General features: G+C 68.1%; 55 protein-coding genes (2 of these 55 only partly in view). 30 read left to right on the top strand and 25 right to left on the bottom strand.

Features of this window, described 5'->3' with window-relative positions; translation table 11 throughout:
- Positions 1–399, top strand: the final stretch of a protein-coding gene (locus tag ACIA75_RS34195; RefSeq protein ID WP_397111209.1) for a transcriptional regulator. 564 nt of this gene lie to the left of the window's left edge; only the last 399 of its 963 coding nucleotides appear in the window; the start codon falls outside the window, past its left edge; it ends in the stop codon at positions 397–399.
- Here the strand turns inward: ACIA75_RS34195 and ACIA75_RS34190 are convergent.
- The 3 genes from ACIA75_RS34190 to ACIA75_RS34180 form a co-directional block, all read right to left on the bottom strand.
- Positions 325–972 carry a Maf family protein gene (locus ACIA75_RS34190; protein ID WP_397111208.1) on the bottom strand — a complete coding sequence of 216 codons (648 nt, stop codon included), beginning with the start codon at positions 970–972 and terminating at the stop codon, positions 325–327. The genes ACIA75_RS34195 and ACIA75_RS34190 overlap by 75 nt on opposite strands.
- Before the next feature lie 22 nt (positions 973–994).
- Entirely contained in the window at positions 995–1,321 is a 327-nt protein-coding gene (locus ACIA75_RS34185) for an acyl-CoA carboxylase subunit epsilon (RefSeq protein WP_397111207.1), read from the bottom strand.
- A 111-nt stretch (positions 1,322–1,432) separates the two neighbouring features.
- Positions 1,433–3,073, bottom strand: a complete 1,641-nt coding sequence (locus ACIA75_RS34180; protein WP_397111206.1) for an acyl-CoA carboxylase subunit beta — start codon at positions 3,071–3,073, stop codon at positions 1,433–1,435.
- 262 nt (positions 3,074–3,335) lie between these two features.
- Here ACIA75_RS34180 and ACIA75_RS34175 point away from each other — a divergent pair, with 262 nt between their 5' ends.
- The 5 genes from ACIA75_RS34175 (at position 3,336) to ACIA75_RS34155 (ending at position 7,033) form a co-directional block, all read left to right on the top strand.
- Positions 3,336–3,518, top strand: a complete 183-nt coding sequence (locus ACIA75_RS34175; protein WP_397111205.1) for a hypothetical protein — start codon at positions 3,336–3,338, stop codon at positions 3,516–3,518.
- A 68-nt stretch (positions 3,519–3,586) separates the two neighbouring features.
- Entirely contained in the window at positions 3,587–4,429 is an 843-nt protein-coding gene (locus tag ACIA75_RS34170) for a biotin--[acetyl-CoA-carboxylase] ligase (RefSeq protein WP_397111204.1), read from the top strand.
- 28 nt (positions 4,430–4,457) lie between these two features.
- Complete coding sequence (locus ACIA75_RS34165) at positions 4,458–4,970, top strand: PH domain-containing protein (protein WP_397111203.1); 513 nt, start codon at positions 4,458–4,460, stop codon at positions 4,968–4,970.
- Positions 4,971–5,043: 73 nt separating this feature from the next.
- Positions 5,044–5,721 carry a response regulator transcription factor gene (locus ACIA75_RS34160; RefSeq protein ID WP_397111202.1) on the top strand — a complete coding sequence of 226 codons (678 nt, stop codon included), beginning with the start codon at positions 5,044–5,046 and terminating at the stop codon, positions 5,719–5,721.
- Between the two features lies 1 nt (position 5,722).
- On the top strand, positions 5,723–7,033 hold the full coding sequence (locus tag ACIA75_RS34155; RefSeq protein ID WP_397111201.1) for a sensor histidine kinase: 1,311 nt from the start codon (positions 5,723–5,725) through the stop codon (positions 7,031–7,033).
- Positions 7,034–7,181: 148 nt separating this feature from the next.
- Here ACIA75_RS34155 and ACIA75_RS34150 read toward each other — a convergent pair whose 3' ends face one another.
- Positions 7,182–7,730: a GtrA family protein gene (locus ACIA75_RS34150; RefSeq protein ID WP_397111200.1), complete on the bottom strand. Its 549-nt coding sequence runs from the start codon at positions 7,728–7,730 to the stop codon at positions 7,182–7,184.
- A gap of 57 nt (positions 7,731–7,787) precedes the next feature.
- Here ACIA75_RS34150 and ACIA75_RS34145 point away from each other — a divergent pair, with 57 nt between their 5' ends.
- The 4 genes from ACIA75_RS34145 to ACIA75_RS34130 all read left to right on the top strand — a co-directional run bounded on the left by ACIA75_RS34145 (position 7,788) and on the right by ACIA75_RS34130 (position 11,601).
- Complete coding sequence (locus tag ACIA75_RS34145; RefSeq protein ID WP_397111199.1) at positions 7,788–8,990, top strand: 5-(carboxyamino)imidazole ribonucleotide synthase; 1,203 nt, start codon at positions 7,788–7,790, stop codon at positions 8,988–8,990.
- Between the two features lie 46 nt (positions 8,991–9,036).
- A complete protein-coding gene (gene purE / locus ACIA75_RS34140) occupies positions 9,037–9,510 on the top strand; it encodes a 5-(carboxyamino)imidazole ribonucleotide mutase (protein ID WP_397111355.1) in 474 nt (157 codons plus the stop codon).
- A 110-nt stretch (positions 9,511–9,620) separates the two neighbouring features.
- The gene (locus ACIA75_RS34135) at positions 9,621–10,325 is read left to right on the top strand and encodes a TetR family transcriptional regulator (protein ID WP_397111198.1); all 705 of its coding nucleotides are present in this window, start codon (positions 9,621–9,623) and stop codon (positions 10,323–10,325) included.
- 115 nt (positions 10,326–10,440) lie between these two features.
- Positions 10,441–11,601: an acyl-CoA dehydrogenase gene (locus ACIA75_RS34130; protein WP_397111197.1), complete on the top strand. Its 1,161-nt coding sequence runs from the start codon at positions 10,441–10,443 to the stop codon at positions 11,599–11,601.
- A 71-nt stretch (positions 11,602–11,672) separates the two neighbouring features.
- On the opposite strand, the gene ACIA75_RS34125 is transcribed toward ACIA75_RS34130, so the two are convergent.
- A complete protein-coding gene (locus ACIA75_RS34125; protein ID WP_397111196.1) occupies positions 11,673–11,990 on the bottom strand; it encodes a hypothetical protein in 318 nt (105 codons plus the stop codon).
- A gap of 975 nt (positions 11,991–12,965) precedes the next feature.
- Between ACIA75_RS34125 and ACIA75_RS34120 the strand changes: the two genes are divergently transcribed.
- Together ACIA75_RS34120 and cutA are read left to right on the top strand one after the other, a co-directional pair.
- Positions 12,966–13,799, top strand: coding sequence for a sigma factor-like helix-turn-helix DNA-binding protein (locus tag ACIA75_RS34120; protein ID WP_397111195.1), 834 nt, complete (start codon positions 12,966–12,968; stop codon positions 13,797–13,799).
- A gap of 72 nt (positions 13,800–13,871) precedes the next feature.
- Entirely contained in the window at positions 13,872–14,198 is a 327-nt protein-coding gene (gene cutA / locus ACIA75_RS34115; protein ID WP_397111194.1) for a divalent-cation tolerance protein CutA, read from the top strand.
- Positions 14,199–14,276: 78 nt separating this feature from the next.
- Here cutA and ACIA75_RS34110 read toward each other — a convergent pair whose 3' ends face one another.
- The 3 genes from ACIA75_RS34110 to ACIA75_RS34100 form a co-directional block, all read right to left on the bottom strand.
- Complete coding sequence (locus ACIA75_RS34110) at positions 14,277–14,564, bottom strand: GNAT family N-acetyltransferase (protein ID WP_397111354.1); 288 nt, start codon at positions 14,562–14,564, stop codon at positions 14,277–14,279.
- Positions 14,565–14,637: 73 nt separating this feature from the next.
- Positions 14,638–15,996 (bottom strand): FAD-binding oxidoreductase, encoded by a 1,359-nt coding sequence (locus ACIA75_RS34105; protein WP_397111193.1) that lies wholly within the window; start codon positions 15,994–15,996, stop codon positions 14,638–14,640.
- Between the two features lie 122 nt (positions 15,997–16,118).
- Positions 16,119–17,102 carry an NAD(P)/FAD-dependent oxidoreductase gene (locus ACIA75_RS34100; protein WP_397111192.1) on the bottom strand — a complete coding sequence of 328 codons (984 nt, stop codon included), beginning with the start codon at positions 17,100–17,102 and terminating at the stop codon, positions 16,119–16,121.
- A 255-nt stretch (positions 17,103–17,357) separates the two neighbouring features.
- On the opposite strand from ACIA75_RS34100, the gene ACIA75_RS34095 reads away from it, so the two are divergent.
- Complete coding sequence (locus tag ACIA75_RS34095; RefSeq protein ID WP_397111191.1) at positions 17,358–17,831, top strand: GtrA family protein; 474 nt, start codon at positions 17,358–17,360, stop codon at positions 17,829–17,831.
- Between the two features lie 59 nt (positions 17,832–17,890).
- On the opposite strand, the gene ACIA75_RS34090 is transcribed toward ACIA75_RS34095, so the two are convergent.
- Entirely contained in the window at positions 17,891–18,778 is an 888-nt protein-coding gene (locus ACIA75_RS34090) for an SDR family NAD(P)-dependent oxidoreductase (protein ID WP_397111190.1), read from the bottom strand.
- Positions 18,779–18,849: 71 nt separating this feature from the next.
- On the opposite strand from ACIA75_RS34090, the gene ACIA75_RS34085 reads away from it, so the two are divergent.
- Positions 18,850–19,437: a TetR family transcriptional regulator gene (locus ACIA75_RS34085; protein WP_397111189.1), complete on the top strand. Its 588-nt coding sequence runs from the start codon at positions 18,850–18,852 to the stop codon at positions 19,435–19,437.
- A 34-nt stretch (positions 19,438–19,471) separates the two neighbouring features.
- Here ACIA75_RS34085 and ACIA75_RS34080 read toward each other — a convergent pair whose 3' ends face one another.
- From ACIA75_RS34080 to ACIA75_RS34070, 3 genes are read right to left on the bottom strand one after another with little or no spacing between them, the layout of a single operon-like run.
- A complete protein-coding gene (locus ACIA75_RS34080; RefSeq protein WP_397111188.1) occupies positions 19,472–20,113 on the bottom strand; it encodes a Type 1 glutamine amidotransferase-like domain-containing protein in 642 nt (213 codons plus the stop codon).
- Position 20,114: 1 nt separating this feature from the next.
- Positions 20,115–20,951: a maleylpyruvate isomerase family mycothiol-dependent enzyme gene (locus ACIA75_RS34075; protein ID WP_397111187.1), complete on the bottom strand. Its 837-nt coding sequence runs from the start codon at positions 20,949–20,951 to the stop codon at positions 20,115–20,117.
- Between the two features lie 49 nt (positions 20,952–21,000).
- Positions 21,001–21,459, bottom strand: coding sequence for an HIT family protein (locus tag ACIA75_RS34070; RefSeq protein WP_397111186.1), 459 nt, complete (start codon positions 21,457–21,459; stop codon positions 21,001–21,003).
- Positions 21,460–21,737: 278 nt separating this feature from the next.
- Here ACIA75_RS34070 and ACIA75_RS34065 point away from each other — a divergent pair, with 278 nt between their 5' ends.
- The 6 genes from ACIA75_RS34065 (at position 21,738) to ACIA75_RS34040 (ending at position 27,604) form a co-directional block, all read left to right on the top strand.
- Entirely contained in the window at positions 21,738–22,871 is a 1,134-nt protein-coding gene (locus ACIA75_RS34065) for a Re/Si-specific NAD(P)(+) transhydrogenase subunit alpha (protein ID WP_397111185.1), read from the top strand.
- Positions 22,871–23,191 (top strand): NAD(P) transhydrogenase subunit alpha, encoded by a 321-nt coding sequence (locus tag ACIA75_RS34060; protein WP_397111184.1) that lies wholly within the window; start codon positions 22,871–22,873, stop codon positions 23,189–23,191. Before ACIA75_RS34065 ends, ACIA75_RS34060 begins: the two co-directional genes overlap by 1 nt.
- Positions 23,192–23,194: 3 nt before the next feature.
- The gene (locus ACIA75_RS34055) at positions 23,195–24,613 is read left to right on the top strand and encodes an NAD(P)(+) transhydrogenase (Re/Si-specific) subunit beta (protein WP_397111183.1); all 1,419 of its coding nucleotides are present in this window, start codon (positions 23,195–23,197) and stop codon (positions 24,611–24,613) included.
- 182 nt (positions 24,614–24,795) lie between these two features.
- A complete protein-coding gene (locus ACIA75_RS34050; protein WP_397111182.1) occupies positions 24,796–25,935 on the top strand; it encodes a DUF5925 domain-containing protein in 1,140 nt (379 codons plus the stop codon).
- A gap of 93 nt (positions 25,936–26,028) precedes the next feature.
- Positions 26,029–26,982 carry a cupin domain-containing protein gene (locus ACIA75_RS34045; RefSeq protein WP_397111181.1) on the top strand — a complete coding sequence of 318 codons (954 nt, stop codon included), beginning with the start codon at positions 26,029–26,031 and terminating at the stop codon, positions 26,980–26,982.
- A 193-nt stretch (positions 26,983–27,175) separates the two neighbouring features.
- Positions 27,176–27,604 carry an acyl-CoA thioesterase gene (locus ACIA75_RS34040; RefSeq protein WP_397111180.1) on the top strand — a complete coding sequence of 143 codons (429 nt, stop codon included), beginning with the start codon at positions 27,176–27,178 and terminating at the stop codon, positions 27,602–27,604.
- Here the strand turns inward: ACIA75_RS34040 and ACIA75_RS34035 are convergent.
- The 8 genes from ACIA75_RS34035 to ACIA75_RS34000 all read right to left on the bottom strand — a co-directional run bounded on the left by ACIA75_RS34035 (position 27,588) and on the right by ACIA75_RS34000 (position 32,771).
- Positions 27,588–27,878 carry a helicase associated domain-containing protein gene (locus tag ACIA75_RS34035; protein WP_397111179.1) on the bottom strand — a complete coding sequence of 97 codons (291 nt, stop codon included), beginning with the start codon at positions 27,876–27,878 and terminating at the stop codon, positions 27,588–27,590. The genes ACIA75_RS34040 and ACIA75_RS34035 overlap by 17 nt on opposite strands.
- A gap of 24 nt (positions 27,879–27,902) precedes the next feature.
- A complete protein-coding gene (locus tag ACIA75_RS34030) occupies positions 27,903–28,343 on the bottom strand; it encodes a helicase associated domain-containing protein (RefSeq protein WP_397111178.1) in 441 nt (146 codons plus the stop codon).
- Between the two features lie 100 nt (positions 28,344–28,443).
- Positions 28,444–29,217: an ESX secretion-associated protein EspG gene (locus ACIA75_RS34025; protein ID WP_397111177.1), complete on the bottom strand. Its 774-nt coding sequence runs from the start codon at positions 29,215–29,217 to the stop codon at positions 28,444–28,446.
- Positions 29,217–30,377 (bottom strand): WXG100 family type VII secretion target, encoded by a 1,161-nt coding sequence (locus ACIA75_RS34020; protein ID WP_397111176.1) that lies wholly within the window; start codon positions 30,375–30,377, stop codon positions 29,217–29,219. Before ACIA75_RS34020 ends, ACIA75_RS34025 begins: the two co-directional genes overlap by 1 nt.
- 37 nt (positions 30,378–30,414) lie before the next feature.
- Positions 30,415–30,891 carry a hypothetical protein gene (locus ACIA75_RS34015; protein WP_397111175.1) on the bottom strand — a complete coding sequence of 159 codons (477 nt, stop codon included), beginning with the start codon at positions 30,889–30,891 and terminating at the stop codon, positions 30,415–30,417.
- Positions 30,892–30,951: 60 nt separating this feature from the next.
- Positions 30,952–31,524 (bottom strand): DUF3558 domain-containing protein, encoded by a 573-nt coding sequence (locus ACIA75_RS34010; RefSeq protein WP_397111174.1) that lies wholly within the window; start codon positions 31,522–31,524, stop codon positions 30,952–30,954.
- 154 nt (positions 31,525–31,678) lie between these two features.
- A complete protein-coding gene (locus ACIA75_RS34005; RefSeq protein ID WP_397111173.1) occupies positions 31,679–31,891 on the bottom strand; it encodes a DUF397 domain-containing protein in 213 nt (70 codons plus the stop codon).
- A complete protein-coding gene (locus ACIA75_RS34000) occupies positions 31,884–32,771 on the bottom strand; it encodes a helix-turn-helix domain-containing protein (RefSeq protein ID WP_397111172.1) in 888 nt (295 codons plus the stop codon). Before ACIA75_RS34000 ends, ACIA75_RS34005 begins: the two co-directional genes overlap by 8 nt.
- Before the next feature lie 383 nt (positions 32,772–33,154).
- Between ACIA75_RS34000 and ACIA75_RS33995 the strand changes: the two genes are divergently transcribed.
- Positions 33,155–33,394, top strand: a complete 240-nt coding sequence (locus tag ACIA75_RS33995; protein WP_397111171.1) for a hypothetical protein — start codon at positions 33,155–33,157, stop codon at positions 33,392–33,394.
- A 156-nt stretch (positions 33,395–33,550) separates the two neighbouring features.
- Here the strand turns inward: ACIA75_RS33995 and ACIA75_RS33990 are convergent, their stop codons facing one another.
- On the bottom strand, positions 33,551–33,643 hold the full coding sequence (locus ACIA75_RS33990) for a hypothetical protein (RefSeq protein ID WP_397111170.1): 93 nt from the start codon (positions 33,641–33,643) through the stop codon (positions 33,551–33,553).
- Between ACIA75_RS33990 and ACIA75_RS33985 the strand changes: the two genes are divergently transcribed.
- A complete protein-coding gene (locus ACIA75_RS33985) occupies positions 33,642–34,364 on the top strand; it encodes an oxidoreductase (protein WP_397111169.1) in 723 nt (240 codons plus the stop codon). The two genes, ACIA75_RS33990 and ACIA75_RS33985, sit on opposite strands and share 2 nt — an antisense overlap.
- Positions 34,365–34,444: 80 nt before the next feature.
- On the top strand, positions 34,445–34,648 hold the full coding sequence (locus ACIA75_RS33980; RefSeq protein WP_397111168.1) for an SDR family NAD(P)-dependent oxidoreductase: 204 nt from the start codon (positions 34,445–34,447) through the stop codon (positions 34,646–34,648).
- 183 nt (positions 34,649–34,831) lie between these two features.
- Here the strand turns inward: ACIA75_RS33980 and ACIA75_RS33975 are convergent, their stop codons facing one another.
- On the bottom strand, positions 34,832–35,671 hold the full coding sequence (locus ACIA75_RS33975; protein WP_397111167.1) for an SDR family oxidoreductase: 840 nt from the start codon (positions 35,669–35,671) through the stop codon (positions 34,832–34,834).
- Positions 35,672–35,748: 77 nt separating this feature from the next.
- Positions 35,749–36,243, bottom strand: coding sequence for an Lrp/AsnC family transcriptional regulator (locus ACIA75_RS33970; RefSeq protein ID WP_397111166.1), 495 nt, complete (start codon positions 36,241–36,243; stop codon positions 35,749–35,751).
- 144 nt (positions 36,244–36,387) lie between these two features.
- Here ACIA75_RS33970 and pdhA point away from each other — a divergent pair, with 144 nt between their 5' ends.
- The 4 genes from pdhA to ACIA75_RS33950 all read left to right on the top strand — a co-directional run bounded on the left by pdhA (position 36,388) and on the right by ACIA75_RS33950 (position 40,861).
- Entirely contained in the window at positions 36,388–37,491 is a 1,104-nt protein-coding gene (pdhA, locus tag ACIA75_RS33965) for a pyruvate dehydrogenase (acetyl-transferring) E1 component subunit alpha (protein WP_397111165.1), read from the top strand.
- Complete coding sequence (locus ACIA75_RS33960) at positions 37,488–38,462, top strand: alpha-ketoacid dehydrogenase subunit beta (protein WP_397111164.1); 975 nt, start codon at positions 37,488–37,490, stop codon at positions 38,460–38,462. The genes pdhA and ACIA75_RS33960 overlap by 4 nt, the downstream gene beginning before the upstream one ends.
- 40 nt (positions 38,463–38,502) lie before the next feature.
- Positions 38,503–39,933, top strand: coding sequence for a dihydrolipoamide acetyltransferase family protein (locus ACIA75_RS33955; protein ID WP_397111163.1), 1,431 nt, complete (start codon positions 38,503–38,505; stop codon positions 39,931–39,933).
- Positions 39,934–40,045: 112 nt separating this feature from the next.
- Positions 40,046–40,861 (top strand): sulfurtransferase, encoded by an 816-nt coding sequence (locus ACIA75_RS33950; RefSeq protein WP_397111162.1) that lies wholly within the window; start codon positions 40,046–40,048, stop codon positions 40,859–40,861.
- 102 nt (positions 40,862–40,963) lie between these two features.
- Here the strand turns inward: ACIA75_RS33950 and ACIA75_RS33945 are convergent, their stop codons facing one another.
- Together ACIA75_RS33945 and ACIA75_RS33940 are read right to left on the bottom strand one after the other, a co-directional pair.
- Positions 40,964–41,674, bottom strand: coding sequence for an HNH endonuclease family protein (locus ACIA75_RS33945; protein WP_397111353.1), 711 nt, complete (start codon positions 41,672–41,674; stop codon positions 40,964–40,966).
- A 50-nt stretch (positions 41,675–41,724) separates the two neighbouring features.
- Positions 41,725–42,087, bottom strand: coding sequence for a hypothetical protein (locus ACIA75_RS33940; RefSeq protein WP_397111161.1), 363 nt, complete (start codon positions 42,085–42,087; stop codon positions 41,725–41,727).
- A gap of 305 nt (positions 42,088–42,392) precedes the next feature.
- On the opposite strand from ACIA75_RS33940, the gene ACIA75_RS33935 reads away from it, so the two are divergent.
- The 3 genes from ACIA75_RS33935 to ACIA75_RS33925 all read left to right on the top strand — a co-directional run.
- On the top strand, positions 42,393–45,197 hold the full coding sequence (locus ACIA75_RS33935; RefSeq protein ID WP_397111160.1) for a DEAD/DEAH box helicase: 2,805 nt from the start codon (positions 42,393–42,395) through the stop codon (positions 45,195–45,197).
- Complete coding sequence (locus tag ACIA75_RS33930; protein ID WP_397111159.1) at positions 45,197–45,961, top strand: SWIM zinc finger family protein; 765 nt, start codon at positions 45,197–45,199, stop codon at positions 45,959–45,961. The genes ACIA75_RS33935 and ACIA75_RS33930 overlap by 1 nt, the downstream gene beginning before the upstream one ends.
- Positions 45,962–46,130: 169 nt before the next feature.
- Positions 46,131–56,189: the start of a toxin glutamine deamidase domain-containing protein gene (locus ACIA75_RS33925; RefSeq protein WP_397111158.1), read on the top strand. 13,992 nt of this gene lie beyond the right edge of the window; the window shows 10,059 of its 24,051 coding nt (coding positions 1–10,059); the start codon lies at positions 46,131–46,133; the stop codon falls past the right edge of the window.

Here is a 56,189-nt window from a genome sequence, read left to right as displayed (position 1 = left end):
GGCAAGGTCGAAGCCGAACTCGTGCCGTTTGTGGCCGACGAGATCTGTGAAGTGCGGCTGCGGCGGGTCGGTCCACCGGACACCGGAACCGGCTCGGAAGGGGCCCCGGTCACCGCACGGGTAGCGCCGGCCCCGGGCCTGATCGATGCGGCCGCCGGGCAAGCGGCGCGGATGTCGCGGGGATCGGGCCGGACGGTGCCGCCGGGCAACCGGCTTCCCTCGACGTCGGCGCCGCTGGAGACCGGACCGCTGCCGGCTTCGGCGGGTCCGCTCACCCCCACCGCGCGGCAGCAGGCCGGGCAGGCGCTCCGCACACCGCCGGCGTCAGGGCCGGCCGGCGGCCCACAGCTCCGCGATACCGACGCCCACTTCCTGGAGCAGTCGGCGCAGCAGCGGTAGACCGATACCGACCACACTGGACGGGTCGCCGTCGATCCGGTCGACGAACCAGCCGCCCAGGCCGTCCAGGGTGAACGCGCCCGCCACCTGCAACGGTTCACCGGTGGCGATATAGGCGTCCAGTTCGGCCGGGTCGGGTTTACCGAAGTGCACGGTGGTGGCGCTGCAGTCGACGGCTTCGGCGGTGACGGTGCCGGACCGGTACCGGAGCACGCAGTGCCCGGTCACCAGATCGGCGTAATGCCCTGCCATGGCCTGCCAGCGCGCCTGGGCGACCTCCGGCGTATGCGGTTTACCCTGTAGCGCGCCGTCGATCAACAGCATCGAATCGCAACCGACCACGACCAGATCGTCACCCGGTCCGGGATCCTCTTCGGCGAGCGACGCGGCCACCGTGCGGGCTTTGGCCCGGGCCAGCTCCACCACGATCTGCCGTGGGCCGGTATCGGCGGGTAGCGCGGCCGCCACCGCATCCTCGTCCACATCCGAGATCCGGACGAGCGGTTCGATACCGGCGGCCCGCAGTACCGACCGGCGGGCCGGGGATGCGGACGCGAGGACCAGCCGGGTCACCTGGCGATCTCCTGGTTCGGTATCAGAAACGCAGATGCGACAGCTGCGGGTAGGAGTACGGCGAGAACGGAGAGCTACCGCGGTGCAGCAGCGTCGGCCGGCCCCAGAGGTCCTCCGGTCCGGTATCGGCGGGTGCCGAGGCCGCCCCGGCGGCGGCGGTGAACACACACACCAATGCGGCGATCTCGGCGTCGCTGGGCGCGCCCTTCTCGATCACGAGGAACGGCTGCCCGCCGGACTCGGCGGCAGGGCTCGCGTCGGATTCGCTCGCGGTATCGACCGCCAGATCCCCGGTGGCGAGGTCCAGTTCGGCTGCGGCCAGTACTTCTTCTTCTGCCACGATCGTCACAGTGCCAGATCCTCTCTCTTACCTTGATCGGGCTCGCGTAGTTCGAACCGATCACCTTCCACCGATCACATACCCCGGACCAGTGTGCGGCCTACTGAGGGTATCGCCGGATCACAGCGGGATGTTGCCGTGTTTCTTCGGCGGAAGGGTCACCATCTTGCGTTCGAGCAGCCGCAGCGCGGAGACGATCTGGCCGCGGGTATGCGACGGCGGGATCACGGCGTCCACATAACCGCGCTCGGCCGCCACGTACGGGTTGACCAAGGTGTCCTCGTACTCGTTCTGCAGCTCCAGGCGCAGTTTGTCCACGTCAGCGCCGTCCCGCGCGGCCTCGGCCAGCCGCTTGCGGTACACGAATCCGACCGCGCCGGAAGCACCCATCACCGCGATCTGGGCGGTGGGCCAGGCCAGGTTCACATCGGCGCCCATATGCTTGGAGCCCATGACGTCGTAGGCGCCGCCGTAGGCCTTGCGGGTGATGATCGTGATTTTTCCCACAGTGGCCTCACCGTAGGCGTAGAGCAGCTTGGCTCCGCGCCGGATGATGCCGTTGAATTCCTGGTCGGTGCCGGGCAGGAAGCCGGGCACATCCACCAGGGTGATGATCGGGACGTTGAAGGCGTCGCAGGTGCGCACGAAGCGCGCGGCCTTCTCCGAGGCGTCGATATCGAGGCAGCCGGCGAACTGGGTCGGCTGGTTGGCGACGATGCCGACACTGCGGCCGTCGACCCGGCCGAAGCCCACGATGATGTTCATGGCCCGTTCGGCCTGGATCTCGAGGAATTCGTCGTCGTCGAGCAGCCGGCGGATGACCTCGTGCATGTCGTACGGCTGGTTCGGCGAATCCGGGATGAGGCTGTCGAGTTCGAGGTCTTCCTCGGTGAGCGACTCCTCGATCGCGCCGGTGATCGGGTCGGACGCCGGAAAACGGGGCGCCTCGGCGCGGTTGTTGCTCGGCAGGTAGGACAGCAGATCCTTGACGTAGTCCAGGGCGTCCTGTTCACCGGAGGCGACGTAATGCGCCGTGCCCGACTTCGCCATATGGGTGTGGGCGCCGCCCAGCTCCTCCATGGTGACCTCTTCACCGGTGACGGTCTTGATGACGTCCGGGCCGGTGATGAACATCTGGCTGGTCTCGTCGACCATCACCACGAAGTCGGTGAGCGCGGGCGAATACACGTGCCCGCCCGCGGCCGCGCCCATGATCAGCGAGATCTGCGGGATCACGCCGGAAGCCTGGATATTGCGGTGGAAGATCTCGCCGTAGAGGCCGAGTGAGACGACGCCCTCCTGGATGCGGGCTCCGGCGCCGTCGTTGATACCGATCAGCGGCCGGCCGGTCTTGAGGGCCAGGTCCATGACCTTGACGATCTTCTCGCCGTACACCTCGCCGAGGCTGCCACCGAACACGGTGGAATCCTGACTGAAGATGCACACCTCGCGCCCGTCGATGGTGCCGTAACCGGTCACCACGCCGTCGCCGAGGGGGCGCTGCTGATCCAGGCCGAAGTTGACGCTGCGGTGCCGGGCCAGGGCATCGAGTTCGACGAAGGAACCCTCGTCGAGCAGCGCGAGGATCCGTTCCCGCGCGGTCATCTTGCCCTTGGCGTGCACCTTGTCGACCGCGGCCTCACCCATCGGGTGTTTGGCTTCTTCCAGCCGATTCCGCAGGTCAGCCAGTTTGCCGGCGGTGGTGTGGATATCGGGAGCACCTGCCGAATCCGGCGTGGGCTGCTGCTGGACACTCGTCATGGGTCGGAGTGTAACCAGAGCCCCACCGCTCTGTTAACCCAGATCTCGCTACCGGTGAGTAAGCCCTGGTCAGGAAAACCCCAGGTGGGTCGGTCGCCGCCGGGCGCTATGTGTACCGCGAATCGCCGCGTACGCAGGTACGACGCGCGACCTGCCGAACAGAGCGACGCGGGGCCGCAATCAATTCGCTTTCGCTGCGGGTACTTCGCGCAATATCCTTGCAGCAGGCCGCTTTTGGAGTCAAGAGGGGAGGTGGCCTGCTATGTGGCACTGGACAACTCGTACCGGACAATTCCCGGAAGCCGTCGCGTTCACGCGGGTGACCGAGCCGGAGCCGGCGATCACCGAGCGGGTTCCGGAGACCGAAGAGACCGAAACCGAAGAGACCGAAGCCGGCGCTATCTGCCGCCAGGCGTCCGATATGGGCTTCGACCTCGTCGGATAGTTCTCCCACGCCGTTCACCGGTCACCGCGCCGCGGTGACCGGTGAACCGGACCAGTACCCTGCCCCAGGTGGACAGGCCTCCGTTGGATATCGAACGTTTGCGGCGAGCGCTCACCGAAACCCCGGAACTGGCGTTCTTCACCGGAATAGAAGTGGTCGAATCGACCGGCTCCACCAATGCGGATCTGCTCGCCCGCGCCACGGACCCGGAAGTCGACCGGGTCGTTCTGCTGGCCGAGGCGCAGGAACAGGGCCGGGGCCGGCTCGCCCGCGCCTGGGCGAGTCCGCCGCGGGCGCAGATCTCGTTATCGATGCTCGTCCGTACGGCCGGGGTCGACCCGGAGCTACTCGGCTGGTTGCCCCTGCTCACGGGAACGGCCGTGGTCGACGCGCTGCGATCGGCAACGGACGTACCGGCCGCCCTGAAATGGCCCAATGACGTCCTCATCGAGGGCCGCAAAATCGCGGGCATCCTCGCCGAAGTCGCTCCCGGAGATCCGCGGCCGGCCGTCGTGCTGGGGGTCGGCATGAATGTCAGCCTCACGGCCGACGAGCTGCCGGTCCCGCACGCGACTTCGCTCACCCTGTGCGACGTCGCGGACCCGGACCGCACAGCGCTGGTACTCGGCATCCTGCGGGAATTCGCCCAGCGCTTCACATCCTGGCGCGATTCGGGCTGGGACACCGCGCCCCTCGCCGCTGCCTACCGGGAGCGGTGCGCGACCCTCGGCACGCCGGTGCGCGCGGAACTACCGGGTGGCGGGCTGCTGACCGGTATCGCCCGCGATATCGATTCCGCCGGCCGGCTCCTGATCGGCGAGGAAGCGGTCGCCGCCGGCGATATCACGCATCTGCGCCCCAGCAACCCGGCGGCAGGCCAGCCGAAACCCGCGACGCCGGACGCGCGGTAAACACCCCGTGCGCCATTAGACTCTGCGCATGGGTTATCCGGAGGATGCGCTGGCGCCCGACGAGGGGCTGATCCTGCACACCCACCCCCATTGGAAGATGCTGTTGTGGCCGGTCGCGACGCTTATCGTCGGCACCGCGCTGGCCGGTTTCCTGGGCGGTCTGGTGTGGCGTACCACCGAGGAGACGATGCGCTCGGTGCTGTTGCTGCTGATTCTGGGGCTCTGGCTGGCGATTCTGGCCTGGCGCAGCGTGGCACCGATCATGGATTGGAAGTCGACGCATTTCATCGTCACCGACCGCCGGGTGCTGGTGCGGGAAGGCGTGCTGACCCACAGCGGTATCGATATCCCGATGAGCCGTATTTCCAGCGTGCAGTTCCGGCACGGACTGGTGGACCGGATGTTCGGTACCGGCGAGCTGATCATCGGCTCCTCGTCCGAGGAACCGCTGGAGTACGCCGATATCCCGAACGTGGAACAGGTGCACGCCCTGCTGTACCACCAGGTTTTCGAGGCCTCGCCGCGACACGGAACCTACTGACGAGCCGGGGCAACGCGCTCGCGCCCGGTCGCCGGAGCGCGGGCCGCCGGCCGGTGGACCGTAATCTGGTCGCATGACCGCCGTACTGCTGGGCGAAGACGACGAGGCTATTGCCGCGCCGCTGTCCCGGGCGCTGGGCCGCGAAGGATATTCGGTGACCGTGGAGAGTTTCGGTCCCGCGGTGCTGGACCGGGCGCTGGAAGGACACCATGATCTGCTGATCCTCGATCTCGGGCTGCCGGGAATGGACGGTTTGGAGGTGTGCCGGCAGGTGCGGGCCCGCGGCGCCGAAATGGCGGTGCTGATGCTCACGGCACGCACCGACGAGGTGGATTTCGTGGTCGGCCTCGATGCCGGCGCCGACGACTACGTCGGTAAGCCGTTCCGGCTGGCCGAACTGCTGGCCCGGGTGCGGGCCCTGCTGCGGCGTAGCGGAATCGGCGACGACACGGTGGAGGTCGGCGGTATCCGGCTGGAACCGGCGGCTCGGCGGGTACTGGTCAACGGGGTGGAAGTGGGGCTGGCGAACAAGGAATACGAGCTGCTGAAGGTGCTGATCGACCGGGCGGGTCAGGTGGTGGCGCGGGAGACGATCCTGCGCGAGGTCTGGGGTGATGCCGAGCTGCGCGGCTCCAAAACGCTCGATATGCACATGTCCTGGTTACGCCGCAAAATCGGCGACGAAGGCCCGATGGCGGAACGGCGGATCGTCACCGTGCGCGGGGTCGGCTTCCGGTTGAACACCGACTGACGTGCGGCGCCGGATTCTGCGGTCGATGCTGACCGTGCTGATGCTGACCACGGTGGTGCTCGGGCTGCCGCTCACCTACACCGCGTGGCTGTGGGTCGAGGACATCACCCGCAACGATCTGCGTGGGCGGCTGGAACAGATCTCCGCCGAGGTCATCGGGCAGGAAGGCAGTATCGGCGTGGTGCAGGGCGAGCTGGATCTGCGCACGGTGGAGCCGCTCGTTCCCGAGGGCGGCCGCCTCACCGTTGTGTATCCGTCGCCGGAGGACAATGCGGCGAAGGTGGAGATCGGGGCCGCCACCGTCGACGATCCGCTGGTGGAATCGCTGTCGATGGGGACCGACGGCTCGCTGCGGCTCGAGGTTCCCGCGACGCCGATGCAGGCCCGGCAGCGGCAGGCGGTGGCCGGAGTGGGGCTGGCCGTGGCGATCTCGCTGGGGGCGGCGATCACCGTCGCGATCGTCACCGCGCGCCGGGTCGCCGACCCGATCCGCGATGTCGCGGCCCGCGCCGCGCGGCTCACCATGGGGGATTTCCGGGCGGATCCGCGCCGGCACGGTATCGCCGAGCTGGACCGGGTGTCCGATGTGCTCGATTCGGCGACCGTCGAGATCGCCGGCCGGCTCCAGCGGGAGCATGCGCTGGTGGCCGATGTCTCGCACCAGTTGCGCAGCCGGCTGACCGCTGTCCGGTTGCGTCTGGACGAGTTGTCCGCGCATTCCGATCCGGCGGTGGTGCACGAGGCCGAGGAGGCCATGGCTCAGGTCGACCGGTTGACCGAGGCCATCGACGATCTGGTCCGTGCGTCCCGGGACGAGGATGCCGCCGACCGTGATCCGGTTCCGGTGATGGACGAACTGCGCGGCATCGTCACCGAATGGCGGCACCCGTTCCGGGAGGCCGGGCGCCTGCTCGATCTGACCGGCGACGAATCGCTGCGTGCCCCGATCACCGGTTCCCGGTTGCGGGAGGCGGTGACGGTACTGGTCGACAATGCGCTGATGCACGGCGGCGGCACCTGCACGGTATCGGTGCGTACGGTCCGCCCGGGACAGGATCGCGAGCCCCTGGTGTGTGTGCAGGTGGCCGACGAAGGAGACGGGGTCAGCGACGAACTGGCGCCGCATATTTTCGACCGGGGTTTCTCCGGGGCCGGGTCGACCGGGGTGGGGCTGGCGCTGGCGCGCGCGTTGATCGAGGCGGACGGGGGCCGGCTGGAGTTACAGCGCCGGCGTCCGGCCTTGTTCGCCGTCTTCCTCGGCAAACCACTGGCGGCACGGGTGGAGAACCGGCGGGTGGGCGAACCGCGCTGAGTGCGCCGGGACCGATCGTCCGAGCCCGACGCAGGGACTGAGTGGCCGGGATGCCGGCGGGCGGCCGAGCCTGCTGCGCGGCGGTGCCGGCTGTCGGCGCTGAGCGGTCGAGGCGGTCGTGAGCTGAGCGGCGAAGCGGCGGCGTTACTCAGCGGCCGAGGCGCCGGTGGTGTTCTTCCTCCACGTAGTCCTCGAGCTGCTCCAGCATCTGGTCGACCTCGTCCGGGAAGACCCAGCGCCGCATCGCCCAGTACCGGAACGCCATCTGCAGCAGGTTGCCGATGAGGTAGGCGCTGATGAAGTCGGCGATGTTCTCCACCATGAAGCTCACCGTGGGCTGGTGCAGCTGGAAGGCATAGCGGGAGACATAGAGCGGGAGCATGCTGAGCACCACGCCCACGCCGCTGACGGCGAAGAACAGCAGTGCCTCGTGATGGCGTTCCCGCCCGCCGCGGTTCTTGAACGACCACTCACGGTTGAGGATGTAGGAGGCGATCACCGCGATAACACCGGCGATGATCTTGGCCGTGACCGGCTTCTCCTCCAGAACCGTCCACTTCAGGGCGTAGAAGATGCCGCTGTCGATCACGAACGTGGTCGCCCCGACAATGGCGAACTTGATCAGTTCGCGTTGCCGGAAGGCAATATCCTGCAGGGGCTGCGGTAGGACGCGCACCACGTCGTCGACGAATGACACAAGGCCAGAGCATACCGCTAGCCACCGTTCGCGCAGGACGTGACAGTATTGACCGACGTGAACGCTCGTAGATTCGATTCCGCGGCGATGCCGACCGTCACCATGGTCGGCGGCGGCCAGCTGGCCCGGATGACGCATCAGGCGGCCATCGCGCTGGGGCAGCGGCTCCGGGTACTGGCCGAACGGCCCGACGATCCCGCCGCGCAGGTCAGCCCCGATGTCGTACTGGGCAGCCATACCGATCTGGACGCCTTGCGCCGCGCCGCCACCGGTGCGCACGCGCTGACCTTCGACCACGAGCACGTCCCGACCGAGCATCTGGAGAAGCTGGTCGCCGAGGGGGTCAGCGTGCTCCCGCCGCCGCAGGCGCTGCGCTATGCGCAGGACAAACTGGCGATGCGCACCGAACTGTCCGCGCGCGGCCTGCCGGTTCCGGCGTTCGCCGTGGTCGAAGCCGAGGCCGACGCGGTGCGGTTCGGCACCGAACACGGCTGGCCGATCGTGCTGAAAGCGATTCGCGGCGGCTACGACGGGCGCGGTGTGTGGATGCCCGCCGACGCCGAGGAGGCCGCGAAGATCGCCGCCGAGCAGCTCGGCGCCGGGGTGAAACTGCTGGCCGAGGTCCGGGTCCCGTTGAAACGGGAACTGTCGGCGATGGTGGCCCGCTCGCCCTACGGTCAGGCGGCGACCTGGCCGGTGGTGGAAACCGTGCAGCGGCACGGTCAGTGCGCCGTGGTGATCGCGCCGGCACCGGACCTGTCCGAGGAACTGGCCGCCGAGGCCGAGGAACTCGCGCTGCGACTGGCCCGCGATCTCGGAGTGGTCGGGGCGATGGCTGTCGAACTGTTCGAGACATACGACGGGGAACTGCTGATCAACGAGCTGGCCATGCGCCCGCACAATTCCGGGCACTGGGGGATGGACGGTGCGCGCACCGGACAGTTCGAACAGCATCTGCGCGCGGTGCTCGACTACCCGCTCGGCGATACCGGCCCGCTGGCCCCGGTGACGGTGATGGCGAATATCCTCGGTGCGCCCGAGGCGCCCGCGATGTCGATGGACGAGCGGTTGCACCATCTGTTCGCCCGGATGCCGGATGCCAAAGTGCACCTGTACGGCAAGGGTGAACGCAAGGACCGCAAGATCGGGCATGTGAACGTGCTGGGCGACGAGGTGGCCGTGGTGCGGGAACGCGCCGAGCGTGCGGCGCACTGGATGTCGCACGGGGTATGGACCGACGGATGGGATCCGCATGAGTGACGTGGTGGCAGGCAGTATTCCGGGTTCCCCCGCGGTCGGGCTGATCATGGGCAGTGATTCCGACTGGCCGACCATGGAGGCCGCCGCCGAGGCGCTGGCGGAGTTCGGGATCCGGTTCGAGGTCGGCGTGGTGTCCGCGCACCGCACGCCGCAGCGCATGCTCGACTACGCCCGGGACGCCGCCGGCCGGGGCCTGAGGGTCCTCATCGCGGGTGCCGGTGGCGCCGCCCATCTTCCCGGCATGGTCGCCTCCGCGACCCCGCTGCCCGTGATAGGTGTCCCGGTGCCGCTGAAATACCTCGACGGTATGGACTCGCTGTTGTCGATCGTCCAGATGCCGGCCGGGGTGCCGGTGGCCACCGTCTCCATCGGCGGCGCCCGCAATGCGGGCCTGCTCGCCGCGCGGATTCTCGGCGCCTCCGACCCCACCCTGCGCGAGCGGATGGAACAGTTCCAGGCCGCCCTGGAGACCATGGTGCTGGAGAAGGACGAGGCCCTACGCAACCGCTTGCTGGGGTAGCCCAGCGCTGCGGGCCGGGCTCGGGTCACGACCGAGCCGGTGCCCGGGGGCGCCTCGCCCGTGATCGATGACGCTGACGACCTGCGCCCGCGGCTCGATACGGTGACGCTATGGACAACGAGGAAACCGTGCGCCGGCCCGGCGGGGCCGAACTGGTCCGATTCCGGCTGGGCGTGGTGGACGAGGCCCTGCGCTTGTTCGCGGATCAGGGTTACGAGGCGACGTCGGTGGACGAGATCGCCGAGGCGGCCGGTATCTCGCGGCGTACCTTCTTCCGGCAGTTCCGGTCCAAGGAGGACGTGATCTTCGCCGATCACGAGGCCCAGCTGGCTGCCGCCCAGGAGTATCTGCAGCAGGCGCAGATCGATCCGTGGGAGGCCGTCTGCGAGGCGGTGGTGCAGGTTTTCGAGCGGTTCACGCGCTGGCGCGATATCGCCGAGCGGCGCTACCACGTGGTGCGCCGGGTGCCGGCCCTGCGCGACCGCGAGATCGTGACCGTGTTCCGGTACGAGCGCTTGTTCACCGATTACCTGCGCGAGCGGCTGCCCGATTCCTCGGATCTGTCGCGGGTGCAGTTCACGGCCGCGGTGACCGCCACCCACAACTATCTGTTGCGCCGGATGGTCCGCGGCGAGTCGGCGGCCGGGCCCGCCGATCTGCGCGCCGAATTGAGCACCATTCCGCGTGGCGACCGTCGTTCGGCCGGTAATGACGAACTGGTGCTCGCGGTGTTCCGGCGTGATTTACCCGCCCGGCATATCGCGGAACTGCTGCATCAGCGTCTCGGTGATTTGGCGGAGCCCGCCACCGACTGACACTGAGTGCCATAACGTACTGCGGATGGCGTGCTTTACAGGCGGTATAGTGGGAAGGGATCTGACACCGAGTGCCGATCAGTGGCACCACACCGGCAAACAGGAGTGAACCCCAATGGCGGGAAACCCGGATTTCGATCTGTTCAAGCTCGAGGATTTCCACGACGAGCTGCGTTCGGCCATCCGCGCCCTGTGCGAGAAGGAGATCGCTCCGCACGCCAAGGATGTGGACGAGCACGCGCGCTTCCCCGAGGAGGCGCTGGCGGCACTCAATGCCGCGGGGTTCAACGCCGTGCACGTCCCGGAGGCCTACGGGGGCCAGGGCGCCGACTCCGTCGCTACCTGCATCGTCATCGAGGAAGTCGCCCGGGTCTGCGGTTCCTCCTCGCTCATCCCGGCCGTCAACAAGCTCGGCACCATGGGCATGATCCTCAACGGCTCCGAGGAGCTCAAGCAGAAGGTGCTGCCCGATATCGTCAACGGTGAGATGGCCTCCTACGCGCTGTCCGAGCGGGAGGCCGGTTCCGACGCCGCCGGTATGCGCACCCGCGCCCGGCAGGAGGGCGACGATTGGATCCTCAACGGGTCCAAATGCTGGATAACCAACGGCGGCAAGTCTTCCTGGTACACCGTGATGGCCGTGACCGACCCCGACAAGGGGGCCAACGGGATCTCCGCGTTCCTGGTGCACAAGGACGACGAAGGCTTCGTGGTCGGCCCGCTCGAACACAAACTGGGCATCAAGGGTTCCCCCACCGCCGAACTCTATTTCGAGAACTGCCGCATCCCGGGCGACCGGATCGTGGGCGAACCGGGCACCGGTTTCAAAACCGCCCTGCAGACCCTCGACCACACCCGCCCCACCATCGGCGCCCAGGCCGTGGGCCTCGCGCAGGGTGCCCTGGACGCGGCCCTGGCCTACACCAAGGACCGTAAACAGTTCGGCACGGCGATCGCCGACTTCCAGAACACCCAGTTCATGCTCGCCGATATGGCGATGAAGATCGAGGCCGCGCGACTCATGGTCTACACCTCCGCCGCCCGCGCCGAACGTGGCGAGAAGAACCTGGGCTTCATCTCGGCCGCTGCCAAATGCTTCGCCTCGGATGTGGCGATGGAGGTCACCACGAACGCGGTCCAGCTGTTCGGCGGCGCGGGCTATACCACCGACTTCCCGGTGGAGCGGATGATGCGCGACGCCAAGATCACCCAGATCTACGAGGGCACCAACCAGATCCAGCGGGTGGTCATGTCCCGCGCCCTACTCAAGGGGTAATCCGCTGAATAACGGCGTCCGGCCGGCAGCCCGGGGACAACCCTGGAGGCTGCCGGCCGGCAGTCGGATGGTCAGACGCAGGCGCGGTTGAGTTGGTCCGTCGCGGGTGTCAGATCGGTGACATTGTCATCGACCAGGGCGTGGGCGTAGCCGGTGATCGCATCCTTTTCCGCGCCGGCGGTCAGTTCGGCCACACCCAGCAGCCGGTCGGACAAAGCTTGCGAGGTGGCGGCGTCCATGGTGCCGCCGCTCGTGTCGATCGCGATATTGATCAGCTCGATGGCTTTGGCGCAGCTGGGGGACATCGCCTGCGCGGTCGCGGCGGGCGCGACCTGCAGGGCGGCGGCCGCTGCCGCGGTCAGCAGAGCAGCGGAGAAGAGCTTGAACATGATGTCCTCGAGTATCTTTCGATCCGAAGGTCTGCGCCTCGTCTGAGCGGACCTCTCGATCGGATACGGTACCGGGCGCCTTCCGGTACCGGTATGTGCTCGATGCGCCAGATCTCGCCACCGGAGGTGGTCGTGTCCAGGTCCGCGCACCACCGGCCGCCGCGACGGTCGCGGCGGCCGATCCGACGGCGAATCGGTTGCGGTTGTGGACCGGTCTGCCGTAGCAGTCGATGCGCTTGGCGCCGGCCGTAATCTCGTTCAAATACCTCTGTCGGAGACCGGATTCGGGACAAACAGTGGTGGTGCCATGCCCACCGGGGCGATTCTGGTGCCGGACCACGGGCATCGGGTGCGGCTGTCGCGCGGGTGATCGCAGACATGGTGGTCGTGGACGGCGACGTGGGGTCCGGGGCACAAGCCGGGGCAGGAGATGGAAACCACCGGGCCGGTGAGGTTCTTGCGGATGAAGATGCGGAGGTGCCGCAGTTTGATCCAGGGGCCCCGCCCACAGGCGCAGCGGGGGTGGCCGGTGACTTTGGTTCCCACCCAGGGGCATTCACCGGGCACGTTCCTCCAGTGCTCGGCGATCCTTCCATCCGCGAGGGTTGTGCCGTGGAGACAGTGGTCGGTTTCCGGGCAGACGAATCGGTCGGGAACGGTTGTCGTGCACAGCATTCCACGGAGGATCCACGGCTCGGCCCGGCAGTGGCAGGCCGGTTCCGGAAGTGGTTGTCCGCCAGTGCCGGCGGGGGGTTGGGATGGCAAGCGGGGACGATCATGGTTCATTGGGTGACCTCGTATGTTCATGGATTCGTCGGTCCCGCACATGGCGAATCGGCGTGCGGGGATCATGCCGTGATTTATGCTTCCTAAACCGGTAGGCCGGAGGGTGCTCGCGAGTCATTTAGGGGAGGTAAACCGAAACGGTACGTGAACCGGCCGATGTGGTCAAGCGGGTATCTCTAGACTCAGGGCGTGGGTGGCACAAGCGAGTTCGACCAGGTTCGATCCGAACCCGACCCGGTGCGGCGTGGGCAGCGGGCAACCGAACTGATGACGCTCTACCAGCAGCGGGCCGCCGAACTGGCGCGGCTCCGTAAGGAGGCGATCGAGGAAGCTCACCGTAACGGACTGAGCTACACCGAAATCGCTGAGCTACTCGGCATCACCAAGGGCCGGATCAGCCAGATCAAATCGGGTGCGCCGCCGGCCGAGCGTGCCTTCTTCGGAATCGGGCCGGTCGCGGTCGGGGTTCCCCGGCGGAATGCGGCGGAGAATGGCGGGGAAGGTCCCGCCGTCGAGCACGACGACGAAGCGGCCCACAAGCTCATCGAGAAAATTCTGGCCCGCCTGTCTATCGCCTCCTCACGGTTCGAGATAGACCCCGCCGCGGAGGAAGTACCCCCCGGGGACGCGGTGCTGATCTGCGATCCCGACTCGGCTCCGGTGGCACAGCAACTGATGGCCGGCGACGATGCGCTGAGCCTCGAAAAGATCGACGGTGAATGGTGTCTCGTCGACAAGGTCACCGGCCGCCGGTACACATCATCCGGTGATGCCGGCACCGCCGGTAGAACCGACATCGGATTCCTCGGCCGCCGAGAGGAGGACGGTCGCGTCATCGTGCAGATCGCGGGTCTGACGAGTGCCGCCTCGCACGGTGTCGCACAGTGGCTGGACAGCAACCTACCCTGGCTCTACGAGCCGTCGGCGCGATCCACCAGCGCGGTCATCGAATGCGATATCGATGCCGATCGGACCATTTCCGACAGCCGGGCTGTGGCGGGGCCGTTCACGAAGCGGGTGTAACTCCTCCTTCGGTCCCAGGGCTCCGCTGTGCTGGCCGGGCGGGACCCGTCGCGCTGGTGGATCATGGACGCCGTGAGCGATAGCGATCTTGTGGACGTGACCATCAGCGGGCCCGATGAAGAATGGCTGGCGGAGTTCACCCGCGGGCTGGTGACCGACCGGTTGGCGGCGTGCGGGAACATCCATCCGGAGGTCCGGTCCATCTACCGGTGGGAGGGCGATGTGGAGGATGCGTCGGAAGCCGTGGTGGTGCTGCACACCCGGGCGTCGCATGTCGCCGCGATTATCGAGCGTGCCAATTCCGAGCACCCCGATGAAGTGCCGCAGGTCGTCGCGGTGCCGGTGGTCGGCGTGAACCCCGCGTACGGGGAGTGGATCCGGGCCGAGACGGCGAGCTGATCGCGCCGCATTCTGCCTCCGGATGCCCGCCCGGGACCGCCGGCCGGCGCCCGGGATCTACCAGCCGACGGGTACTGCTCAGCGGTGGACCAGGTCGGCGTATTCCGGGTGTTTGCCGATGTACTCGTCCACATACCAGCAGGTGGCGACCACGGAATAGCCCGCCGTCCGGCTCTCGTCGAGCGCGTACTTCACCACCTGCCCCGCGACCCCGCGTCCCCGGAATTCCGGGAAGGTGATCGTGTGGTGGAAATTGCGGACCTTCGGGCTCTCGGTTTCCGCGTAATCGGCATAGCCCGCCAATGCGTCGTCGAGATAGATCTCGAAGCGGGTATCGGCGGCGTTGTGTCGGAGTTCGGTGGTCACCTCAGGTGGAACGGTCACCCGCACGGAGTTTGTTCCGGGGGCCGGCGATCGAGTTACGGCCGCGGGATCCCGTTCAGAGGATCGCACCGGGGTTGAGGATGCCGTGCGGGTCGAGGGCGTCCTTGATCCGGCGGGTCAGCGCCATGACATCGGGTCCGAGCTGTTGGGGCAGCCAGTCCTTCTTCAGCCGCCCGACCCCGTGCTCACCGGTGATGGTGCCGCCGAGCGCGATGGCCAGGTCCATGATCTCGCCGAACGCGCGATGGGCGCGTGCGGTTTCGTCCGGGTCGCCGGGGTCGTGCACGATCAACGGGTGGGTGTTGCCGTCGCCGGCGTGCGCGATCACCGAGACGGTCACGGCGTTGCGGCGAGCGATCTCGGCGACCCCGGTGACGAGGTCGCCGAGCCGGGGCAGCGGCACCCCGACGTCTTCGAGCAGTAGCGTGCCGATCCGTTCGACCGCCGGGATCGCGAAGCGGCGGGCCGCGGTGAAGGCTTCGCCCTCCTCGGCGTCGGCGGTTTCGAAGACCTCGGTCGCACCTGCGGCCCGGCACGCTTCGAGCATGACCCGGGCCTCGTGGGCGGCGTGATCCCCGGGAGCGTCGGACCGTGCGACCAGCAGCGCGGCGGCGGTCCGGTCCAGTCCCATCCGCATTTCGTCCTCCACCGCGTTGATCGCGACGGAATCCATGAACTCCAGCATGGCGGGCCGCAGGGCGCCGGTGATGGTGAGGATGGCCTCGGTGGCCGCGGTGAGCGTGCCGAACGAGGCAACGACGGTGTGCTGTGCGGGTTGCGCGGGCAGCAGCCGCAGGGTGAGTTCGGTGATCACGCCGAGCGTGCCTTCACTGCCGACGAACATCTTGGTCAGCGACAACCCGGCCGAATCCTTCAACTGCGTGCCGCCCAGCCGCACCACGGTGCCGTCGGCCAGCACGACTTCCATACCGAGGATGTAGTCGGTGGTCACGCCGTATTTCACACAGCACAGTCCGCCCGCGTTGGTGGCGGCGTTACCGCCGATGGAACAGATCTCGAAGGACGAAGGGTCCGGCGGATACCACAGTCCGTGCTCCGCCGCCGCCCTCTTCACCTCGGCATTGAGGAGCCCGGGCTGGACCACGGCGGTCCGGGTGACCGGGTCGATCCGGATATCGCGCATCCGCTCCGTGCTCAGCACGATCCCGCCGTCCAGCGCGGTCGCCCCACCGGACAGTCCGGAGCCGGCGCCGCGCGGCACCACCGGAACCCGGTGCTCATCGGCCCACAGCAGGGTTTCCCGCACATCCGCGGTGCCGGTGGCCCGGACCACGGCGGCCGGTGTGCCGGCGCCGGGATCCAGGGCCCGGTCCTGCCGGTATCCGGCGACGATATCGGGGTCGGAGATCACGGCGCCGGCGGGCAGCCGGTCGGTCAATGCGCGCAGGTCCACGCTGCCAACGGTAGCTCCCGGGCCCGGGTTGTCGTGCCGCACCTGCGAGGCTTCCGATGCGGTAACAGCGGGGTCCTGGCACGCCTACCCGAATCCGACCCGGGCTCACCGGCTTTCGCGCTTTATACCCCGGGTGTCACCGAAGCGCGGGCGGCTACGGCGGCGCGGATTTCCTCTTCGACCAGGTCCGCATTGATCTGTGCCCCGGCCATCGCGCCTGCCGCCGCGGCGGCGCCCACCTGAGCGGTGAGTTCGGTGACATTGCCCGCCGCCCATACTCCGGGCACCTCGGTGCGGCCGGTGGCGTCGGCCGGGATGTAGCGGCCGACGCCGGCCGGATGTTCGATCGCCGGGAGACCGAGATCGTCCAGGAAACCGGCCCGGGCGACCATGCGCGTCCCGACGGCGACGACCTCCCGGGCGACCACCGTGCCGTCGGCGAGGCGCAGTCCGGTGATCCCGCCGGTGCCCGTCTCGACCGCGGTGACCTTTCCGGTCACCACCCGGACGCCGCGCGCTGCCAGCCGCTCGGACTCTTCGGCGGTCGGTTCGGGACCTTCGTGCGTGAAGAACACGACATCGTCGCTGAGCTGGCGGAACAACTGGACCTGATGCATCGACATCGGACCGGTCCCCAGGACGCCGATCGCCCGGTCACGGACCTCCCAGCCGTGGCAGTACGGGCAGTGCACGACATCGTGACCCCACCGTTCGCGCAAACCGTCGATATCCGGGAGTTCGTCGGTCAATCCGGTGGTGACCAGCAGTCGCCGGGCGCGGACGGTGCGTCCGTCGGCCAGACCGATCGTGAAACCGTCCGCCGCGCGCGCGGCCTCGGTGATCTCCCCGGACACCACGCGCCCGCCGTAGCTGCGTACTTCCTCCCGTCCGCGCTCGAGCAGTTCCGCGGGTGGCATCCCGTCGCGGGCCAGCAGTCCGTGCACCCCATCGGCAGGGGCGTTGCGGGGTGCGCCCGCGTCGATCACTACGACGGTTCTCCGGGAGCGCGCCAGCATCAGGGCTCCGTTCAGTCCGGCCGCGCCGCCGCCGGCCACCACCACGTCGTACTCGTTCTCCAGCTGGTCGTTCTCCAGTTGTCCGGTCACATCGACCACCTCCTCGGTGCCGACTATCCAGAACCCTGACCATATCGGCAAGCAAAATTGCCGGAATGGCAACAATCGCCTCGGTGGAGCCGGGCGCTGGGACTCGAATCCCGATCCGCTGTCCCGTAGTCGGCTGCCTTCGGGGGTCTGTCGCGGGTGACCGGCGCACCCCGGGGGAGTCTCGCAAAGGGGCCGTGATCTCGTGGTTTGCCCGGTGCTCACCTCCTCGTCACCTGCCCCTGCCACCCTGGCCGCGTGCAGGAGCTGGCGACGAACGCTGAAACGTGGGCGAGCCGGTTCGCCCGGTGGTGCGAGGCGGTGGTCGCGCGGCTGCCCTGGGGTCTGGACCGGATAGTCCCCCCGACTTTTCTCGGCTTCGCGCTGATCAACAGTTTCACTTTCGGTATCGACCTGCTGATCCTCACCGCTATGCGCAGCGGGCTGGGCTTGGCGGGCTGGTTGTCGGTGACGGTCGGCTATGTATGCGCCTTCGCGCTGGCGTTCTATCTCAACCGCACCTTGAACTTCCGATCCCACGCACCGGCCGGGCGGCAGGCGGTGATCTACACCGTTGTGGTGGTGATCAACTATCTGGCGTTCATCCTGGGCGTGGGGGCAGGTCTCGCGGCGCTGGGCGTGCAATACCACCTGTCCCGGCTGCTGGCCGGGGCGTGCGAGGCCGTGTACATGTATTCCGCCATGCGCTGGATCGTGTTCCGCCGCCGCTGATCCCGGCCCGCTGCTCGGCCGCGGGGGAAGCCCGCGGCGGGCGGAAGCGAGACGGTCCGCTACTGCGTGGCCCGGTGCTCGCACAGCTTCTCGCAGAGATCCCAGATGGTGCTCCGGGTGGTTTCGTCGAGGACGGCCTTCGGCCACGGAGTGGCGGCGGCCTTGCTGTTGAAGTAGACCCCGTGGCTCGTGCGGTCCTCGGGGCAGGATGCGAGATGGACGCTGGACCGCGTGGCGGCGACCACCGCGCGGTGGCCGTAGAGGACCGGCATCGCCAGGCGCAGTAGCGGCACGATCGGGCGGGCGAGCGGCGGGTAGGCGCTCGTCGTGAGGTTTCTGTTCATCGAGGTGTAGGCGTGGCCGGGATAGGCGACATTCAGCGTGATTCCGCTGCCCGCGACCCGCTGGGAGAAGGTGTAGCTCATCGCCATCTGGGCCAGTTTGGTCTGGTTGTAGAACGAGAGCCCGACATACGACTTCTCGCCCTGTAGGTTGTCGAGGTCGATTCGCCCCCGCGGGACGCCGCCGGTGATGTTGACGACCCGGGCCGCGTCCGCGGCTTTCAACGCGGGGAGCAGCCGATGTGTCAGGCTGAACGGCGCGACGACATTGACCGCGAACGTGGTTTCGATCCCGTCCTCGGTCAGTTCGCGGTGGGTTCGAGTCGCTCCCGCATTGTTGATCAGAACGTCGAGCCGGCCGATTCGCGCGGTGATCTGTTCGGCGAGGCGGCCCACGTCGCGAAGCCGTGACAGGTCGGCGGTGATCGCGTCGACGTTCGGGTTCCCGCTGGTTCGGCGTAGTTCCGCCACGGCCGCCTCGGCGCGATCCGCGTCGCGTCCGACGAGGGTCACGCGGGCGCCGAGCGTGGCCAGCCGTCGCGCCGTTTCCTTGCCGATGCCGCCGGTGCTCCCGGTTACCAGCACGGTCTTTCCTTTGATGGTCATTGCTGCCGCCTCTCTAAACTGTCACTTGGTGACAGTTTAGTCATAAGGTGCTGAAAAGTAGACTCCAGTGCATGGCGGAAGGACTACGTGAACGAACTCGGCGGGCGGTGCGCGCCGAACTCACCGAGGTGGCCATCGGGCTTTTCGCGCGCCAAGGCTTCGAGGCGACGACCGTCGAGGAGATCGCGCGCGCGGCGGGGATGACCAAACGCAGCTTCTTCCGCTACTTCCCCACGAAAGAAGAGGCTGTTTTCGGCGGCATCGACCTCACGGGTGAGCAGGTGATCGCCGACCTCGCGGCTCGGCCCGCCGGCGAAGATCCTTGGGACTCACTCCATTTCGTCCTACGGAACTGGCAGGACGAGATCCATGCGAGCGAGCAGATGCTGGCGGTTCTGCGCCTCGTCGAAGTGACCCCCGCACTGGGCGGGCGACTGCATCAGCGGCGGGCCGAATGGCGGCAGCGAGTGAGCGACGCGGTGCGGCAACTGCCGGGTGCGGAGATCGACTCGTTCACCGCGGACCTGCTCACGAACACGGCCGTAGCCGTACTCGATGCCGTATCCGGTGAATGGCTACGGTCCGGTGGGACCGCGGACCGCGCGGCACTGCTCGACCGTGGGTTCGCACTCGCCCGGGTACGCGAATCCAGCGGCTGACCGCGGTCGTCCGGCAGGAGCGCCGGTTATCGAATCATCCGGTGTAGACGTGGGTTTCGTTTCCGTCGTGGATGACAGCGTCGTTATCGGTGAGTGCCCAGTGGGGGATGCCGGCGGCGCGGAAGCGGGCGGCGAGGGCGTTACCGGTGCCCTCGGGGTCGGTGGGTGAATCGAGATGCGGGACTATCGGGCGGTCGATCAACCCGAGTCCCTCCCAGATCGGGGCGATACCGCAGGTCGGCGGTACCTCAGCCGGATCGTCGGAGGTTTCCAGGCCGTGCAGATCGGGGCTCAGCACGCACGCGCCGGCGCTGTATCCCGCGTAGACCAGCGAGTCCGCGGCCAGTAGTTCCGGGACGGCCCGGTCCGCGCCACTGCGGGCGAACTGGGCGCGCAGGACGAAGGTGTTGCCTCCGCGTACCCATATCGCTGGGAAACGAGCCAGCTTCCGGGCCAAATCAGTTCCCCGCCCGTAGTATTCGCGCAGGTCGACCTCTTCGGGGCGGAATCCGAGCGTGCGCAGCGGCACCAATTCACTGGTGAGCGCGGCGGCGCGGGCCTGTGGCCAGGAGTCGCAGGCGTTGGCGATCACCGCGATCGGGCCCGGTTCGCCGGCGAGTGCGGCGAATTTGTCGTAGTGGGCGCCGAATCGGTAGCTCGACAGGAAAAGTCGCATATCAGATGGTGAACGCCAGGTTCCGGACTATCTGCCGGCCCAGCTCCGTGTCACCACGGATATCGATCCGGTCCAGCACCGTCTCGGGGTCCACCCGGCCGCCGCCGAGCCGGACCAGCAGGCCGGAATCCAACGCCACTGTGACGGTGGCGTCCCCGCCGGGCGTCTCCACATAGCGGGCGCGATCACCGACCTCGATATGCAGTGTCCGCGCGAGCGGGCCGGTCAGCTCGAAAGTGATCAGCGATCCCGCCGGGGCCTTCCCGCGTTTCGCGACGACCCGCGGCAGCGACTGCGCGAATTCCGCGAAGCCCCCCGCGCCGCGGGCGCCTCCCTCGTCGACCTGTTTCCCCAGGGCGTCCGCGATATCGAGTTCGTGCATCCAGCAGTCGAACAGCCGTACTCGCATGAACCGCGCGTAGGGCACCTCACCGACCGGCGACTGGGCGGGAGCCAGCCAGGCATGATCGTCCATGGCCGACAGCGCTTTCCGGCGCCGGTCGATCACCTCGTGATACATCCGCAGCAGGTCCGCGCCGGACCGGGACCGCAGCCGCTGCAACCAGATCTCGTTCATCACCCCGATGTCGTTGCGCACATGCGGCAGGGTCTTGACGTCGATATCGGGTGTCTGCGGGTCGCGGGCCGGCGGCTTATCGCCGAGCAGGAGCGATTCGGTGGCGACGACATGGCCGATCACATCGAAAACCGTCCATCCCGGCAGCGGAGAGGGAGCCCGCCATCGGTCCTCGTCGAGTCCGGTGACCAGATCGGCGAGGGCATCGAACTGGTCGGACAGCAGTGCGACGAGTTCGGGACGGCTGGGGAGATCGTGCATGGGTGGTGCCTTTCGTGGGCTGGTCGGAATCGGGCGTGAACCGTTCCTATCAGCCGGGATCGGTATCGGTGTCGGCGGTCGGCGTATCGAGCGCGGCGAGACCGGCGCGCAGCGCGGCCGCGACCTGCTCCGGTTCGTGCGACCGGCGCAGCACCAGTCCGGAGGCGACACGGAATTTGTCCCCGTGTTTGCGGGGGAGTACGTGCAGGTGCACGTGGCCGACGGTCTGGAAAGCCGCTTTGCCGTCGTTGATCAGCAGGTTCGCGCCGTCGGCGGCGAATGCCGGGCCCTGTGCCGCCAGCGCGATCCGGTGACCGATCCGGAACAGTCCGGCCCCGGCCTCGGCGTCGAGTTCGGACAGGTCTGTCGCGTGGTGTTTGGGGATCACCAGGGTGTGCCCCCGGGTGATCGGCCGGATATCGAGGAACGCGCAGACGGCGCCGTCCTCGTAGACCCGGTGGGCCGGCGCGGCACCGGCCACGATCCGGCAGAAAACGCATTCGCTCACCTCGTGACTATATTGCCCAAGAGTCAGCGGGGGGGTGAACGAGTCGAAGGAATTGGCAAACTTTTCAAACTCGCACGCGCGGTCGCTCGGATATCCCCGCTGATCTGCATTTACCGATGCGAAGGTGACAGGCCCTGCCCGGTCGGTGTGACGGGCATCTCAGCTAATCTCACTCGGGCCGATGTACGGTGGCGAGGATTTCGGGCGGGTGTGTTCACGGACACCCCGCCCGCCGCCGTCATCGGCGGCCGAGCACCGTAGGAGAGGGAAACAGACAAGTGGAGACAACGCAGACCGTGAGCGATTCGTCGCCGCGCGGGGCGCGTGTCGGTGTCGTTCGCGAAACCGCCGCGGGCGAGCGGCGGGTCGCCCTGGTACCGAAGATCATTCCTGCCCTGGTGAAACAGGGTGTGGAGGTCGTGGTCGAAGCCGGAGCCGGACTGGGCGCGCTCATTCCCGATACCGCCTACGAGGAGGTCGGCGCGACCATCGGTGACGCCTGGTCCGCCGATGTGGTCGTCAAGGTCGCGCCGCCGACCGATGCCGAGGTCGCGAAACTGGCCGCGGACCAGACCCTCATCGGATTCCTCGCGCCGCGCAACGCCGACAACCAGATCGACGCGCTGAAGAAAGCAAAGGTTCAGGCGTTCGCGGTGGAGGCGATCCCGCGGATCTCGCGGGCCCAGGTGATGGACGCGCTGTCCTCCCAGGCGAATGTGTCCGGATACAAGGCAGTGCTGCTGGCGGCGTCGGAATCGACCCGCTTCTTCCCCATGCTCACCACCGCCGCCGGCACCGTGAAACCGGCAACGGTACTGGTGCTCGGTGTCGGGGTGGCGGGACTGCAGGCGCTGGCCACCGCCAAGCGGCTGGGTGGCCGGACCACCGGTTACGACGTGCGGCCCGAGGTCGCCGATCAGGTGCGTTCGGTGGGCGCCCAGTGGCTCGACCTGGGCATCGATGCCGCCGGCGAGGGTGGGTACGCCCGCGAACTCACCGACGAGGAGAAGGCGAAACAGCAGCAGGCGCTGGAAGACGCCATCAAGAGTTTCGACGTGGTGATCACGACCGCCCTGGTACCGGGCCGTCCGGCGCCGCGCCTGGTGACCGCCGCCGCGGTCGAGGGGATGAAACCGGGCAGCGTGATCGTGGACCTGGCCGGCGAGACCGGCGGCAACTGCGAACTCACCGAACCCGGCGAAACCGTGGTGAAGCACGAGGTGACGATCTGCTCGCCGCTGAATCTGCCCGCCACCATGCCCGAGCACGCCAGCGAACTGTACTCGAAGAATATCTCCGCGCTGCTGGAGCTCATGCTGGCCGAGGGCGCGCTGAAACCGGATTTCTCCGATCAGGTGCTGGCCGATTCCTGCGTCACCCGTGACGCCGAACCGACAACGAAGGCCGAGTGATGTACAGCGAGCTGTTGGCGAATATCGCGATCCTGGTGCTGTCCGGATTCGTGGGTTTCGCGGTGATCTCCAAGGTCCCCAATACCCTGCACACCCCGCTGATGTCGGGTACCAACGCCATTCACGGCATCGTCGTACTGGGCGCGCTGGTCACCCTGGGCCGGATGGAGGACCCCTCGATCGGGGTGCAGATCATTCTGTTCGTGGCCGTGGTGTTCGGAACGCTGAACGTGATCGGCGGTTTCGTGGTGACCGACCGGATGCTGGGCATGTTCAAAGGCAAGAAGCCCACCGCGGGTGCCGAGAAGGCAGGTAAGTGACCCATGGACAATCTGGTCGATATCCTCTACATCCTGTCCTTCGCCCTCTTCATCTACGGCCTGATGGGGCTGACCGGCCCGAAGACCGCGGTCCGGGGTAACTGGATCGCGGCCGCCGGTATGGCGATCGCGGTGGTCGCCACCTTGATCGCGGTGCGGGATACCAGCAACTGGATCATCATCGTCGCCGGTCTCGTGGTCGGTGTGCTCCTGGGTGTGCCGCCCGCGCGCTACACCAAGATGACCGCGATGCCGCAGCTGGTGGCGGCGTTCAACGGCGTCGGCGGTGGCACGGTCGCGTTGATCGCCTGGGCCGAATTCATCGACACCACCGGCTTCTCGGTGTTCCATCACGGTGAAGAGCCGACGGTGCACATCATCGTCGGATCGCTGTTCGCCGCGATCATCGGTTCCATCTCGTTCTGGGGTTCGCTCATCGCGTTCGGCAAGCTGCAGGAGATCCTGCCCGGCCGTCCGATCGGGCTCGGGAAACTGCAGCAGGTGGTGAACCTGCTGCTGCTGATCGTCGCGGTGGTGGCGGCGGTCGTGATCGGTCTCGGTGCGGCCGACGGCGGCGTATCGCAGTGGTGGATGATCCTGCTGCTGCTGGCAGCGGGTGTGCTGGGCCTGATGGTGGTGCTGCCGATCGGCGGCGCGGATATGCCGGTGGTCATCTCCCTGCTGAACGCGCTCACCGGGCTCTCGGCCGCTGCGGCCGGGCTAGCGCTGAACAACACGGCCATGATCGTCGCCGGCATGATCGTCGGCGCCTCGGGCACCATCCTCACCAACCTGATGGCCAAGGCGATGAACCGTTCGATCCCGGCGATCGTCGCGGGCGGATTCGGTGGTGGCGGCGCGGTCGCCGCGTCCGGTGACGGCGAACAGAAGCAGGCGAAGGCCACCTCCGCCGCCGACGCCGCGATCCAGATGGCCTACGCCAACCAGGTCATCGTGGTGCCCGGATACGGTATGGCCGTCGCCCAGGCGCAGCACGCGGTGAAGGAAATGGCCGGACTGCTGGAGGCCAAGGGGGTGGAGGTCAAATATGCCATCCACCCGGTGGCCGGCCGGATGCCCGGACATATGAACGTGCTGCTCGCCGAGGCCGAGGTGTCGTATGACGCCATGAAGGAAATGGACGATATCAACGGCGAATTCGGCCGCACCGATGTCGCCCTGGTGATCGGCGCCAACGATGTCACCAACCCGGCCGCCCGCGAGGATTCCGCCAGCCCGATCTACGGGATGCCGGTCCTCAATGTCGACCAGGCGAAATCGGTGATCGTGCTGAAGCGTTCGATGAACAGCGGTTTCGCCGGTATCGACAACCCGCTCTTCTACGCCGACCACACGGCCATGCTGTTCGGTGACGCGAAGAAATCGGTGGGTGCGGTGACCGAGGAACTCAAAGCGCTGTAACCACGCGGAATACTGTGCGGCCCCGGAGTGGGTTCGGTGCGATACCGAGCCCGCCCGGGGCCGTTCTCCTGTTACCGTCGGCGCATGGCGGACGCAAAGCTATCGGTCGAGCTGTCCCTGCGCACCTGACCTCCGGAAAACCGGTGGACGCTGCCGTACCGCCGGGCAGATCATTGGCGGCGATGCCCGAACGCAACGAACCACTTCGCCTGATCGACTTCGACTCGACCGCCGCCGACCCGGCCGACTCCCTGCCGTGGTCGGCCGCCCTCGACTCCTATTCCACGCCCCGCGACCTGCTCGACATGCTGACCCTCAGCCTGTTCGGCCGCGGCGTGCAACCGTACTACCGGAAGCAACAACTGGACCGGGTGCGGGCGGACGCGCCACTGCGGCCACCGGGCTCGCAGATCGCGCGGTCGGTGATCGAATCCGATGCGCAGTCGATCCTCGTCCTCGGGGACGGGTGGACCCTGCGCTCCGATCGGTGGGCCGACAAATCGGCCACACTGGAGGTGGTCGCCGTCAGCGACGAGCTGGCCGAACGGATCATCGGGGAGTCGGCCCGTGATGCCGAGGTGGCAACCGATACCGACCGGTCCTCGGTCAAAATGGGTTTCTGGCACCAGGGCGACCGCGGGCCGGTCCGCCGCGCCCTCCCCGTCACCACGCCCGAGTGGCCCGAGATCCGGGGTAACTACAGCGCGCCCGTAGCGGGCGCGCTGGACCGGCTGATGGCCCTGGGGCCGAAGGATATCCGCGGCCGGCTCCTGCTACTCCACGGCCCGCCCGGGACGGGCAAGACCACTGCCCTGCGGTCGCTGGCCCGAACCTGGTCGCCGTGGTGCCAGGCCGATTGCGTACTCGACCCGGAGCAGCTGTTCGCCAAGCCGGGATATCTGATGCGGGCGGCCATGGGCGCCGAAGGCGAGGACGACGAATCGGACCGCTGGCGGCTGCTGATCCTGGAGGACTGCGACGAACTGATCCACGCCGAAGCCAAATCTTCCTCGGGGCAGGGGCTTTCCCGCCTGCTCAACCTCACCGACGGAATGTTGGGCCAAGGCCGTGACGTACTGGTCGCGATCAGCACCAACGAGGATCTGTCCCGCTTGCATCCGGCCGTCACCCGGCCTGGCCGCTGCCTGGCGCAGGTGGAGATCGGCAAGCTGACCCCGGCCGAGGCGCGGTCCTGGCTGGGCGATACCCCCGCGGATATTCCCGCTGCGGGTGCCACGCTCGCCGAACTGGTCGCACTGCGGGACCGTGCCGAGAGCATCGCGGTCCGCACGGAATACGCCGACGGCGGAATGTACCTGTAGCGAGCTCCGGTCCGGCCGTTCTTCTCCGCCTGGACGTCTCCCTGCGCACGAGTTGGTAGCCCACCGGGCTCGCACGCGATTAGGGTTGGCAGGGTGGACGCATTGGCGGCACTGCTGGAGGGCCCGCGGGCGCGGGGCGCCTTCGTGCTGCGTTCGGTACTCAGCCCACCGTGGTCCCTGCGTATTCAGGACGAATCGCCGTTGACCCTCGTGGCGATGGTCCGGGGCTCGGCGTGGGTGCTCACCACCGGCGGCGAGCAGCGCCGGATCGCGGCCGGCGATGTCGCCGTGTTCCGGGGCCCGCGGCCCTATACCGTCGCCGACGACCCCGGGACCGAACCGCAGATTCTCATCAACCCGGGTCAGGTCACCACCACCATGGACGGTGAAGTGCTCTGCGAGACGATGAGTCTGGGAGTGCGGCAATGGGGTAATGACCCGGACGGGGAAACGGTGATGGTCACCGGATCCTACGAATACGCGGGTGCGGTGAGCCGGCGATTACTGCGTGCTCTCCCAGTGATGCTCGTCGTTCCGCGAGGCCGCTCCGATGATCGGCTACTGGACCTGCTGACGGACGAAACCGTCAAAGAACTCCCAGCCCAGGGCGTAGTCCTGGACCGGCTGCTGGACCTCCTGCTCATCGCCACCCTGCGCACCTGGTTCTCCGGTGCAGAAGCCCCACCCTGGTACCACGCCTACGGCGACCCACTGGTCGGCAAGGCCCTCCGGTTGTTGCAGCACAACCCCGCCCACGCCTGGACCGTGGCGGCGCTGGCACAGGAGGTCGGCGCATCACGCGCGGCGCTGGCCCGCCGGTTCACCGAGCTGGTCGGCGAACCACCCATGGCCTTCCTCACCGAATGGCGCCTCGACCTGGCCGCCGACCTGCTCCAGGGCACCGAGGACACGGTGGAAGCGATCGCCCGCAAGGTCGGGTACGGCAGCGCGTTCGCGCTGAGTACGGCATTCAAACGGCACTTCGGGGTGAGTCCACGCGAACACCGGTCAGCCGGCGTGGTGACAGAGGTGCCCTCGGCAGGCTGATCTCGGCGTCGGCGCCGGGCGGAACGCCCACAGTTTCCCGAAGAATTCTCCGAGTAGGTGATACGGCGATGCGTAGATCTGTCCGTGCTCGTCCATGACAAAAATCGCGCGGCCCCCCTGCGGGGTCCACAAGGTGCCGCGGCGCCGGTAGCGGGCCGGGCCGGTAGCGGGCCGGGCCGGTAGTGTCGGCCGGGTGACGAAGCAGTATCCGGTGCTCTGGCCGGTGCCCACCCGGTGGGCCGATAACGACCACTACGGGCACGTGAACAACGTGACCTACTACGCGTACTTCGATACCGCGGTCAACGCGTGGCTGATCGATGCGACCGGAACCGATATCCGTGAGCTGCCCGCCATCGGGATCGTCGCGGAGACCTCCTGCCGCTTCCAAGCCTCGCTGAGTTTCCCCGACCAGCTGCAGGTGGGGCTGCGGATTGCCCGGCTCGGGCGGTCCAGCATCACCTACGACCTGGCGATCTTCCGGGAGGCCGGCGAGGATCTGGAGCTGGCCGCCACCGGTACCTTCGTGCACGTTTATGTGGACGAGACGACACGGAAGCCGGTCGAGATTCCCGCCGTCATTCGCACCGCGGCCCAGACGCTGGTCACCGGCGACGAGTAACCGGCCGGCTCGCCGCAGGTCTCGTGTACAGAGACGACTGGCGACGCGGATCTCCCCGTGCGCACGCGGGCGATCTCACCCATACTCCGGGGTATGTCGGACTATGACGAGTTCGGGTTGCGCGGTGGGCGTCGCGGCAGCGGCGCAGCCAGTCGCCGAGCCAGGTTCCGCCGGCGGTCCGGTACTGCGAGGGCACATTGCCGTGTCCGTGCTCGGCACGGAACGTCGCGAGTTCGGCTAGGTTCGACAGCCACCTGGCGAGCTCGGTATCCAATTCGACGCCGAGTTCGGTCAGCTGTTATGCGCGCCGCGGATCCAGCGTCCCGTTGCGGTGGGCCACGCGGCAGTGCGATAACCAGCCGCCCAGCCGCAAACCGTCCTCGGTGACATAGCGCTGTGGAACCTCCGGATGCCCGTACCGATCGCGGAATGCAGCCAGCGCCGCTATTCGTTGTTCCCACTGCTCCGCTGAGCGTGCGGACTGGGTCCGCTGCCGCGCGGCACGCCCCTGAATTCGCACGTCGACACCGACCGCGGCCAGCATCGCCACCTCGTCGCCGCTGAGTTTGCCTTCCCGGAAATCCCTGCGACGCGCGGAAATCCAGCTACCCAGCCACCGGCCATCCCTCGTCCGGCAGGTCACCGGGATATCGGTGTGCCCGTGCTCGGTGCGGTACTCCTCCACCGCGGATAACCAGTCGGTCCACCATTGCGGATCCCGGCGCGCTGCCCCATTCACTCGTCAACCCCACCGGTACTCGCGGATCTCGGACCACTGGATATCGATTGCGCCCGGCTGTGGCGGCCTCCGGATAGCGGAGCGATTTCGTCGCCGCTGCTCACCAGGCGGGTTCGGATTCGCGGATCCGGGTGTGCGCGGCCTCGGCCCAGGCGGCGAAGCGGGTGGTGAGGTCGTCGCGGGTGGTGGGGCGGACCGTGACGTGGTTGCCCCGGGTTTCGGTGTAGCGACCGTCGGCGGTGACGTCGAACCAGCGGACCGTGCGGAACGGGTCGGGGCGGGTGTAGATAGGGCCGAGGTAGAGGCGGGCGATGCCGTAGCCGTCGCCGCGGCGGCCGAGTAGGCGCTCGTATTGTTCCCGGGGGCTGCGAGCGGCGGTGGTGCGGCCGTTGGCGTTGTGGCCGGTTTCGAGGTCTTGCGGGTGGAAGGTGGCGGCGGGTTCGCGGCCGGGCCGGCAGTCCGGGATGCTGCGGACCAGGTGTGCGGGTAGCGAATCCGGGGCCAGCAGGTGGAGGCTGATATCGCCGTATTCGTCGGCGCGGCCGCCCTGGAAGGCGATGACCGAGCGCTGGTGGTCGGCGGTGGCGAGGACGCGGTATTCCTTGATGTCCTCGGGACCGGAGCTGCTTCGATGTTTGTTGGTGCAGCCGAGGATTTCGATGCGCAGCCGGGAATTCGACAGGATGTGCAGGGCTAGCGCGATTGCCTCGCGTTCGTCGCGGTCGTAGCCGGCGCGGACCTCGTCGCGGAAGCGGGCGAAATCGTCTTCTTGGCGGAACCGGCTCAGATATTTCAGCGGTGGCGGGAAGCGATCGTTGGCGTCGCTGTACCAGAGTGCCGCGAAGGTTTCCGGGTCCATCGTCCACGTGGCCATCAGCGGCTGTCCTCCGGTTCCGGATTCGTGCCGATCAGACCGCCCGGCAGGGTTCTCGGCATCTCACCGAGGAGTTCCTCGGTGTTCTCCATATTCACCAGGTAGTCCGGGGTCTTGCGTTCGGCGTCCTCGTCCTGCTGCCCACCACGTCCGGCGGCGCCCATCGGCATACCACCCATACCCATACCGCGGGGTGCGCCGGCCGCCGTGGTGCCGGGGGCGGTGGCCGCGGCGGCCGGCGCCGCACCGCCGGGCGTGCCGGGGACGGTGCGGCCGGGGCCTGGGTTCTCCGGCGTGCCCGGGCCGGGGGCGCCCGCCGGAGAGCCAGGGCTGGGCACCCCGGCGGGGGTGGTGGCCGCCGGCGCGGTGGGCGCCGGGGTTCCGGTATCGGACGGTTCGGTACCGGTGGGCGCCTCCGTCTGCTCGGAGGTCCAGGGAGATTCCTGATCGGTATCGTCCTCGGTCCCGGTGTCCTCCGGGGCCGGTTCTTCGCTTCCGGGTTCCTCGGGGTCGGTCGAGCCGGGGCCGTTGGGGTCTCCGGTTCCGTTGTCGGTACCCGAATCGGTCTCATTGCCCGGGCCGACGGGTTTACCGGTGGTGGGTTCGTCGATATCCAGCGGGGAGGTCGGGTTCACCGGCGTGCTCAGGACGGGCACCTTCGGATCGACGGTGCCGACGAACGGGAGGACGTATTTGTTCGTCATGATCGCCTGGGCGTCCTCCTGCGCCTGCTCGATCCTGGGGTCGCTGTTGGTGCCCACGATCGGCCACGAATCGATATGGAGCGGGTGTTTTTCCTCGAGCGGTTTCGGGAGTTCGTGTTTGGTGGTCTCCACCGACGATGCGCTCTCGGTGACCCGGTTGGCGAGATCGAGGAGTTCGGTTTCGAGGAAGGCCGCCTGACCGACGTAGCGACGGATGGAGTCGATGAAGGCATCGGCGGCCTCACCCTCCCAGGCTGCGGCCACCGATTTCTTGATACTGGTCGAGAACACCTCGAGTCCGGCGACCCAATCCCAGGACAACTGCCGGTAGCTGTCGGCGAGCTTCTGCGCTTCGGCGGGCAGGGTGGATTGGAAGGCAGCATAGATATCGGCGTGGATCATGCTCCGTGGTCGTTCGCCGCCCCCGGGGATACGCGGTGATTCGTAGTCGGCCAAAGTTTCTTCCCCCCGGGTGATCTGGGTATCGCGGTGGTTATAGGTATGCGGTCATGCCGGGCTGGCGGCGTGTGCCCTGGATGGGGGCGGGGGCGCCGAGCCCGGATTCGTATTGGCGGACGGCATCGGCGAAGGCGGTGTCGGTGGCCATATAGCGGTCCAGGATGATTTTGTGCACGCTCTGGATGTCCTCGATGATCTTGTAGTTCTGTTCGAGGATGGCGTGGACGTCATTGCCGTCCTCGGCGCCTTTGGCCTTCGTCCGGAAACGAGCCACCATGGTCTGCGCCGAGGTGAGCAGGGGGTTGTCGGCGCCGAGGCCCCATGCTTTGTCCGGTGTCTCGGAGATTATCTTCGCTCGCTCCTGCATCTGACGGATGTGGGTTTTGAAACGATCGCAATCCCGATTGATGTTGACGAACTCCTCAGGGGTCAGCCGTACCGACATGCGGCCTTCCTGAGCCTCGGTGATTAGGTTCGCCAGCGGGCGTTCGCCTGCGTTCTCATCGGTCATGTGCCCCCCCTGAGTCGAGATTCCGGCTGATACGGCTGTGGATCATGGCTTATGCAGTGGTCAGGCTCCGGCAGGCAGGGTGGGGACCACGAGTTCGGCTACCTCGGTGGCGAGTTGGCAGGAGTCGAGGTGTCCGGTGTCTCTGTTGGAGACCGGGTTGTCGAGGTTGAAATCCAGGCTGCCGCCTCGCATTTCGACGTTGACTGTGCACCCGTGCTCGTCGCTTTTGTGTACCGAGGTCGCGTTTCTGCCGTCGATTGTGAAATCCCGCAGGCCGTTGCTCCAGTTCTCGCGGACGAACTGCAAGGTGATATTGGTTGTCCTGATCCCCACCGCATACCCATTGACGCGAACAAAAGTGCAACCGCGCCACTTCAGACCGCCCGGACCGTCGTAGTCGCTCGGATAAGGCTCCGAGGTCGCATTGAGTTGCAGTTGATCGCGGATGTCCTGGGTGACCGCCGTGCACGGCTGATAGCTCGCGGGCGCCTCGGGCTCCAGGCCCAGTGGTGTGAGTGCGCTGGTGGTCGTCGGAGCAGATTCGCTGTTACCTCCGGCGGAATCGCACCCGGTGACCAGTGCCCCGGCGACCGCGAGCGCCGCCACCGACGTCAATACCCTGTGCAACCGCATTCGGCGTCAGCCCCCCAAGCTCTGTGGTCTGCTGCCGCAGAGGCTATCAGATGCCGGACGGACCGGATATGCCGAAGCCCCCGGATCTGAGGTCTACTCGTTTCGAGGGCTTCGGCCGTGGACCGCGTCGTCTGTGGGTCCAGCGAGGGCTATTTCAGCTGTTCGGGCGGTCGAATTCGCCGCAGTGTCCACTGGTGGTGAATGCGTCCCACTCGGCAGGACCGAAGGTCAGGGCAGGGCCGCTCGGATTCTTCGAGTCGCGGACACCGACCCTGCCCCCGCTGAGATGGGCGACCTCGACGCATTGGCCAGTAGTCTCGCTGTAGCTGCTCTTGAACCAGCGACCCTCGGTTAGGTCATCAGTCACGGTCGTACTCCCTTGCTACCCGCCGGAGCAGGCTTCGTGTCTCCACCTCGTCCAACGTGGTGCGCTGAATATGTTCGGCCAAGCCATGGTATCGCTCGACGATCTCCTGGTTCTCGATGTACAGATCACCGCTCATCGCTCCATCGAGGTAGACGACAGGTGGCTCGATGAGGTTGCCGCGTCTATCGGTCCCGAAGTCGAGGATGATAAACGCGCCCGGCAGCATGCCCCATGTCGATCCAGCTGAGAACGGCTGTACTCGTACAGTCACGTTTGGCAGTTTGCTGACCTCGGCCAGCTCTCTCATCTGAGCGGCCATGATCGCCGGTGATCCGATCACGTGGCGGGTAGCGGACTCGTGGAGTAGAACGTCGAGCCGGAGGGGACTGTACTTGCGGGTCACCATCACCTGGCGCTTCAGTCGGGTCCGAACGCGCTGCTCGATGTCATCGGCGCTTCCGTCGCCGAGAAACGATTCGACCAGACCGCGGGCATACCCCGGGGTTTGCAGCAAGCCCGGAACCAACTGTTGAAAGGTGATCATCCGGCGGGCCGAACGCTCCATACCCGCATACAGATTGAAGGCATCGCTGAACATGCCACCCAGCGTGATGACTCCCTCATCATCCGTTTTCGCGGCTTTGACGGCGAGGTTTACCGCCTGCTCGGTCTCGTCCGGGCTGACCTCGTAGAGCGTGCACAGCTCCCGGACAGCCTGTGTACGGGGGGTTTTGGAATGCCCTGCCTCCAGTCGTTGCAGGCCGGTCGCGCTGAGCTCGGCCTCTGCGGCGGCGATAGCGATTGTCATGCCGGTGGCTTCGCGGCACTCGCGGAGGAACCGCCCGAGCTGGCGGCGAAGCAGGGTCGGGGATTCAGTCATCTGACGCTCCTGAAATGTGAATGCGGAGGTGCCCGTTCGTGAATCCGGCCGGGCGGGAAATCTGAACGCTTTTCTATCGCACCCGCGCACCTGATCGTGCGGCTTTGCGCAGGTTCGAATGTCTGCTCACGCTGGGCTTTCCATGGTATCGCCACCGATGGTGTGCTGTCCTCGCTCCCGGTGGACGGGGTCGGCTCCGCGGGCCCATCGCGGTACCGGGCGTCTGAATACTTCCGCTGTGCGATCGAGATCGGACAATTGATGGATAACGTACTCATCGAAAGCGAACGGTGTCGGCCGGCGACGATCGGTCCACTCCGCGCTGGTATCTCCGGGCCCTCTCCCAGCCCTGCCGCGGGCATTCGCAGTCCGGGAACAGCACGATGAGCCTGCGCACCGTGCTGGGAATGTTGCGGGAGGAACAGCCCGCGCACTGGCTGCAATACCGCGACGGGTCGTGGGCACCGGTGTGGACCGATGGCCGGGTCGGTGAGTGCCTCGGTATTCCGGAACTACTCGGCGCTTCCAGCGAGGAGCTGGCGTTACTGGTGGAGTCCGGCCTGGTGGGCGCGATGGTCGAGAGCGCCTCGCGCCGTCGTCACTACGGATCCGCGCCGCCGTGATCGGGCCGGCCGAGCTGCTGATGGACGAACCGCGAACTGCGTGGGCCACGAGCGAAGGGCGGGGTGGGAATAGGAATTTCCTATGGCGCCTACTCGATTTTCGTCTTTGCCTCTCGTTCTTTTGCGGGCATACCGTGAAACAGCTCGGCGAGGTGTTTATCGCGGTTTCTCCGAAGAATCGCGCTCCAAGGCATATCGGTCTCTTTTCCGTCGAGCCGACAAATACGCAATCGAGAGGACTGCTGGCATGAGCACGATCGAGAACGGTTCCGGAACAAGGGAACTCTCGGGTAAGCGGGCCTTGGTGACGGGTGGCACTCGCGGAATCGGGGCGGCCGTTGTCCGTCAACTTCTGGACGCGGGTGCCGAGGTGCTCACCACCGCCAGATCGGCGACCGGCGCGGTGCCGGAGGGTGCTGTCTTCGTGGCGGCCGACGTGCGGACGCGGGCAGGCGCGGCGGCGCTCGCCACGGCCGCGCAGGAGGCGTTCGGCGGGGTGGACATCCTGGTCCACAACGCGGGCGGGGCGGGCCCGTACCAGGGCGCGCTGGCGATACCGGACGAGGCGTGGCAGGACGCACTGGACCTGAACTTTCTGGCTTCGGTGCGGCTGGACTCCTTGCTGGCGCCGGGGATGCGGGAACGGCGTTCGGGGATGATCGTGCACATCTCCTCTGCCGCGGTTCCCACTGTGGCGCCCCCGTTCCTGCACTACACGACGGCGAAGGCGGCTCTCGAGAACTACAGCCGGGGACTGGCGGCGGAATTGGCACCGTTCGGAATCCGGGTCAACACCGTGTCTCCCGGCAGAACCGCCACCCCGGCGGGGAAGCAACGCGAGAGTAGTGGGCGCGTCTGGATGCTGGACCGGGCCAGGGCAACACGGCGCCACCGCTGGGGTCGCGACGGCCGGCCCGACGATATTGCCACGCGGTGCTGTTCCTCGTGTCCCAGCGGGCAAGCTGGCTGACCGGGAGCAGTCTCGTTGTCGACGGCGGCGAATTCCCCGTGGCTGAACGAATTTCGAGACGAGAACGGAGATATCCCGGCATGGGTGAATACAGCGACCAAAATGTGGTGATCACGGGCGGTAGCAGCGGTATGGGGTTCGCGCTGGCGAAGCTGCTGGCGGAAGGTGGAGCCCGTGTGGTGATCACCGGTCGCTCGCAAACCACGCTCGGCCCCGCGCGGGATCCGGGTCAACGCGATGAGTCCCGGCCCCATCGATACGGGAATTCTGGAAAATTACGATGACCGCAGCGGCCGCCGAGCAGTTCAAAGCCGAGCGGGTCGCGGATAATCCCATGCGGCGTTTCGGCACCCCCGGCGAAATCGCCAAGGCTGCCGCATTCCTTTAATCCGTTGGTGCGCACCTTGGGCACTGTCCCTGAGTCGCTGTCCAGGCCGTAACCACCGAGGTGGCAGAGAAGTCGAGGGTCAGGTGGTGGGGTTTTCGAGGGCTGCTTGGAAGCGGCGCATTCCGCGGATCCAGCGGTCGTAGTCCGAGCTTTTGTTGCGGTACATCTGCAGGACTTCGGGGTGGGGGAGGATCAGGAATTCGCCGGCCGCGACCCCGGCCAGGACGGTGTCGGCGACCTCTTCGGGGCTGAGGACCGTGCCTGCGGATTTCACTGCGTTGATGGCGAGCCGGCCCGCTTCGGCGTTGTTCTCGGGGATCATTCCTTCGCGCAGCAGTGCCGTGTCGACACCCATCGGACAGACGCAGCTGACACCGATTCCCTTGTCGCCGTAGGTGATCGAGAGCCATTCGGCGAAGCCGACGGCGGCGTGTTTGGAGACCGAGTACGGGGCGGAGCCGAGCTGGGTGAGCAGGCCCGCGGCCGAGGCGGTGCTGACGAAGTAGCCGCTGCCGCGTTCCAGCCAGCGGGGGACCAGGAGGCGGGCGGCGCGGATATGCGCCAGGGTGTTGATCTCGAGGGCGGCCGACCATTGCGCGTCGGTGCTGTCGAGGCCCGCGCCACCGCCGATGCCGGCGTTCGCGAAATAGAAGTCGACCGGGCCGAAGGAAGATTCCGCCGTGGCGATCTGCTGCTGGATCACCTCGGGGTCGGCGGCGTCGCCGCCGGTGGAGACCGCGGCGTCGCCGATCTCGCCCGCGACCTTCGCCGCGGTGGCGGGGTCGAGGTCGGCGACGACGACCTTCGCGCCGTGGCCGGCCAGGCGGCGGGCCAGTGCCGCGCCGATACCCGATCCGCCGCCGGTGACGATGGCGGTCCGGCCCGCGAAAGTGTCGGTTACTGTGCCTGAAAGCTCCATATCGGCACCCTACCCCTTACTGAGACACAAGCCTACGTATGTCGCTTAATGGGGCGTGGGTGGTTGGGAAGTGTGCTTCAGTCCGGCTCGGCCAGGCGTTTCAGCAGCGGTTCGGTTCGCGGACCCACCAGTTCCTGCATGACCAGCGACATATTGGTGCGGACCACGCCGGGGATCCGCAGGATCTGTCCGGCGATCCGGTAGAGGTCGTCGGTATCGCGGGCGACCACCCGGACGGTGAGATCGGTGGGACCCGTCATTCCGTAGACCTCGGTCACCTCCGGTACCTCGGCCAGGTCGCCGACCACCGCATCCAGGCGATGCTGGTCGACCACGACCGCCACGAACGCCGACAGCCGGTACCCCAGGGCGCGTGGTCGCACCCGGAGTTCGAAACTGCCGAGTACGCCGGCGGCTTCCCAGCGTGCCAGCCGGGCCTGCACGGTATTGCGGGAAAGGCCGAGCCGGGCGGCCAGTTCCACACCCGTGGCGCGGGGGCTGGTGGTCAGTTCCAGCAGTAGGCGGGCGTCGGTGGAGTCCAATACCGGCTCGGGAGCGTCTCGACTGGTCATGAAGCGCAGTATGACAGCCCTAGGGGGAAGAATACTGTGCACCATGCTCAGTTGCTGGATCGAGACTTGCGCAGCTCGCATAAGCGTGGATGCTATGTGGTGTAGGCCACATCACTGCGTGACCCGCGTGAGGAGGCGAGGCCGATGCCCGGCACAACCGAGTATCCGGTTCAGTTGATCCAGCCCGACGGCGCTCGGGTGCACAACCCCGAATATCAGGCCCTGGTCGCCGATATCGGGCCGGACGAACTATGGCAGCTGTACGAAGATCTGGTGGTCGGCCGGCGGATCGACAGCGAAGCGGTCGCGCTGGCCCGGCAGGGACAGCTCGGGTTGTGGGCGCCGCTGCAGGGGCAGGAAGCCGCCCAGGTCGGTTCGGCGCACGCCCTGCAACCCGACGATTACGTGTTCACCAGTTACCGCGAAACAGCCGTGGCCTACTGCCGTGGGGTCGACCCGGGGGCGCTCACCGCGATGTGGCGGGGAGTAGCGCATTCGTCGTGGGACCCCGACGAGTTCAACATCACCAATCCGGCGATCGTGGTCGGTGCGCAGGGTCTGCACGCCACCGGATACGCCTACGCCGCCCATCTCGACGGCGCCGAGATCGCCACCATCGCCTACTTCGGGGACGGTGCCACCAGCCAGGGCGATATCGCCGAGGCCATGACCTTCGCCTCGACCTGGAGCGCCCCCGTGGTGTTCTTCTGCCAGAACAACCACTGGGCGATCAGCGAACCGGTGCAACTGCAGAGCGCGACCCCGATCGCCCAGCGCGCGGTGGGGCACGGCCTCCCCGCCTGCCGGGTGGACGGCAACGATGTGCTGGCCGTGCTGGCCGTCACCCGCCGGGCGGCCGGACGTGCCCGCGGTGGCGGGGGACCGTCGTTCATCGAGGCCATCACCTACCGGATGGGCCCGCACACCACCGCCGACGACCCCACCCGCTACCGCACCGCCGCGGAAACCGAGGAATGGGCCCGCCGCGACCCGATCCTGCGGGTACGCCGGCTGCTGGAACGGGAGGGCCTGTTCGACTCGGCCGCGCAACGCCGGGTGGACGAGCGGGCGGACGAGGTGGCGCACCGGGTGCGTTCGGCCACCCTCGCCATGCCCGATCCGGACCCGCTGGAGCTGTTCGACCACGTCTACGCGACCCCGCATCCGTTCATCGACGCCCAACGCCGGGACTACGCCGAATACCTGGCCGCGGATCCCGCACCGCTCGAGGAAGGAGTGCGCTCATGATCAGCACATTCGCCGCGGCGCTCAATGCCGGGTTGCGCACTGCCCTGGAAGACGACCCCAAGGTCGTACTGATGGGCGAGGATATCGGCCGGCTGGGCGGTGTGTTCCGGGTGACCGATACGCTGCAGAAGGATTTCGGCGACCGCCGCGTGATCGATACGCCGCTGGCGGAATCGGGCATCGTCGGCACGGCATTCGGGATGGCGCTGCGCGGCTACCGGCCGGTGTGTGAGATCCAGTTCGACGGTTTCGTCTACCCGGCGTTCGACCAGATCGTGTCGCAGGTGGCCAAGATCCACTACCGGACACGAGGCAAGGTGCGTGCCCCGCTCACGATCCGCATCCCGTTCGGCGGCGGGATCGGCTCGGTGGAGCATCATTCCGAATCGCCGGAAGCGTATTTCGCGCATACCGCGGGATTGCGGGTGGTGTCGCCGAGTAACCCCGCCGACGCGTACACGATGATCCGCCAGGCCATCGCGCTCGACGATCCGGTGATCTTCTTCGAACCCAAACGCCGCTACTGGGACAAAGCCGAACTCGACCCGGCGGCGCCGGATCCGCTGCCACTGGACCGGGCGCGGGTCTGCGTGCCGGGTTCGGATGCCACCGTCGTCGCCTACGGCGGGACGGTCGCGACCGCTCTGTCCGCAGCGAAAATTGCTGCAGAAGAAGAGATTTCGCTTGAAATCATCGACCTGCGGAGTCTGGCGCCGCTGGATATCGACACCATCGCGGAATCGGTGGACAAGACCGGCCGGCTGGTGGTGGTGCACGAGGCGCCGGTCACCGGCGGGATCGGCGCGGAAATCGCGGCCCGGATCACCGAACGTTGTTTCTATCAGCTCGAAGCACCGGTCGGCCGGGTCGGCGGGTTCGATATTCCCTACCCTCCGGCTAAGCTCGAGAAGCATCATCTGCCCGACCCGGACCGCATCCTGGCGGCGGTCGATCGAACGCTTGCCGCCTGAGGTGCCGTCGCCACCCAGACGCCAGCCGGAGGTGCCCATCGTGGACGACGCCCCTACTGCCGAATCCGGTGAGATCCTGGAGTTCCGGCTACCGGATCTCGGCGAGGGACTCACCGACGCCGAACTGCAGAACTGGACCGTTGCGGTCGGCGACGAGGTCGAACTGAACCAGACCATCGCGGAGGTGGAGACGGCCAAGGCCGTGGTCGCGCTACCGTCCCCGTTCGCCGGAACGGTGGTGGAACTGCTCGCCGAGCCGGGCGCGACCGTCGAGGTCGGGGCGCCGCTGTTGCGGATCCGCACGGCCGCTCCCGGGCCGGGCGGTAACGGCCACAGCGCGGTGCTGGTCGGCTACGGACCGGCGGAGGAGCAGGTATCGCGGCGCCGCCGGGGAGGTCGGCGGGCGGCCACCGGCGAATCGCCGGGCGACGACATCCGGTCGTCTTCCGCGGTGGAATACGAGGATGGGGTGATCGGCGCGGGCGGGCCGGTCACCGCGGGGTCCGGGGAACGCTCCGGTGCGCCGCGGGAGCCGGGCGGGATCGCCGCGGCCGAGGCGGGCCTCGCCGGTGGGCGGGTCGCCGCTACGCCGGGAGCGCGGAAGCTGGCTCGGGAGTTGGGGATCGACCTCTGGTACGTGGCCGGTTCGGGGCCGGAAGGGGCGGTCACTGTCGCGGATGTCCGCGGTGCGGTTCCGGTGTCCGAACCCGATTCCCGGGAGCGGGATACCGAGGAGTCCGCGCCGGCCGGGCAGCGGGCGGGCGGCTCGGTGCGCGAGGAGCGGGTCGCGATCTCCGGGGTGCGGAAGCGGACCGCGGCGGCGATGACGGCCAGCGCTCGTACCATTCCCCAGGCGTCCACCTCCAGCACGGTCGATATCACGTCGTCGCTGGAACTGCTGGAACATCTGCGCGCCACCAAATCCTTCGAAGGGCTCACCCCCACACCGCTTGCGCTGGTCGCGAAATCGGTGCTCGCCGCCCTGGCCGAGTATCCGGGCATCAACACCTTCTGGGACGAGGCGAATTCGGAGATCGTCACCAGGTACTACGTCAACCTGGGTATCGCTGTTGCCACCGCACGCGGACTGCTGGTGCCGAATATCAAGGACGCACAGACCTTGAGCCTGCGCGAGCTGTGCCGGGAGATCGGCTGGCTGGCGCAGACCGCCCGTGACGGCCGGGCGAATCTGCCCGATCTGCGCGGCGGGACATTCACCATTTCCAATGTCGGTGTTTTCGGGGTCGATACGGGAACACCGCTGGTCAATCCGGGTGAGGCCGCGATTCTGTGCGTGGGCGCGGTTACCCGGCGGCCGTGGGTATTTCGCGGCGAATTGGCTGTGCGGTCGGTGGTCACGCTGACCCTGAGCTTCGATCATCGCATGATCGACGGTGAACTGGCGGCCCGGTTCCTGGCCACGGTTGCCGGACTGCTGGAGGATCCGCTGACCCTGCTCGCCCGGATCTGAGCCCCTCCGAGCCCGGACACCGGCCGGCGAATTCCGGGGTTGGCGTGGACGTCACCTGCCATGCCGCGTACGGTGACGAAATCTGTTCCAGAATCTTGGACGAGGAGCTGCGTTGAACGCGGTACTGATCTCGGCTGAAGAACTCCGGGAATCAACGGAAAAGAACCTGCGGCTGCTGGATGTCCGCTGGCAACTCGGTGACCCCGAGGGGCCGCAGCACTACCAGAACGGCCATATCCCGGGGGCGGTGTTCGTCGATCTGGACACCGAACTCGCCGCCCTGCCCACTCCGGCACTCGGCCGGCATCCGCTGCCGGACCCCGGACAGCTGCAGAAATGCGCGCGCAGCTGGGGACTGCGCGCCGGCGATCCGGTCGTCGTCTACGACGCTCTCGGCGGTATGTCGGCGGCCCGGGCGTGGTGGCTGCTGCGCTGGGCCGGGATCGCCGATGTGCGCATCCTGGACGGCGGGCTCCCCGCCTGGCTGCGCGCCGGTGGTGAGCTGGCGACCGGCGTGGAACCGGATCCGGAGCTCGGCGATATCGACCTCGAACCCGGACGGCTGCCGGTGATCGACGCCGACGCCGCCGCCCGCTGGAAAGGGGTGCTGCTGGATGCCCGGGCCGCCGAGCGGTTCCGCGGCGAACACGAGCCGGTGGATCCGCGCGCGGGGCATATCCCCGGTGCCGTCAGCGCCCCGACCAGCGAGAACCTCGACGAGGACGGGTGTTTCCTGCCCGCCGAACTGCTGCGCCGGCGCTACGGTGAACTGGGCGGCGAACCGGTCGCGGTGTACTGCGGGTCGGGGGTGACAGCGGCGCATGCGATCGCGGCTCTCGCGGTGGTCGGCGTGGAGGCGGCGCTGTATCCGGGTTCCTGGTCGCAGTGGGCGCACGATACAAAACGTCCCGTGGCCACCGGCGCCTGAGCGAGTCGAGCCCGGAGGCGGTCGCGACCTTCGCCTGCGCTCCGTCCTCCGCGTTCGGTGTGCTGACGATCGCCGGTCTCGATCGCGCTCGAGGGATACAGCTCACCCGCAGCGTGCTGCGATCTTCCGGAGTGCCGCGTGATCGGCTCCGGTCACCGGTAGCTGGTACCGGAGTGCCACGGTGAGGTATTTGCCCGCGTAATAGCAGTGGCCGGGCCGGGACGGCGGTAACCATTCGCTGGGCGTGCTGTCGCTTTTCGCGGTATTGGTCGCACGATCGGTGGCCTGCAGGTTGTAGTCGATATCGTTGGCGAAGCGGATACGCTGCGCGGCCGGCCAGGCCGCGGCGCCCATATCCCAGGCGGCGGCCAGTGGATAGATGTGGTCCACGGGAACCTGCTGGGCGTTCTGCCTGGTGAAGACGAGCCGGGTGCCGGTATACGGATCGGCGAGGGTGCCGGACTGCACCACGCAGCCGCGCGTTCCGGGCCGGAATCCTATATCGGTGAGCTGACGGGCCAGGACGTTGTTGCGGGTATCGCACCCGTCGTGACCGCCCGGGCCGTCGTGATCGTCGGACCAGGCGGGACCGAAGACGCACCCCTGACCGGCCCCGCAGTCCCGCTCGTACCCGCGCGTATGCGGACGTTCGGGAACCACCCGCACCGCGGCCAGTAGCTGTTCGAGCTGCGCCCGCCCGGGACTGCCGGGCGCCGGCCGGTACCCGTCGACCAGCGCGCAGCCGCCGAGCAGGGCGAGCAGAACGCAGGCGGTGAGAAATGCGGAAACCCCGTGAATCTTCCCCCGTGTCATCACGGTTACCGGTATACCGGACCGCACCGACAACTATCGCCGGCGTCGGCTCACAGCCAGGCGCGGGCCAGTAACTCGTCGTTGTCGACGCCGCTGGTGCGGGGCGGGAACCGGGTGGCGGCCAGCGACTCGATATGCACTCCGTCGTGGCCGATCACCCAGGAACCGCCGCTGTCGGTGCACTCGGCGATCTTGGCGAAGGTCGCGAGGAGAAAGGCGATGGCGTCCTCGGGCCGCTCGGTGCGCGCGAGCCGCTGGGATTCACCGGGCCGGGACAGATCCAGCCATACGCCGCACTGGCCGTCCAACCGCATCCCGACGATCTTGCCGGCATCCACGAAGGTGAATTTGCGCCGTTCCCAGGGTGTGGTCGGCGTGTAGCTCTGCTCGAGAACCTGGAGCAGAATTGTCATGCTGCTGCCCTCCGCTGTCGGATAACGCCGCTGTGTGCTGTGGGACCGCTGTTCCGGGGCCGTGTGCGCCGCCTGCCGCGCGGGGTCGCCGATGGTGGCAGCGCAAGACGCCCGATCCGGGCTCCGCCCGGCGGGCGTGGATCGCGGATATCGGCGGTGACCAGCGGATATTCCCAGTATGTGCCGTCCGGGTGGATAAATCCAGACATAACGCCGGGCGCGCCGGGGCGGCGCCGGGTTCCGTTGCGCCCGAGCCGCGGGGGGAGCGGTTTCCGCGTGTCGGACCGGGCTGATTTGATGGGGCCATGTTGCACGGACTGTGGTCGCCCGGGTCCGGGCTGCTGCTGTGGCGTGCGCCGGGGGTCGAAGCCGCGCCGGTCGGCGGGCTGCTCGGCTCGGTCCTGGCGGAGTCGCGTTTCCGGCACCGCGCCGAGGTACTGATCGTCGACGAGGCCGGCCCGCGCCGGGAGGTCGTCCGGGCTCATGCGCTCGCGCCCGCCGCCGCGGCCGCCGCACTACGGCAGCGGCTGCCGTCGGCCGCCGTGGCCGGTGATCTGCGGTTTCTGGCGCATATCGCCTACGGTCTCGAACGCTGGATACGGGCCGGGATGGTCGTCCCCGAACTGCGGCGGGACGACGGCCGGTGGTGGGCTCGCTGGCGGCTCGCCGGTAGTTCCGGCCAGCGGGCCTGGCTCGCCGAACTCGCGTCGCTGGTACCGCCCGCGCTGAGCGTAGCGGGTGATCCGGCTGGGGTGCTCGACGATATGGTCACCGAACTCACTGATCCGATGGTGCGCGAACTGCTCGCCGTGGACAGCCATCCGCATCCGCTGGTCCACGCGCTGGCCGCCGATGTCCCGGTGGAGACCGGCAGCCACCAGGCCGCCGAGGTCCTGCGGCAATGGCGGGAGACACGGTCGGCCGACGAGGCCGAACTGGTGCTGCGGCTGCGGGAACCCGAGGGGGAATTCGCCGAAACACCCGCCGACTCCGCGCTGTGGCGGCTGGAGGTCTGTCTGCGCTCCGACGGCGCGGCGCCGCGGCCGATCCCCGTACCGGGAATCCCGGACGAGGTGCGGACCGGGCTGGAATGGCTGGGCAGAGCCCAGCGGGCCTATCCGCGGCTGCGCGATGTCCCGGCCGACCCACACAGTCTCGACCTGCTGTTGCCGACCGAAGTGGTCGCCGACCTGGTCGCGCACGGTGCGCGGGCACTGTCGGCCGCCGGGATCCCGCTGCTGCTGCCGCGCGCCTGGAATATCACCGAACCGAGCCTGCGATTGCGGGTGAGCGGGGCGGCGGTGCCCGCTGCGCAGAGCACGGTCGGGTTGGACGGGCTGGTGTCCTACCGCTGGGAACTCGCCCTCGGCGACCTCGTACTGTCCGAGCCCGAGATGCGGCAGCTGATCACGGCGCAATCGGATCTGGTGCGGTTACGCGGGGAATGGGTGCAGGCCGACCACAGCGTTCTCGCCGCGGCCGCGAAATTCGTCGCCATGCACAGCGAGGACGACGAGATCACCCTCGCCGATCTGATCGGCGAGATCGCCGGGAACCCGGCGGGCCGGATTCCGCTCACCGAGGTCACCGCCGAGGGCTGGCCGGCCGCGCTCTTCGACCCGGGCCGGGCGCAGGAACCGGTGGCGGCGCCGGCCCGGCTGAAGGCGCAACTGCGCCCGTATCAGGAACGCGGTCTCGCCTGGCTGGCGACGATGAACCGGCTGAACTGCGGGGCGATCCTCGCCGACGATATGGGGCTGGGGAAAACGATCCAGGTCCTCGCCCTGCTCCTGCACGAACGCGAGCGGGACACCGCGCCGCGACCGACGGTCCTGGTGTGCCCGATGTCGGTGGTGGGCAACTGGCAGCGGGAGGCCGAACGGTTCGCACCCGATCTCCGGGTCCTGGTACATCACGGGCCGGGCCGGGCGCAGGGCGCGCAGCTGGACGCGGCCCTGGCCGGGAGCGATCTGGTGATCACCACCTACGCGCTGCTCGCCCGCGATATCGCCGATCTGTCCCGGCAGCAGTGGGAACGGGTGGTGCTCGACGAGGCGCAGCACATCAAGAACGCCGCCACCCGGCAGGCGCGCGCGGCGCGGGCGCTGCCGGCCCGGCACCGGCTGGCGCTCACCGGCACCCCGGTGGAGAACCGGCTGGAGGAGCTACGCTCACTGTTCGATTTCGCCGTGCCGAAACTGCTGGGCAGCCCGCAGACCTTCCGGGCCCGTTTCGCCGTGCCGATCGAACGGGAGAACGACCAGCACGCCGTCACCAGGCTCCGCACCGTCACCTCGCCGTTCCTGCTGCGCCGGGTGAAAACCGACCCGGCCGTGATCGACGATCTGCCGGAGAAACTGGAGATGACGGTCCGGGCCAATCTCACGGTCGAACAGGCGGCGCTGTATCAGGCCGTGGTCGAGGATATGCTCGAAAAACTGCGGGATGCCAAGGGAATGGCCCGGAAAGGGGCGGTGCTGGGTGCCCTGACCCGGTTGAAGCAGGTGTGCAACCATCCCGCCCATTTCCTCGGTGATTCCTCCGCCGTACTGCGCCGGGGCGCGCATCGTTCCGGGAAACTGGCGCTGGTCGAGGATGTGCTCGATTCCGTCCTCGCCGAAGGCGAGAAGGCGCTGCTGTTCACGCAATTCCGCGAATTCGGTGAACTCATCGCCCCGTATCTCGCGGAGCGGTTCGGCAGCCGGATCCCCTTCCTGCACGGCGGGGTCGCGAAGAAACGGCGCGACGGGATGGTCGAGGCCTTCCAGCAGGCCGACGGTCCGCCGCTGATGTTGCTCTCGCTCAAGGCCGGTGGTACCGGCCTGAACCTGACCGCCGCGAACCATGTGGTGCACCTCGATCGCTGGTGGAATCCCGCGGTGGAGAACCAGGCCACCGACCGGGCCTTCCGGATCGGCCAGCAGCGCACGGTGCAGGTGCGCAAACTGGTCTGCGTCGACACGATCGAGGAGCGGATCGACGAAATGATCACCGGCAAACGCGAACTCGCCGATCTCGCGGTCGGGGTGGGGGAGAACTGGATCACCGAACTCGGCGACGACGATCTGGCCCGGCTGTTCACCCTCGGCGCCGAGGCGGTGGGTGAGTAATGGTCGATTTCGCGGAATACGGCAAACGGCGGCCGGTGACCGGCGGGGTATCGGCCCGCAACCGCCGGGGCGGCTTCGCCCGGACCTTCTGGGGCAAGGCGCTGCTCGAGGTGATGGAGCGACTCGCCGACCCGGGCCGCCTCGCGCGCGGGCGCACCTACGCGCGGGCGGGACAGGTGGTGAGCTACCGCATCGAACCCGGCGTGGTCACCGCCGAGGTGCAGGGCAGCCAGCCGCGACCGTTCACCACCACCTGCGAGATCCGCCGGTTGCGGCCGGAGGAAGTGGAACTGGTGGTCGAGGTGATCCGGGCGTCGCCGGGGATGCTCGCGCGGATCGTGTCCGGGGATCTGCCCCGCGAACTCGCCCCGCACCTGGTGCCGGAAACGGCCGCCGATATCGACTTCGGCTGTAGCTGCCCGGATCCGGGCTGGCCGTGCAAACACGCGATCGCTGTCGTCTGCCTGCTGGCCGAACGCCTGGACGAACACCCGCGTGACCTGCTGACCGTGCGTGGCCTGAGCATCGACGCCCTGATCGGCGGAGTCGAGTCCGGCACCGCGGAGGTGGACGAGACCGCCGACCCCTACGGTGACGCGCTCGAACTACCCGCGCTGCCCGCTCCGCGCGGCGCGCCGGCCCTCGACGATCTGGACCCGGTGCTGCTGCGGCGGGCATTGCGCATGCTGTCCGCCGACGAGTCGACCGCGGCCGCCGCGAACCGTGCCCTCGTCGCGATGTACTCGTCCCTGACCGGACGGTAGAACCGCACACCTCGGTCCCAGATGCTGTGTACGACACGGCACCTGGGCGTCGCCCGCGATTCTTCCGCCCGATGGTGTCCGTTCACCGCCCTCCGCTGTAATCGGGCAGTCGGAATCCCGATGAGGAGGTGGCGGTGACAGGCTCGGCAACTGCCGCCGTCATACCGCCGTGAGTCTCTACCTGCCGCCGGAGATGCGCTGGCTCGGCTGGATAGCGGGCGCAGAATGGCCGGACGGTGACGAAGACAAGGCCTGGGCGGTTTCCGATGCGTGGAAAGACGCCGCCGAAGAGCTGCTCGCCCTGCTCGTTGCGGTCGACGCCGCCAAGGCCGCGACCGAGGCGGCCTATTCCGACGGCGCCGCGCGCGCCGAGATGGGCGGCCAATACGACAAGCTCCGCAGCGGGGACTCCTCGATAGAGGCGCTCGCTCAGTACATGCAGCAAACCTCGGACTCCACCTTCGATATGGGAACCGAGCTGCAGGCCGAGAAGATCACCATCATCATCACCCTGTGCTGGCTGGCCGTCGAAATCGCACTGGCCTGGCTGTTCCCGCCGACAGCGCCCGCGGTCGAGGCCGCGGCCATCGGCGGTACCCGGGCGGTGCTGCAAGCGGTGCGAACCGCCACGCAGAAGGCCATCCAGCAGCTGGCCTCGAAACTGGGTGCGCCCAACGTGAAACGGAGTTTCTGGCGCAGTTTGCTCGCCGGTAAACCGACCCTGCCCACGGCAAAGGGGTGGGGCGTTTTCGGTAGCGAGGTGATCCAGGGCGCCGCCGAGGAGGCGATAATCAGCGGTGCGGTGCAGGCGGGCCAGGTCGCCGATGACAAGCGCCGGGAAATGGATTGGTCGGAAATCGGCTACAGCGCGGCGGCCGGCGGTTTCGCGGAACCGATCGGCGGGGCCGTGGCCAAGGGGCTCAACAAAGGATTCTCCAACGGGTTCGGGTTCAACAGGAATCTCGGTGATCAACTCGACAACTGGTGGGGTCGGGCAGGACAGAACACGGTGGTCGGGGCCGCGTCGGACGGACTCGCCGGTATCGCCGGCAGCCTGTTCGTCGCCGCGATATCCGGGCAGAGCATCTCGGATACCCTCACCGGAGTCGGTGTCGCCGGCGGGTTCATCCAGGGCGGGATCGTCGGCCTGGCAGACCCGTCGACCTTCGGCCGGGCGGGGCTCGTCGGTTCGGCGGCCGGTGAGTGGGGTGTCGGCGGTGGGGACCGGTTTGGACGCAGCGGCGGAGAATTCGACAACGGCTCCGGCGACGGGTCCGGACTGGGGGAACAGGTTCGGGAGCAGCCCCCGCCGGGCGGTGGAACTCCGGGAAACGGCGACTCGTCACAGACGCGCGGTGATACCTCCGAACGCGCGGGCGAGTCCGGGCCGCAACGACCGGGTGGATCACGCGGTGGGCCGACCGATATGCCGGAATTCTCGCGGGCCGGGTCGGTGGGGACCACCCAGCCGCAGAGCTTCGCCGGTGGACAGCAGCCGCCAGGGGAGGGGCCGCAATCTCCGAACCGGTCGCCGGGCGGTGCCGATTTCGCCGGTAGCGGTTCGGATTCGACGGGTGGCGGGCGCTCCTCCGCACCTGGGGATTCGAGTTCGGGGCTTTCGCCCTCCGGTGGACAGTCACCGCAGGGTACGTCCGGTACAGGTGGCGGGTCGTCGCATGCCTCGGAGGCTCCGGCGGGCGGTGGGACCGTGCCGGGCGGCTCGGACAGTAATTCGTCTGGGCAGCAAGATAGTACGAGCACGGCGCCGGGTGGCGGTGGTGAGCGCGGTGGGGCCGGGTCCAGCGGAGGTGAGGGCGCCGGATCGAGCAGTGCGGAGGGTCGCGGTGATGGTTCCGCGGACGGTGCCGGTGCCGGCGGGTCGAGTGCCGGTGACGGTCGTGGCGAGTCCGCCGGTGTGGACGGTGGTGTCGGCGGATCGGATGGTTCCGGCGGTACGGTCGGCGAATCGCCGGTCGGGGGGCCGGGGACACAGACCGGGGATTCGGTATCGGGCACCGGTGGCGGGGCCTCGGATACGACAACGCACCAGGGGCAGCAGACGCACCAGGATCAGCCGGGCGAACCGGGTCGCTCCGCAGACCATGATCAGCCGGGGACGAGCGGACAGCAGTCGGACGAGACGGGCTCGCGCCCCGGTGAGATCTCGACCGGTCCTCGTGACGGAGGGGAGGCGGGTGACCGGGTCGGTGGTACCACGGATCCGGTCGCGCAGACGTCCCAGCCCGGTGGGCCGCCGATTCCCGGGGCATCCGGCCCCGTCCAGGCTCTCGGCCCGGTCCAGACTCCGGGCCCTGCTCAGGCTCCGGGCCCTGCTCAGACTCCCGGACCGGCCCAGACCTCGGGTGCGACACAGACTTCCGGCCCCGCACCCGCTTCCGGTCCCGTCTCGAATTCCAGCCCGGCCCACGCCGCCGGGCAGGGGCAGTCCACCGGGCCCGCGCAACCCGGTCGCACGGAACCTCCCACCGGACAAGCGAGTTCTACCGCCCGGCCGGGAACTACGACCGGGCCGTCGAATGTTGCCGCCGCGTCTCCGGATGCCCAGCAGAGCCGCCAGGCACCGGTATCGGAGACGTCGCCGCCGGCTTCGACCGCCGAGACGCGCCGGCTCGAGCCGCCGATCAGTTCTGGTTCACCAGAGGCGATCGGCGATGCCGAATGGTCGGATCTGATCGGAGGTGACCTTCCGGACGATCTGGAATCGCGGTGGACACCAGAGGCTTTCGAAGCCATGATCTCGGCGAACGTGGGCGGGAATCCCGCTTCGCTGATCGATCCCGGGGCCGGGCTCACCAATTCGGTGCCGGCCGGCCCGGCGCCACAACCCGTGACCCCGGCGCAGGTGACCCCCGCCCAACCGGGGCCACATCCCCTACAGAACCCGGGTGCGCCTGCACAAGTGCAGCATTCGCCGGGCGCGCCCGCGCCGAACCAGAGCTCGCCGAGCACGTCGAATCAGGTTCCGGGCCCAGCGCAGCCCGGAGCGAATTCGCCGAATCAGCCGCAGCCCGGCCCGAATCAGCTGCAGGCCGGCCCGAGTCAGGCACAGGCGGGACCGAATCATGGGCGAGCGGGGACAGAACAGGTTCAGACCGGCCCGAATCAGACCGGGGCGCACTACTCCGCCGAGGGCGATCCGGGGCGGCCGAAACGGCCACATGCCGAGACCGAGCCGAGCCCGGAACCATCGCCCAAGCGGTTTCGCGCCGGGGAATCGGTACCGGGCAGCCCGCAGCAGGGCGAACAGGAAACGGACTCGAAGGACGAGCAGCCGGTGCCGGTACTCGTACCGGTCGACAGCGGACCGCAGCAGCCGCCCGCCCAACAGAGCCCGCGGACTCCCCGGTCGCCGCGAGAATCCGGAGTGGAGCAGTCCGCGGACGAGGAATCGGATTGGGACGGCTGGACGGATCCGGAGTCGGAGACCGCGCCGGAACCGCCGCTGTTCGGCTGGCCGGAGCCACCGATGGTGCTGGGAAACCCCATGCACTCCCGCGCATACGGACCGCACCTGCTGGCGCCCCTCGAGGACCCGCAACGGCAGCGGGACCTCGAGGAGGCGCTGCGCGGCGCGGACGGGAACTTCGTGCGGTACGCCGATCCGCGTACCCACCCGGCCGGTGGGACGCCTTATGGCGAGCTGATCAACCCGGGCCGGTCGGACGGTCCGTCCCGCGGGAACAACTGTGTCGAGACCGCGCTGGCGGGGCTGGCCAGTTTCTACGGTGTGCCGATGGTTGCCGCGCCCCGCTATCCGGACGTGGTGAACGGTGTCGTCGACCGCCGCGGTGGTGAGCAGGGAGGTATGCAGCGGGTTTTCCAGATGCTGCGTACCCGTCCGGAGAGCTACACGGACGGCCGGTCGATCCCGGAGCAGTATGCCGCGATGGACAACTGGGTACGACACCTTGGTCCGGGTTCGGCCGCCTACGTGACCAGCATGTGGGCACAGATCGATCCGGCCACCGGCCAACCGCTGCCGGACGACGGCTCGGTGACCTTCGAAACGCACACCACGCTGATCGTCTATCCGGAAGGTGCCGAGGGGCCGGTGTGGTGGGACCCGCAGTCGGGTGAGATGACCCTCGGGCCGTCGCCGGCCATGGTCGACCGCAGTGCGGGGGTCGCCTTCATCCCCGTCCCGGCGGATCGGGTCGTCGCCGCTGATCCGGATCCTGCCGCCGCGTCGCCCGCTCCGGTTCCGCAGCAGCCGCCGTCGGGGCCGGTGGTCGCGCCGGCCGCGCAGACCGCCGCCGAGCCGCCGTTGCGGTTGCCCGATCCCGCGGCGAGCCGGACGTTCGGCCCCGGCCATCTGAACCCGGATCTGCATCCCGGGCTGCTGCAGGCGCTCGAGAACGCGCTGCGTGACGGCTCCGGCGATTTCGTGGTGGGGGCCCACCCGGGAACGTATCCCTCGACCGCGGCGCCGTACGGGTCGCTGGTCAATGCCGGTGGACTGGGGGTGCCGGGACGACGGAGTAACCATTTCGACGCCGCGCTGTCGGCGCTCTCGTCGTTCCTCGGGAAACCGCGGGTTGCCGCGGCCCGGTATGTCGACAATGCGGTGAGTCCCGACAACTGGACCGCGGAAACCGATGGCGTCCAGCGGGCAGCCCAGTGGGCCGGCGGGAACCTGCACCAATACCCGGCCGGTCAGCCGATGACGGAGCAGTACGCGAATCTGCACAATTGGGTGCACCATCTCGGACCGGGTTCGGCCGCAGTGGTTTTCAGTGTCGTTCCGGAGCAGGATCCGGCAACGGGGCAGATTCTGCGCGATGGGCAGAACAGGCCGAAGGCCCGGGTCCAGCCCACGGTGGTCGTCTATCCACCGGCCGCATCCGGTCCGGTGTGGTGGAACGCGGTGACGGGCGAGACCTGGGATCAACCGCCCGCCGACCTGGTCGCGCTGACCGGCCGGCTCCGCTTCATCCCGATTCCGCCCGGCCGGACGGTCGGGGAATCGGCTCCGTCGGAGAACCCGCCGCAGCCCCCGGCGGGGCAGCCGGGGATGTCGGGGTTCCCATCCGAACTCGGGCCCCGGATCGTCGAACTGCCCGATACCTACGACGAGGCCGATACGGATTCGGACCGCACCGGTATCGCGGACGAGCCGGAGCCCAGGGTCCTCGCGGAGTCCGAGGTGCCCTTGGGCGCACCGCCGGGGGAACCGGAATCCGATCCGCCGGCGCGGGAAACCGAGACCGCGGGGACGAAACGGCCGGCGTCGGAGCCGGATACCGCACCAGCGAAGCGACCGCTGCTGGAGGTGGCGCAGTCCACCCCGGACGCGTCCGCACCTGCCGGAACCGGCACCGAGTCGCCATTCTCCCCGACCCCGGGCTCGCAGCAGGATATTTCACCGCGGCCGCAGCTGAACTTGCCCTGGCCGGCGACCGTGCTGCCCAACGGGACGGATGCCCGGATGTACGGGCCGGGCTGGCTGGCACCGCTGGAAGACCAGGCGTTGCAGACACACCTCGAGAACGCGATGCGGGACAGCGCCGGTAACTTCGCCCGATACGCGGATCCGCGCTCCTATCCCGCCAACGGCACGCCGTACGGTGAGCTGATCAATCCCGGGGGCATCAAGGTTCCCGGACGCAACAAGAACTGTCTCGACTGCTCGGTGGCGGGTCTGATGACCTTCCTCGGACTGCCGCAGGTCGCGCTGCCGCGCTATCACCAGATCGTGAACGGTGTGGTCAGTAGCGGCGGGTCCGACGGCCTCGACCAGACCCGGCTGTACCAGATGCTCGGCAACCGGCCGAACAATTTCGACGACGGCCGCCGCGCGATTGTCGAGCAGTTCCGCGCCATCCACCAGTACATGAAGAACCTCGGGGAGGGCTCCGCGGCCTACGTCTCGTTCACCTGGCAGCCGCGCGATCCGCGAACCGGCCGCCCGATGCAGGTGGGCGGCCGTCCGGTGCTGAGCGGCCACGCGACGCTCGTCGTCTATCCAGTAGGGGCGAAGGGCCCGCTGTGGTGGGACCCGCAGGGCGGCATCGTGACCGAGGGGCCGAGCCTCCAGCTGACCTTCAACACGAAATCGGTCGGATTCGTGCCGATCCCGGCGGGCCGGTCGGTCCTGCCGAGTCTCGCCGACGCCAGGTCTGCCGGTGCCGGGCCCCGGCCGGCCCCGGCGCTTCCGGCCCCCGTCCGGGAGGCGGTGATCGCACCGGAACACAGTCGTCCCGAACCCCCGCACCGGCTCTCCGATCCCGCCGGCAGTCGCCGGTTCGGTCCCGGTGAGCTGCGCCCGGTCGAACATCCGGGTTTCCAGCTGGCGCTGGAGAACGCCATGCGCGACGACAGCGGCCGTTTCGAGGTCGGCGCCGATCCGAGCACCTATCCCCGTCCGGAACATCCGTACGGGAAACTGATCAATCCCGGTGGCACCAGCCTGAAAGGCCGCGACACCAATGGGTTCGATGCCGCGATGTCGGCGCTGGCGACCTTCTTCGGTAAGCCGGAGGTCGCCGCGATACGGCATATCGATCCGGCGACCGCCGGCAACGACCGTGCGGACGAAAAGGACGGCCGGGCCCGGGCACTGCACTGGCTGGGCAGCGATCCCACCAACTTCGACCCCGCGTTGCCGATGGCCGAACAGTATGCGGCACTGAATAATTGGGTGACGCATCTGGGCCCCGGTTCGGCGGCCCTGGTGCTCAGCGCGAAACCCGTGCCGGATCCGGATACCGGCCTCCCGTCCCGCACCGCCGAGGGAGACCTCGTACCGGGGGAGCCGGAGCCGTCGGTGATCGTGTATCCGGTCACCGGTTCCGGGCCGGTGTGGTGGAATCCGGTGACCGGCGAGACTTGGGACGCCCCGCCGCCGGACCTGATCGACCGCACCCTTTACCTGAACTTCGTGGCGGTCCCGCCGGGCCGGACCGTCGAAGCGGACATTTCTGATACCCATACCGAAGGAGCAACCGATGGATCTGCCGCTACAGACCGAGGAACAAGTCCGGGAGTACCTGCGGGAAGCGCTACCGGGCGATCAGGCGTATCTGATCGGCCGGATGCCGGTGGGCGACTGGCTGCTCCAGCCACAGGCCACCCAGGAGGATCTGGACACGGGCCGGGCGATCGGGATGTCCTGTCTGGTGGTGACAGCGGCCGCCGGGGTGATCCTGCAGTACCCGAGCTGGCCGGGCGGGATGGTGATGGAGAACTACACCGAGGCCGTGACGGCCGGGCGGGAACCGTCCGCCCGGCAGATCTATCCCCGGCAGACTCGGCTGGAACTGCTCCGGATCGACGAAGCCCCGGATCGGGTGGAGTACCGGGTGAACGTGCAGTCGGAGGTGAAGCCGGCAGATCAGTTCTCGATGGTCATCGACAAACGGACCCGGCTACCGCAGCCGACGAGCACCGACGCGATGGTGGCGTCGGCGTGGGCGGGCTGGCGCCAGGAGCAGGACGGGAGCTGGCCGGAGATGGGGACGACGGAGTACTGAGCCCCGGGGGGCTGTACTCACTGCCGCCACGTTCGGCATCTTCGCCGGCGCCGGACGATGACCCGCCCGAGCTCGGTCCACAACAGCCCGCGGGCGATACCGGTGGGCCGGCGGATTCCGGGCAGCGGAAGCGGCCGCTGCCGGATCCGGAATCCGGTGCACCGCCGCAGAAGCACACCCGCACCGACGATTCGGACGAAAACGATCCGCCCGGTCCGGCCGGGGAGCGGGCGGACGACGATGCGCGGGACTCGGATCCGGCGGGTTCGGAATCACCGCGGAGCGAATCCGGCGCGGAGAGTGTCTCCGAGAACCAGCAGTCGCGACAGGTCGTACTGCCGGAGCCGCCGATGGAGTTGCTGGATCCGGCGGAAATGCGCGTCTTCGGACCGGGGTATCTCGCTCCGGTGGAAGATCCTGCGCTGCCACACGCACTCGAGAATGCGATGCGGCGTCCGGACGGGTTCGCCGTCTACGCCGACCCGAGCAGTTATCCGCCCGGTGGTACACCGTTCGGCGAGATGATCAATCCGGGCCACGGGAACAGGCCCGGGCGGGACAACAATTGCCAGGATTGTGTGCTCGCCGGTCTGGCGACCTTCCTCGGCAGCCCGACGGTTGCCGCGCCGATCCACCCGGCAGTCGCGCACGGCGCGGTCAACTGGGACGGCCCGGAGCGGGGTGGCTCCGGCCGGCAGCACTGGATGGTCGGGCTCGCCGAATACGCATTGGACGGATTCGGCACCATACCCGAGCGCATCACCGCGATCCATGATCACGTGGCGGAACTCGGGCCGGGTTCGGCGGCGATTGTCTCCAACCGGTGGCAGGCGGCGGACCCCGAAACCGGTGACCCGATGGTGGACGAGGACGGGGAACCCGTCGAGGGCCCCGAACATACCGTCCTCGTCGTCTATCCCGCACCGGATCCGGACAATCTCGACGAGAACGGTGCGGTGATAGACGAGGGTCCGCTGTGGTGGGATCCGCAGAGCGGCAGGATGTCTCACGAGCCCTTCGAGGACTTCCGTACGCAGTCGCTCCTGGTCATGTCCGTGGTGATTCCGCCGGGGCGCACAGTGGTCAGCGCGTCCGCCCGGCAGCCGGTTCCGGCGCCGCGACAGGCGGTGCACACCCGGCCGCGTCCGGCGGTGGTCCCGGCGCTCGACCGTCCCGCGCCGCCGGTGCGGCTGCCGGATCCGTCCGCGCGGCGGCCTTACGGGCAGGGTGGGCTGGCTCACCTCGAACATCCGGGTCAGCAGTGGGCGCTCGAGAATGTCTTGCGGGCCGGCAACGGTGATTTCGTAGTCGGTGCGGATCCGCGGAGCTATCCGACACCGGGTTATCCGTACGGCTGGATGATCAATGGGGGCAGTAGCCGCCCGGCGTCCCGGGTCGCGAACCGCTGGGATGCGCTGCTGGCGGGATTGTCGTCGTTCCGCGGTAATCCGCTGGTCGCCGCCCCCCGGCATCCTGATGCGGGCGACAGCTATAACCGCGAGGACGAAGCCGCCGGGATGGAGCGGGTCATCGAATGGCTGCAGACGCAGCCCGATCATTTCGGTGAGATTTCGGCGCCGCAGCAATTCGCCGCACTACACGAATGGGTAGCTCACCTCGGGCCGGGGGCGGCGGCCGTGGCATTCGCCGCGATCGGCGAAGTCGACCCCGCCACCGGCGACCTGGCGCGGGATGAGAACGAGGAGTACGTGGTCTCCGGCATCATGCCGCTGGCCGTGATCTTCCCGGTAATCGCCTCGGACGGCAATCAGGCCAGTACGCCGACCCGGCCGCAGTGGTGGGACCCGGCGAGCAATACGACGTGGGAACAGTTGCCGGACCGGATCGTGCACAGCACGGTGCAGTTCGGATTCATTGCGTTGCCGCCGGATACGACGGTGGATGCGTCGGGGCGGGGTTCGGTGGTGCGGTCGGTGCCGGTGCCGGTGCCGGTGCCGTTGGTGGTGCCGGTGTTCAATCGTGCGGGGCCGCCGATGCGGTTGATGGATCCGTCGCGGGGGCGGGTTTTCGGTCCTGGCCAGTTGGCTCCGTTGGAGTTTGCTGGTGTGGAGGGGCCGTTGGAGTCGTTGTTGTCCGACGGCGGTGGTGGGTTTGTGGTGGGTGCGGATCCGCGGAGTTTTCCGTCGGTGGGGAATTCGTTTGGGTGGTTGGTGAATCAGGGTGGGCATTTTGTGTTGGGGCGGGGTTCGAATCGGTGGGATGCGGCGTTGTCGGGGTTGTCGTCGTTTTTGGGGTATCCGTTGGTGGCTGCTCCGCGGTATGCGGATGCCGGACCGGATTCGTACAACGACGCGGACGAGACCGACGGGCGCCGGCGGGCCATCGAGTGGCTGCAGAGTATGCCCGATACCTTTGCTGCTGCCTCTCCGGTAGAAGGTTATGCGGCGCTGCACGCGTGGGTGGCGATGCTCGGGCCGGGGTCGGCGGCGCTGGGCTTCTCCGCGATCCCGGAAGTGGACCCGGGCACCGGTGAGCCGCTACGGAATGCGCAGGGACAACCCGAAACCGCTCGCTTCGAGCCCATCCTGGTCATCTATCCGGCGCGAGTCTCGAGGGACAATCCGGTGCCGACCCCCGGACCGGTGTGGTGGGACCCGGCCACCGATCACACCTGGGACCGGCCGCCGACCGCGCCGATCGCCGGAAGCTCGTGGTTCGGCTTCATTGCGCTACCGCCCGGCCGCCGTATCGACCCGGGCCTCGACCATCCGATCACC

The organism is Nocardia sp. NPDC051750 (assembly GCF_044453135.1).
Classification (GTDB): Bacteria; Actinomycetota; Actinomycetes; order Mycobacteriales; family Mycobacteriaceae; genus Nocardia.
This window is presented reverse-complemented; position numbering and strand designations above follow the sequence as displayed.

What these genes read in the sequence shown, in the direction of transcription:
- ACIA75_RS34015 (WP_397111175.1), bottom strand. Translation starts at nt 30,891, where the DNA reads ATGACCGATGAGAACGCAGGCGAACGCCCGCTGGCGAACCTAATCACC.
- ACIA75_RS33995 (WP_397111171.1), top strand. Translation starts at nt 33,155, where the DNA reads ATGAGCCTGCGCACCGTGCTGGGAATGTTGCGGGAGGAACAGCCCGCG.
- ACIA75_RS33930 (WP_397111159.1), top strand. Translation starts at nt 45,197, where the DNA reads ATGGTCGATTTCGCGGAATACGGCAAACGGCGGCCGGTGACCGGCGGG.
- ACIA75_RS34050 (WP_397111182.1), top strand. Translation starts at nt 24,796, where the DNA reads ATGCCCGAACGCAACGAACCACTTCGCCTGATCGACTTCGACTCGACC.
- ACIA75_RS33975 (WP_397111167.1), bottom strand. Translation starts at nt 35,671, where the DNA reads ATGGAGCTTTCAGGCACAGTAACCGACACTTTCGCGGGCCGGACCGCC.
- ACIA75_RS34055 (WP_397111183.1), top strand. Translation starts at nt 23,195, where the DNA reads ATGGACAATCTGGTCGATATCCTCTACATCCTGTCCTTCGCCCTCTTC.
- ACIA75_RS33960 (WP_397111164.1), top strand. Translation starts at nt 37,488, where the DNA reads ATGATCAGCACATTCGCCGCGGCGCTCAATGCCGGGTTGCGCACTGCC.
- ACIA75_RS33985 (WP_397111169.1), top strand. Translation starts at nt 33,642, where the DNA reads ATGAGCACGATCGAGAACGGTTCCGGAACAAGGGAACTCTCGGGTAAG.
- purE (WP_397111355.1), top strand. Translation starts at nt 9,037, where the DNA reads ATGGGCAGTGATTCCGACTGGCCGACCATGGAGGCCGCCGCCGAGGCG.
- ACIA75_RS34060 (WP_397111184.1), top strand. Translation starts at nt 22,871, where the DNA reads ATGTACAGCGAGCTGTTGGCGAATATCGCGATCCTGGTGCTGTCCGGA.
- ACIA75_RS34000 (WP_397111172.1), bottom strand. Translation starts at nt 32,771, where the DNA reads ATGACTGAATCCCCGACCCTGCTTCGCCGCCAGCTCGGGCGGTTCCTC.
- pdhA (WP_397111165.1), top strand. Translation starts at nt 36,388, where the DNA reads ATGCCCGGCACAACCGAGTATCCGGTTCAGTTGATCCAGCCCGACGGC.
- ACIA75_RS34180 (WP_397111206.1), bottom strand. Translation starts at nt 3,073, where the DNA reads ATGACGAGTGTCCAGCAGCAGCCCACGCCGGATTCGGCAGGTGCTCCC.
- ACIA75_RS33935 (WP_397111160.1), top strand. Translation starts at nt 42,393, where the DNA reads ATGTTGCACGGACTGTGGTCGCCCGGGTCCGGGCTGCTGCTGTGGCGT.
- ACIA75_RS34090 (WP_397111190.1), bottom strand. Translation starts at nt 18,778, where the DNA reads ATGACCATCAAAGGAAAGACCGTGCTGGTAACCGGGAGCACCGGCGGC.
- ACIA75_RS33945 (WP_397111353.1), bottom strand. Translation starts at nt 41,674, where the DNA reads ATGACACGGGGGAAGATTCACGGGGTTTCCGCATTTCTCACCGCCTGC.
- ACIA75_RS34010 (WP_397111174.1), bottom strand. Translation starts at nt 31,524, where the DNA reads ATGCGGTTGCACAGGGTATTGACGTCGGTGGCGGCGCTCGCGGTCGCC.
- ACIA75_RS34125 (WP_397111196.1), bottom strand. Translation starts at nt 11,990, where the DNA reads ATGTTCAAGCTCTTCTCCGCTGCTCTGCTGACCGCGGCAGCGGCCGCC.
- ACIA75_RS34080 (WP_397111188.1), bottom strand. Translation starts at nt 20,113, where the DNA reads ATGCGACTTTTCCTGTCGAGCTACCGATTCGGCGCCCACTACGACAAA.
- ACIA75_RS34085 (WP_397111189.1), top strand. Translation starts at nt 18,850, where the DNA reads ATGGCGGAAGGACTACGTGAACGAACTCGGCGGGCGGTGCGCGCCGAA.
- ACIA75_RS34025 (WP_397111177.1), bottom strand. Translation starts at nt 29,217, where the DNA reads ATGGCCACGTGGACGATGGACCCGGAAACCTTCGCGGCACTCTGGTAC.
- ACIA75_RS34075 (WP_397111187.1), bottom strand. Translation starts at nt 20,951, where the DNA reads ATGCACGATCTCCCCAGCCGTCCCGAACTCGTCGCACTGCTGTCCGAC.
- ACIA75_RS33970 (WP_397111166.1), bottom strand. Translation starts at nt 36,243, where the DNA reads ATGACCAGTCGAGACGCTCCCGAGCCGGTATTGGACTCCACCGACGCC.
- ACIA75_RS34130 (WP_397111197.1), top strand. Translation starts at nt 10,441, where the DNA reads ATGGCGGGAAACCCGGATTTCGATCTGTTCAAGCTCGAGGATTTCCAC.
- ACIA75_RS33940 (WP_397111161.1), bottom strand. Translation starts at nt 42,087, where the DNA reads ATGACAATTCTGCTCCAGGTTCTCGAGCAGAGCTACACGCCGACCACA.
- ACIA75_RS34160 (WP_397111202.1), top strand. Translation starts at nt 5,044, where the DNA reads ATGACCGCCGTACTGCTGGGCGAAGACGACGAGGCTATTGCCGCGCCG.
- ACIA75_RS33980 (WP_397111168.1), top strand. Translation starts at nt 34,445, where the DNA reads ATGGGTGAATACAGCGACCAAAATGTGGTGATCACGGGCGGTAGCAGC.
- ACIA75_RS34175 (WP_397111205.1), top strand. Translation starts at nt 3,336, where the DNA reads ATGTGGCACTGGACAACTCGTACCGGACAATTCCCGGAAGCCGTCGCG.
- ACIA75_RS33990 (WP_397111170.1), bottom strand. Translation starts at nt 33,643, where the DNA reads ATGCCAGCAGTCCTCTCGATTGCGTATTTGTCGGCTCGACGGAAAAGA.
- ACIA75_RS34135 (WP_397111198.1), top strand. Translation starts at nt 9,621, where the DNA reads ATGGACAACGAGGAAACCGTGCGCCGGCCCGGCGGGGCCGAACTGGTC.
- ACIA75_RS34165 (WP_397111203.1), top strand. Translation starts at nt 4,458, where the DNA reads ATGGGTTATCCGGAGGATGCGCTGGCGCCCGACGAGGGGCTGATCCTG.